Raw genomic sequence first — 57,671 nt, 5'->3', positions numbered from 1 at the left:
CTACGATGGCTTCTGCCAGTCCGGGAAGTTCTTCGATATGCGCCTGGAGCAGCTGGGCGCGAAGCGCGTTTACGATCGTATCGACTGCGACATCGATTTTGAAGAGCCGTCCAGCGCCTGGATTGACAGCTCGATGCCGCAGTTTGCGGCCAGCGCCGGCAGCAGCGGCACAGCGCTGGAAAACGCCCCTGAAGCGCCGGTGATCCCGGGCAGCAACAAGAATAATCCGTACGCCTCTGCGCTGGTGACCAACAAGCGCCTTTCCGGCGACGCGTCAGGCAAAGAGATCCGTCACTTTGAGTTTGATCTCACCGACAGCGGCCTGAAGTATGAAGCCGGTGATGCGCTGGGCGTGATCCCGGTCAACGATCCGCTGCTGGTGGAACTGCTGCTGGCCCAGCTGAAAGCCGATTATCAGACTCCGGTGCCGGGCTTTGACCGTAGCCTGGGTGACCTGCTGACCTATCAGTTCGAAATCTCAGAGCCGTCACGCAAGCTGATCGAATGGGTGGGCCAGAACACCACCAACCAGGAGCTGCGCCACGTGCTGCAGCATGACGATAAGGACGCGCTGGGCGTATGGCTGTGGGGCAAAGATACCCTCGACCTGCTGCAGCTGGATCTGAGCCGCACGCTGAGCAGCGCAGAGTTTGTCACCCTGCTGCGTCCGTTGCAGTACCGCGCGTACTCCATCTCCTCCAGCTCGAAGGCGCACCCGAATCAGGTGCACCTGACCGTGGCGTCGGTGCGCTACCACAGCGCCGGACGCGCGCGTAACGGCGTCTGCTCCACTTATCTGGCCGAGCGCGTGGGCCGTGGCGGCAAGCCGGCAATCTTTATCTCGCCGAATAAAGCGTTCCGCGTGCCGGCCAACAGTGCCGCGCCGATGATCATGATCGGCCCGGGCACCGGTATTGCACCGTTCCGCGCCTTCCTGCAGGAGCGTGAAGCGACAGGCGCCACCGGCAAAAACTGGCTGTTCTTCGGCGACCAGCATCAGGAACACGACTATATCTACCAGGATGAACTGCTGGCCTGGCATGAAAGCGGCCTGCTGACCCACCTGGACCTGGCGTTCTCCCGCGATCAGGCCGAGAAAATCTACGTGCAGACCCGCATGCTGGAAAAAGGTGCTGAGCTGTTTGCCTGGCTGGAAGAAGGTGCCAGCTTCTACGTCTGTGGCGATGCTTCACGCATGGCTAAGGACGTCGACAGGGCGCTGTATGAGATCGTGGTTCAGCACGGCGGCATGTCGGCGGAACGTGCGGGCGATTACATCGACCAGCTGAAGAAAGAAAAGCGTTACCTGCGCGACGTCTATTAACCGACAGAGCGGCCCGTGCTGAGGGCCGCTGCGGGTACCACCAGAAGGGGAAGCACCCTGTTCTGGCGGCAATAAAAAACGGGCCATGCGGCCCGTTTTTTTGTTACTGCTTTGCTGTTCGGCGTTATTTGACCACGCGCAGCGCCGGGCGCCCACCGCGCGGCGGCGGCTCGTCATCCGGGCCGGCATCATCGCCGGGTACGCTGTCGTCAGGGCGATCGCCATCGATCACCGACATCACCGTTTCACTGCTGTCGTCCGCCACGTTAGCGGCATCATGCTCGCTGACGTCATCGTAGGCCGGTTCCGGTTCAAACATGGTACCGGCACCGTTTTCACGGGCGTAGATGGCCAGAACGGCGGCCAGTGGAACGGAAACGTGTCGCGGCACGCCGCCGAAGCGGGCATTGAAGGTCACGTCCTCGTTGCCCAGTTCGAGGTTGCCCACGGCACCGGGCGCAATGTTCAGTACGATCTGCCCATCGCGCGCGTACTCCAGCGGTACTCTGACGCCAGGCAGATTAATATCAACCACCAGGTGCGGCGTCAGCTGGTTTTCAAGTAACCACTCATAGAAAGCGCGCAACAGGTAAGGTCGACGGGCGGTAAGTTGCGACATTTCCATCTGGCTTAGCCCCGCGTTTGCAGGCGCATTTCACGCTCTGTTTCGGTCAGCGAGGCCAGGAAGGAGTCACGCTCAAAGACGCGGGTCATATAGCCCTTCAGCTCTTTCGAACCGGCACCGATTAACTCAATGCCCAGCAGCGGCAGACGCCACAGCAGCGGAGCCAGATAGCAGTCAACCAGGCTGAACTCGTCGCTCATAAAGAACGGCGTGCGGGCGAACAGTGGCGCAATCGCCAGCAGCTCTTCACGCAGCTGTTTGCGCGCGGTCTCGGCTTCCTGCGCCGTGCCCTGCTCAATTTTGTACATCAGGCTGTACCAGTCCTGCTCGACGCGGTGCATCATCAGGCGGCTTTCACCGCGTGCTACCGGGTAAACCGGCATCAGCGGAGGATGCGGGAAACGCTCATCGAGGTATTCCATGATGATGCGGGACTCGTACAACGTCAGTTCACGATCGACAAGCGTTGGCACGGTACGATACGGGTTGAGGTCGATCAGATCCTGCGGCAGGTTATCCGTTTCAACCTGCTCGATCTCGACACTCACGCCTTTCTCAGCCAGTACGATACGCACCTGATGGCTAAAAATGTCAGTCGGACCAGAAAACAGCGTCATTACCGAACGTTTGTTGGCAGCGACAGCCATGTAAACCTCCAAGTTTATCGAGAAAATTACTGCGAATAGCCATCCACGCGGCGACTCATTATTGCCATTAGCCCGAAGATAGACCGCCCCTAAAACGAGTCAGGATACACGCGTCATTACCCGGCCAATAGGCACAAAGTGACACACAGTTTACCAGATTTTAGCCAGCTTGTGGGGCAGGGAACGCCGATTTGACGGGGAAAATGCCAAAGCGGAAGACGTTTCGCTTTTTTTGCAGTCACAAAATGTAAAAAACCCGGCGCCAGGCGCCGGGTTTTCGCATAACCAATTCTGCCGGAGCAGAACAGATTAACGTTTGGAGAACTGAGGACGACGACGTGCTTTACGCAGACCGACTTTCTTACGTTCAACCTGACGTGCATCACGAGTAACGAAGCCTGCTTTACGCAGTTCGCCACGCAGTGACTCGTCAAACTCCATCAGAGCGCGGGTGATACCGTGACGGATCGCACCAGCCTGACCAGAGATACCACCACCTTTAACGGTGATGTACAGATCGAATTTACCGACCATGTCCAGCAGTTCCAGCGGCTGACGAACTACCATGCGGGCAGTTTCGCGACCGAAGTACTGTTCTAATGAACGCTGGTTGATAACGATGTTACCACTGCCCGGCTTGATAAATACGCGAGCGGTAGAGCTTTTGCGGCGACCAGTGCCGTAGTTTTGATTCTCAGCCATTGCCTGTAATCCCGATTAAATGTCAAGAACTTGCGGTTGCTGTGCCGCATGGTTGTGCTCGTTGCCCGCGTAAACTTTCAGTTTACGGTACATAGCACGACCCAGCGGGCCCTTTGGCAGCATGCCTTTAACCGCGATTTCAATCACACGCTCAGGACGGCGAGCAATCATCTCTTCGAAGGTCGCTTGCTTGATACCACCGACGAAGCCGGTGTGATGGTAATAAATCTTGTCAGTACGCTTGTTACCGGTTACGGCAACTTTTTCTGCGTTCAGGACGATGATGTAATCACCAGTATCGACGTGCGGAGTGTATTCCGCTTTGTGCTTACCGCGCAGACGACGAGCCAGTTCAGTCGCTAAACGACCTAAGGTTTTGCCTGTTGCGTCAACAACATACCAGTCACGTTGGACGGTTTCTGGCTTAGCTGTAAAAGTTTTCATCTAAAAGCTTACCCAAATTAAGTTACACGTTGGTGAAATCCCAAACGCTTGAATAAACGGTTGGAGCTCACACGACCATCTTGTCCAGCAAGCCCACCCCTTCGGATAGAGTTACCAGAGCACAAAGAGTTTTGGGAAAAAAACCTTTGCAGTAACGTGGGGTCGCAAGAGTATAGAGAAGTCATCCGCAAAAATCGAACGTTTTTTGCGATAAAATTCCTGTTCTGCTGCGGTCCGGATTCACGTTTCAGGGCAGATGCGGCAGGCGCAAATACTCTTCGCTCTGCATCTCCTGCAGACGGGAGACGCAGCGCTGGTATTCAAACTTCAGCCGCGTGCCCTGATAAATTTCGTACAGCGATGCTTCCGCCGAAACCACCAATTTTACGTGACGCTCGTAAAATTCATCCACCAGCGCCAGAAAGCGCCGTGCCTGGTCTTCGGTCTTGTAAATCATCACCGGCACATCATACAGCAATACGCTGTGAAAACGGCGGGAAAGCTCAATATAGTCGTGCTGGCTGCGCCCTTCCCCACACAGGGCGAGGAAATTCATCGCCAGCACCCCTTCCGCCACGCCCAGCGTCGGCAGCTGACGGTGGTTGATGGTCAGCGGCTCGTGCTCAACCCGCGGCTTACCGGCCAGCGCGACGAACATCCTCTCCATCTCTTTGCTGGTCTCTGCGCCCAGTGGCGTCATCCACAGATGGGCCGAGGTCAGGGTGCGCAGGCGGTAATCGATGCCCGCATCGACGTTCATCACTTCACAGTGCTGTTTAATCATCGCAATCGCCGGCATAAAGCGTGCGCGCTGCAGGCCGTTGCGGTAGAGATCGTCCGGCGGGATATTGGAAGTGGCCACCAGGGTGATGCCGCGGCTGAACAGCGCCTCCATCAGCGTGCCCAGCAGCATTGCGTCGGTGATGTCTGACACAAAAAATTCATCGAAGCACAGCAGGTCGGTTTCGGCTTTGAAACGATCGGCAACAATTTGCAGCGGATCGCTGTGCCCCTGCAGCTGGGTCAGCTCTTCATGCACCCGCAGCATAAAGCGGTGAAAGTGCAGCCGCTGCTTGCGCTCACCAGGAATTGACTGAAAAAAGCTGTCCATCAGCCAGGTCTTGCCACGCCCGACGCCGCCCCACATATACAGGCCCCGCACCGGCTGTTGCACCGCGGGCTTGCCTTTACCCAGCAACTTATTCAGCCTGCCAAAAAGGCCACCGCCCTGGCTCACCGCCGACGGGGTTTGCTGGCTCAACGCCTGCCAGATCCCGTTCAGACGGGTCATGGCGGCACGCTGTACCTCATCAGGCTGGTACTCACCGTTTGCCAGCGCCTGCTCATAGCGCGCCAGCGGGGACATCGTTTGCATAGTTTGGTCACATTCCCTGAAAAAAGGCCTGAACACGGCCGCCGATCGTCGAAAAAAAAGTCGCTCTACACTAAGCGAAGCAGCGGCAGGATTCCACTTCGATAACATTAGCGGTTATAGTGGTTAGTATTGATGGTGAAGGCCCTGTGAAACAACGAAGAGAAAATGGGAGTAATTTATGACGTGGGAATACGCGCTTATTGGCTTAGTGGTTGGAATTATCATCGGCGCGGTGGCAATGCGTTTTGGTAACCGCAAACTGCGTGAGCAACGCAGCCTGCAGTATGAGCTGGAAAAGAGCAAAGCCGAGCTGTCAGACTATCGTGAAGAGCTGACCAGCCACTTCGCGCACAGCGCCGAACTGCTGGACAATATGGCGCGCGATTACCGCCAGCTGTATCAGCATATGGCCAAAGGATCGAACGATCTGCTGCCAAACCTGCCGGGTGAGAAGAACCCGTTTGCCTGGCAGCTGACCGAAGCAGAAGCCGATAACGATCAGGCGCCGGTGCAGATGCCGCGCGACTATCCTGACAGCGCCACCGGCCTGCTGCGTGGTGAGCGTACCAGCACGAAATAAGCCACACTGAGAGGGGCGCACCGCGCCTCTCTGCCTGCCACCTGCCTGTACCGGCAGAACTTTCAGCACCTGCTAGCGAGAGCGTCGTCACGATGAAAAAAACATCATTTATGTTCAGCGCATTAGCCCTGAGTCTGGGTATCAGCCTGGCTTCCATCCCCGTTGTGCAGGCATCGCTTCCCTCTCAGGTTCAGGGCGAGGCGCTGCCCAGCCTGGCACCGATGCTGGAGCAGGTTCTGCCTGCCGTAGTCAGCGTGCATGTTGAAGGCAGTGAAAATAAAGAGCAGCAGATCCCGGAGCAGTTGAAGCGTTTCTTCGGCCAGGGTGCGCCCGGCGCGGAACCCGGCGAGGAGCAAAAGCAGCCGTTTGAAGGGCTGGCCTCCGGGGTGATCATTAACGCCGAAAAAGGCTACGTGCTGACCAATAACCACGTGGTGGACGGGGCGGAAAAAATCCGCGTGCAGCTGAGTGACGGCCGCGAGTTCGATGCCAAACTGATTGGCCGCGATGAACAGACCGACGTGGCGCTGATCCAGCTGGAGGGTGCCAGCAAGCTGACCCAGGTGAAAATCGCCGATTCAGACCAGCTGAAAGTGGGCGATTTTGCCGTCGCCATCGGTAACCCCTTCGGCCTCGGCCAGACGGCCACCTCCGGCATCGTTTCCGCGCTGGGGCGCAGCGGCCTGAACCTCGAAGGGCTGGAGAACTTTATCCAGACCGATGCGGCGATCAACCAGGGGAACTCCGGCGGCGCGCTGGTCAACCTGAACGGCGAGCTGATCGGATTGAATACCGCGATCCTCGCCTCTTCCGGCGGCAATATCGGCATCGGCTTTGCTATCCCGTCCAATATGGCGATCAACCTCGCGCAGCAGCTGATTGAGTTTGGCGAGGTGAAGCGTGGTCAGTTGGGTATTAAAGGCACCGAGATGACCGCCGATATGGCGAAGGCGTTTAACGTTGACGTGCAGCGCGGGGCCTTCGTCAACGAAGTGCTGCCGCAGTCGGCTGCGGCGAAAGCCGGTATCAAGGCCGGTGACATCATTACCCGGGTAAACGATAAAGCGATTAACAGCTTTGCCGAACTGCGGGTGAAAATTGGTACCACGCCGCCGGGCCAGGAGGTGCAGGTCACCCTGCTGCGCGAAGGTAAGCCGCTTACCGTCGGCGTTAAGCTCGATAACAGCAGCACCGCCACCAGCGCGCCGCTAACCCCGGCGCTGCAGGGTGCCACGCTGAGCGACGGCGCAGCCAAAGATGGCAGCAAAGGCGTTCACGTTGATAACGTTGAAAAATCTACCCCGGCGGCCCAGTTCGGCCTGCAGAAGGATGATGTGATCGTTGGCGTCAACCGCTCGCCGGTGCAGAACATCGCCGAGCTGCGTAAGGTGCTGGAGAGCAAACCGGCGCTGCTGGCGCTGAACGTCATCCGCGGCAATGAGAGTATTTATCTGCTGTTGCGTTAACGTCCCCGGCGGGCACCGCTACTGTGCCCGCCTCAGTCATGCTATTCTGCCCTTCGTTCATTCATTCACCGCTTAAAACCATGTTTCCTAAACTTTTGCGTTCCGTGATCTTTGGCCTGATTGTCGCCGCTGCCCTGCTGGTCGCCGTGCCCGCCCTGCGCGTGGGCGGCAACCTGCTGACGCCGCAGGTTGACAGCGCCGACGAGCAGCCCGTCAGCTATAACGCCGCGGTACGCCGCGCCGCGCCGGCGGTGGTCTACGTTTACAGCCGTAACGTCAGCAGCGGCAACGATGTGCTGGGGTCCGGGGTGATTATGGATCCGCGCGGCTATATTCTGACCAACCGTCACGTGATCAACGACGCCAGCCAGATCGTGGTACGCCTGCAGGATGGCCGCAGCCTGGTGGCGATGCTGGTCGGTTCTGACCAGCTGACCGACCTGGCGGTGCTGAAGATCAGCGCCCCCAACCTGCCTGTGATCCCGATTAATCCGCAGCGGGTGGCGCATATTGGTGACCTGGTGATGGCGATTGGCAACCCCTATAACATTGGCCAGACCGTGACCCAGGGCATCATCGGTGCCACCGGCCGCGTGGGGTTAAGCCCGTCACGTCATCAGGATTTCCTGCAGACCGACGCGTCAATCAACCGCGGCAACTCGGGCGGTGCGTTGATTAACTCGCTGGGCGAGCTGATGGGCATCAACACCCTCACCTTTGATAAAAGCAGCAACGGCGAAACGCCGGAAGGGCTCGGTTTTGCCATCCCAACCCGGCTGGCCAGCAAAATTATGGAAAAGCTGATCCGTGACGGTCGGGTGATCCGCGGCTGGATCGGCATTAATGGTGAAGAGCGTCGCCTGCCGGATCAGGTATCCGGGCTGGAACATACTCAGGGCATTCAGATTAAAGAGGTCTATCCCGGTAGCCCGGCTGCGCTGGCGGGGATGCAGGTTAATGATGTGATTACCCACGTCAACGGCCAGCCGGCGATGTCGGCGCTGGAGACGATGGATCAGGTAGCGGAGATCAGGCCGGGCACGGTGATTAAAATCACGGTGATTCGTAACGAGCGTGAAATGACGCTACCGGTCACCGTTCAGGAGTATCCACAGCAGGACAGCGGCACCCCGGCCAGTTGATCTGAGGGTTGCCCCACCGGACGGTGGGGCTGGCCGAGCAGAATTACTTAACGAACGCTTCGCCCTGGGCAATATCCTGCTTCAGGGTTTCCAGCATCCCTTCCAGCGACTGCTGTTCAAAGGCGCTGAGCGCACCGATCGGCAGGCGTTTCTCAACGCCGTTTTTACCTAACAGCAGCGGCTGTGAGAAGAAACGCGCATGTTCACCATCGCCTTCAACGTAGGCACACTCCACCACGTTGGCTTCACCCTGCAGCGCGCGCACCAGAGACAGGCCAAATTTCGCCGCCGCCTGCCCCATCGACAGGGTAGCCGAACCGCCGCCCGCTTTCGCTTCCACTACCTCGGTACCGGCGTTCTGAATACGTTTGGTCAGGCTGGCCGCTTCCTGCTCGGAGAAGCTGACGCCCGGGATCTGCGACAGAAGTGGCAGAATGGTCACGCCCGAGTGACCGCCCACCACCGGCACGTTCAGCTGGTGCGGATCCTTACCTTTCAGCGCTGCCACAAAGGTACTGGAGCGGATGATATCCAGCGTGGTGACGCCAAACAGGCGATTCTTATCGTAAACGCCGGCTTTTTTCAGCACCTCGGCGGCAATCGCCACGGTGGTGTTCACCGGGTTGGTGATAATACCAATCAGGGCTTTCGGGCTGGTGGAGGCCACCTGCTCGACCAGGTTACGCACGATACCGGCATTAACGTTAAACAGATCAGAGCGGTCCATGCCCGGCTTACGCGCCACGCCGGCAGAAATCAGCACCACATCGGCACCTTCCAGCGCTGGCGTGGCATCTTCACCACTGAAGCCAACGATGCTCACCGCGGTGGGAATGTGGCTGAGGTCAACCGCCACGCCGGGGGTCACCGGCGCAATATCGTACAGGGAGAGTTCTGATCCAGCCGGAAGCTGGGTTTTAAGCAGGAGGGCCAGCGCCTGGCCGATACCGCCTGCTGCACCAAGAACAGCAACTTTCATCCTAAACTCCTTATTATAAGTGCATCTGTTGAGTGCCGTAGAATCCGTCTGCCTGTGACCTTATTTTATCTGGCAGGAAAATGACGAGAGCTATGCGTGCTTTACAGTGAAAAAGCGCTAGCCGCTCGTGAATCACGGAATTTTGCGCGGTGAGAACGGCAGACGGAAAAAATCGGCGCTACCTTACACCTATAGCACTTATCGGAACAACTTCAATTTAAACACTAACAAAATGTTTACTTTTTAGTCACATCAATTCAAGGCAGGCAAATACTTTTTCGTTCCAAACTTTGTTAGACTGCGCTCCCCGGCCGGTCTGCAGACAGATTTTGTCACTTCCTGTTTGCATAAAAATTCATTTAATTGCATAATAATTTAATATCCCGCTGCGGGTATCCCTTAATAACTCACTTTTATCGGTAACCTATGCGTAATCCGTCAAAACAAGAAGAACTGATCAAGGCGTTCAAGGCCTTACTGAAAGAAGAAAAATTCAGCTCGCAGGGCGAGATCGTCAGCGCACTGCAGCACGATGGCTTTGAGAACATCAATCAGTCGAAAGTGTCGCGGATGCTGACCAAGTTCGGCGCGGTACGCACCCGCAACGCCAAAATGGAGATGGTCTACTGCCTGCCGGCGGAGCTGGGCGTGCCGACCACCACCAGCCCGCTGAAAAACCTGGTGCTGGACATCGACTATAACGATGCGCTGGTGGTGATCCATACCAGCCCCGGCGCGGCGCAGCTGATCGCCCGCCTGCTGGATTCGCTGGGCAAAGCGGAGGGTATCCTCGGCACTATCGCCGGTGATGACACCATCTTTATCACGCCTGCGCGCAGCTTTACGGTGAAACAGCTGCACGACGCAGTGCTGGTGCTGTTTGAGCAGGAGCTGTAAGCCTTAGCGCGTTATCGCTCGTCACACCCAGTATCAGGCCACGGTACGTTACTTCGGGCCGTTAACCCCGGTCTTATCAGTCAGAGCCGCGCCACCGCGGCTCTGACTGATTTTCGTCTTTCCCCTTCCCCTTAAAACAGCACAATACGCTGGTTTTTTCCTGCCTGATGCGTTCTGACGGTTCACAATCACGCCAGTAGTAATGTGATCTACCACAAATAACAGCACAAATAGTTAATTTGACATATTGGCTTGATTTTTATCATATTTTTTTGATGGTGGTTAAATTTAAGGCATTGCTTATAACAACCGGTTATAAAAAAACCTATCCGAAACCAATAACCCCAACAAAAAATTATTAGCATGCTATTAATATTTCGCGTTATTAGATCTATACTTGTTTCCGTGATGCAAATCACACTAACAAGCAAAGATAATAAAATTGACGAGGAAAAATATCATGAACGTTAAAACTACCGTTGCCACCTTTGGCCTGCTTTCTGCCCTGTCATTCGGTGCTTTTGCCGCAGAATCGGTTAACACCGATCAGGCAAAAAATCTGCAGTCTGTTGGCGTGATTAGCGTCAGCGGCGTGGGCGGCTCACCGATGGATATCCGTCAGGCACTGAACACCAAAGCCGATGCGCAAGGCGCCAGCGCCTACCGCGTGGTAGAGGCCTACAACAACGGCAACTGGCACGCCACCGCCGAACTGTATAAATAAGCCCGGCCAAACGATCATCAACAAAATCAGTACGATAACCCCAAGAATAATAAACGCTTTTTAGCCCTTTCGGTTATCGCATCACCCTTTTATGGAGTCACTATTATGAAAACTACCTTTACCATCGCTGCATTGGGTCTTGCTTCTGTTCTCTCCTTCGGTGCCAGCGCGGCCAGCCTGGTCACCAGCGAACAGGTTGCCAGCCAGAACCTGCAGCCGGTTGGCACCGTAAGCGTTAGCGGTATTGACGGCGCACCGACCGATATCCGTCAGCAGCTGTCGGAAAAAGCGGACCAGCAGGGTGCCAGCGCCTACCGGGTGATTGAGGCCTATAACAACGGCAACTATCACGCCACCGCTGAACTGTACAAATAAATAATGACGCGGGCACCTGCCGTGCCCGACCGTGACATCGACGACCTGGTTAAGATGTGAAATCCCGCAGGTTGTTGAACATTGAGCTTATTGAGGAAATGAACAATGAAAATCAAAACAACCATCGCCGTGCTCGGCCTGCTCTCTACCGTTGCTTTCGGCGCGTCTGCCGCGCAGCTGGTTACCAGCGAGCAGGTACAGAATCTGCAATCTGCGGGCACCATTACCGTTAGCGGCGTCAACGGCGTACCGACCGATATCCGTCAGCAGCTGTCTGAGAAGGCGGATAAACAGGGCGCTTCTGCTTTCCGTGTGATTGAAGCACGCCTGCAGGACAACTACCACGTCACCGCCGAGCTGTATAAGTAATTCCTCGTCACCGGGCCGTCGAACGATGGCCCACTAAGACGAACCCTTTGGCCCCGCTTGTCGGGGCCCTTTTTGGCCCGCCGTCCCCCATCATCAAAGCGCAGCGTTTGTTCCCGCTGCGCTTTTGTCTGCAAGCCCCACGGCGTCTTCCCCTGACATTATCCTTCCTCCCTCAGCTACGCGCCCGATCTCTGACAACGCCTGTTACGACCACATGCCTGCCGTCGCGCCGCTTCCCCTGTGTGCTAAGTCAGGCGTAACCCCCGTGAGCCTCGCGACAGATTGCCTGTTCCTGCTCTGATCCCAGCCACTTCCGTCAGGTAAGCCGGCAGCTTTCAGCCGCGATGATGGGGGATTTCAGCCAGGTAGCAGAGAGAAGACGCCATGCCAGGAAGGAAAGCCGGCAGCGTGAGCTGCCGGTGGGATTTAAATCTTGATCAGGGTGTTCTGGTATTTCTTCAGCATCGCCGCCAGCCGGGCGACCGGTTCGGTGACGCTGAGCGGAGCCTGATATTCGACCAGCTTCTGCTGATAGATATCGAACTCTGACAGCAGCCGGGTAAAGTAGTGGCGACGTTTGGTGTCGCTGCTGGCGGAGATCACCCGGTCCGCCGTGTGACGCATTTGCTTATGAAACGCCGACAGATCGGCATTGATCGGGATCTCCGCATCGCGCAGCCGCTGATGACCGATGATCAGCGTCAGTGCGAGGCGGAACTTATCGATATCACCGGGATAGAGATTCAGCAGCATAAACAGTTGCTGATAGAGCGCGGGAAGATGGTTCTCTTTGCGTCGCGCGGTGTTAGTCGTCATCGCCGCCACCGCCGCGTACATAAAGCGGTTCAGCAGGGTACGGGCCACCCGGGCCTTCGAGCTGTCGCGGATCAGCAGCAGCACCAGCAGCGCCACTATCGCACCAATCGCCTGGCCCAGCGCGCCGTCCATAAACACGCTGACCTCAAATTTCATCGGATTATCCAGCGTCAGGATGTTGATGGTGCCGACCAGTGCACCCAGCGTGCCGATCTGCCGGCGCTGGATCAGCAGCCCGGCGATAAACGCCATCACCCCCAGCGCGATCAGCAGCAGCAGCAGGCTCTGCTGGGTGGCCGGCATGATCACCATGTAGTAGAGCGATCCCAGCGGGATCGCCACGATCATGCCGTAGACAAAATCTTTCGCCATCATCACCGGGTTCGGCATACGCATCGCCAGCGCGGTGATCACCGCCAGCATCACCATTGCCCCGCTGCCCGAGGTCCAGCCGGTCCACAGCCAGAACAGCGATCCCACCCCGGTGGCAACAAAGGTACGTACGCCGTTAAGCAGCGCGTGACGACTTTCCGCCGAACGCATCTTCACCACCGGTTCGGCGTCCAGCACCTCTTCCTCAATGCGGCTGATGCGGCTGTTGGTCTGGATCCCCTTCAGCAGCAGCAGATAACGGCTGGCGGCGCCGACCCAGCTGGTCAGCGTGGCCGGGGTATTTCTGCTGCCGCTGACGGTAATCACCCGGCGCAGGATCTTCATCCGCTTATGCACGTCAGCCACGCTGGTGACCGGCTTTTCAAAGAACAGCTGAAACTGCGGCGGCACGTATTCCGGCCGCGAGTTCTGGATCAGGAAGGTTTCGCAGGCCTGGGTAATCAGCGTCAGCGACAGGCTGTTCATCACCGTCATCCGCCGCTCCACCTTGTGCCAGCGCCCGGACTCCATCATCAGATGCGTACGCATGCCCTTCAGCGCGGTGGTGCGCCGCACCAGCCCGGCCCAGGCTTTGTCCACCTCGTCTTTATCGCCGTGCGCGACGCACAGCTGCATCAGCTGGTAGTGATCCACCAGCAGCGACTCCGCTTCGCGGTCAATATCCAGCTTGATCGAGCGCGGCGAAAACAGCAGGTCGGCGAGAATGGCGCAGACGATGCCGATGATGATCTCGCTACAGCGCTCAACGGCAAACTGCGGTGCCAGCAACAGTGAGCCGTTGGCATCTACGCTGACCACAATAATCAGCGCCGTATAGCCGGCCAGCCCCAGCGCATAGGAGTTCTCCACCTTGATCAGCGAAGAGATCCACACGCACACCCCGGCCCACAGGCAGCACAGCATCAGCATTAACGCCGGGGCACGAATGGTGGCAATCATAATGGTCAGCGCGGCGATACAGCCGATAAAGGTGCCGATAATGCGCAGCATGCCGCGGTGGCGCAGCGCGCCGGAGAAGGGATCGCCACCGGCGGCAAAGCCGGTGCCGCCCGCCACGATAGCGGCGGTCATCACCGCCCAGCGCGGGGTTTCAAGATTAAATTCAAAGCCGACAAACAGCGCCATCACGATGGCGAAGGTAAGCTTGATCGGAAAACGCAGACGATACCACTGCATGGTGCCCCCGGCCTCAGCCAAACTCGCGCAGGCGATGCATCAGCTGCATAAACGGCGACAGCGGCTCGGCTTTACGGTCGGCGGGCCCGGTTACCACCACGGTGGCCGTGGTGCCGGAAGGGAACAGATTCCCCGGCTGCCGATCGAGGTGGATCCGCACCGGCACGCGCTGCGCCAGGCGCACCCACTCGAGGTTCGAGTCAATGGTGGCCATGCCTTTGCTGTCAATGGTGCTGCTGCTGTTGGTCACCCCGGCGGCAACGCTGTCCACCGTGCCGCGCAGCAGCTGGTTGCTGCCCAGCGGGGTGATCTCAACGCGATAGCCGGGACGGATACCGTCAAGCTTGGTCTCTTCCAGGTACGCCAGCACGTAGAACGAGCCCTGTTTTACCAGCGCCACCGACGTCGACCCGCGGGTAATGAACTCGCCGGTATAGACGTTGAGGTTGGTTACCCAGCCCGCCGACGGCGCTTTGATCACCGTGCGCTCCAGATCGAGCTTCGCCAGATCGCGGGTGGCCACCGCTTTGGCCAGCTGGTGCTCGGTGGTCTGGAAATCGCTGTTCGCCTGGTCAATCGCCTCACGCGACATCGCCGAGGTGCCGAGCTGGTTACGGCGCGACGCTTCGCGGCGTTTTTCACTCAGCAGCGCCTGGTAGTAGGCAACATCGGCTTCAGCCTCTTCCAGCGCCTTCTGATAACGCGGCTGGTCGATGGTGAACAGCACCTGGTCTTTCTGCACCAGCTGGTTGTCGCGCACGCGCACATCGGTGATCAGGCCACTGACATCCGGGGCAATCGCCACCACGTCAGCGGAGAATTTGGCATCACGCGTCCACGGGGATTCGGTGTAGAACACCCAGACGCGGAAAATCAGCACGACGGCCACCACCACCAGCAGCAGCGTAATGGCGAAACGGGATATTTTTCTTGTTAGCGCTTTCACAATGACCTCAGACGAACAAACGGGAGACAAGATAAAACAGGCAGCAGTAGAGCGCCGTATTAAACAGGGCGGGATGCCACACCAGATCGTACAGACCGGTAGGCGTGATCAGCCGACGCACCAACCAGAACAGCATCAGTGACACAATAATTTCAAAGAAGATGGGCGGAAAAGACAGCCCAAACACCACAATAACCGGAAGCACACTCATCTCTTATCCTTGTCGATACCATACCGGGCCTGAGGCACCATCAACCCGCTCCCTTTCTGGCATCGGCGAAGCCATGCAGACAAATTGTGTTCATACGGTGAATGAACGTACAGACGCGAGACCGGCGTTTACTGAATAATAGCCTATCCAGCGTGCCAGTATTAAAGGGAGTAGAACGTCGGAACGATGGCCCGGCGGTGCTATAGTAACGCGCTTGACTATATCTTTTCTACCCAATGTGATCTAAATCACTTTTAAGCCAGGATTAATAATGGAAAGACTGAAGGGCATGTCGGTGTTTACCCGCGTGGTAGAGCTGGGATCGTTTACCGCCGCGTCGCAGCAGCTGCAGATGAGCGTATCGGCGGTCAGTCAGATTGTGGCCAGGCTGGAAGACGAGCTGCAGGTCAAGCTGCTCAACCGCAGCACCCGCAGCCTGGGGCTGACGGAAGCCGGCAAGATCTATTTTCAGGGCTGCCGGCGGATGCTGTCGGAAGCCCAGCAGGTGCACGAACAGCTCTACGCCTTTAACAATACGCCGATCGGCACGCTGCGTATCGGCAGCTCCTCCACCATGGCGCAAAACGTGCTGGCCACGATGACCGCCGAGATGCTGAAAGAGCACCCGGGCCTGACGGTTAATCTGGTGACCGGCATTCCGGCCCCCGATCTGATCGCCGACGGGCTGGACCTGGTGTTGCGCGTGGGTGCGCTGCAGGACTCCAGCCTGTTTTCCAAGCGCGTCGGATCGATGCCAATGGTGGTCTGCGCGGCAAAGAGCTATCTCGCGCAGCACGGCACGCCGGAAAATCCGGCCGGTATCGGCCACTTCTCGTGGCTGGAATACAGCGTGCGGCCGGATAACGACTTTGAGCTGACCTCCCCGCAGGGCACCACCACGCGCCTGTCGCCGCGCGGACGCTTTGCCACCAACGATTCACAGACGCTGATCCGCTGGCTGAAGGCCGGTACCGGCATCGCCTACGTGCCGCTGATGTGGATCATCGATGAGATTAATAGCGGTGAGGTGGAGATCCTGTTTGCCCACTATCAGTCGGTACCGCGACCGGTGTATGCGGTCTACACCCAGAAAGACAAGCTGCCGCTGAAGGTGCAGGTGTGTATCAACTACCTGACCGACTACTTCGATAAGGTGGCGGAGATATATCAGGAGTTTCGTCAGCCCTGACGGCGGGGGAAAACAGAACAGGATTGCCCTCAGGGGTGAGGGCAATCTTTATTATCAGCAACCGGGGAGGTTACTCGGTGCCGCCGACGGTAATTTTATCGAGCTTCAGCGTCGGCTGGCCCACGCCCACCGGCAGGCTCTGCCCCTCTTTACCACAGACGCCAACGCCCTTATCCAGCGCCAGGTCGTTACCGACCATCGAAATCTGCTGCATCGCCTCAATGCCGGAGCCGATCAGGGTCGCCCCCTTAACCGGTTTGGTCACCTTACCATTTTCGATCAGATAGGCTTCCGAGGTCGAGAAGACAAACTTGCCGGAGGTGATATCCACCTGTCCACCGCCGAAGTTCGGCGCGTACAGGCCGTACTCCACGCTTTCGATAATCTCCTGCGGCGTCGACTTACCGGCCAGCATATAGGTATTGGTCATACGCGGCATAGGCAGGTGAGCGTAGGATTCGCGACGGCCGTTGCCGGTCGGCGCCACGCCCATCAGGCGGGCATTAAGCTTGTCCTGCATATAGCCTTTCAGAATGCCCTTCTCGATCAGCACGTTGTACTGGCCCGGCACGCCTTCATCATCCACCGCCAGCGAGCCGCGCAGGCCTTCAATGGTACCGTCGTCAACCACCGTACACAGCTCCGACGCCACCTGCTGACCAAGCTGACCGCTGAACACCGAGGTGCCGCGACGGTTGAAGTCGCCTTCCAGGCCGTGGCCAACCGCTTCATGCAGCAGTACGCCCGGCCAGCCGGCACCGAGCACCACCGGAATCGCCCCGGCCGGGGCCGCTACCGCGCTCAGATTAACCAGCGCCATACGCACCGCTTCGCGCGCCCAGGCTTCGGCACGCACTTCACCATTTTCGTCGGCGAGGAAGAATTCGTAGCCGGAACGGCCACCGCCGCCGCTGCTGCCGCGCTCGCGTTTGCCGTTATCGTCGACCTGTACGCTGACCGACAGGCGCACCAGCGGGCGAACATCCGTTGCCAGCGTGCCGTCGGTCGCCGCCACCAGCACCAGTTCATAGACGCCGGTCAGGCTGGCGGAGACCTCCTGCACGCGCGGGTCGGCCGCGCGGGCAGCGCTGTCCACCCGGTGCAAGAGGGCAATTTTATCTTCGCGCGACAGGCTTTGCAGCGGGTCCAGCGCCGGGTAAAGCGGACGGTGCAGCACCGCACCGAGGGTGTGTGAACGGCCGTTGCCCTGCTCACGCACGATGCTGCGCGCGGCGGTGGCGCTCTGCTGCAATGCATTCAGCGTCAGCTGATCGGCGTAGGCAAAGCCGGTCTTCTCACCGCTGACCGCGCGCACGCCCACGCCCTGATCGATGTTGTACGAGCCATCTTTAATAATGCGGTCTTCCAGCACCCAGGATTCGTGATAGCTGGCCTGGAAATAGAGGTCGGCGTAGTCCAGCCTGCGCTCGGAAAGCTGACCAAGGATGGAAAAGAGGTCGCTGTGACTAATGTTATTGGCAGTCAGTAACTGCTCACTTACCAGATTCAGGCTCATGAATTCTCACTTAGCAGGGAGCCGCCGTCGGCTGCCTTAATGTTCAATATCGTCTATGCGTTTACGTTAGCCTGAGTCAAATCTGCTGCTACGTCAAACTCACTTATCATCGTTTTTACGAGGTTTACGCAACACCTCGTTGATTTCCGGTTTATCGATCGGCCCGCCGATGTGATAGCGCAGCACAGATATCTTACTCCACAATGGCCCGAGCACCTTGCTGGCGGCAAACACCGCCGCGCCGATCACCGGGTTGACCGCAAATGCGGTAGCCACGCCAACGGTGGCGGAGATCTCCGGGGCCACCACCGCCTGCATATCGATGCGCCGTTTCACCAGGTCCAGCTTCCCCTGCATGGCGATATCGGCTTCCAGCCCGTCCACCAGCAGGTTATCGGTGTGCATCACGCCGTTTTCAACCCACGCGGTGCCGTTAATCGAGTCAAAGTAAAAGCCCTCGCTGAAGGTATCGCTGAAGTCCAGCCGCAACTTGCGCAGCAGCGCGTCGAAGCTGACCAGCCGCAGCAGCTGCCCGGCACGACCGGTAGAGACATCGGCAATCTGCCCGGCTCCCAGGTGTGATTTGAGCACGCCGCTCAGCGTCTCCAGCGAGGGCTGCCACGGCGCAGAGCGCCAGTGCAGGTCGTAATCGAGCTTAAACGGCGCGTCGCGCAGCGGGCTGCTGACGCCAAACCAGTTGGTAGCATCGCTGATATTCTTGCCGCTCAGCACGCCTTTCAGTGACGTGCGCGCCTCGCCGGGGCGGTTGACCCATTCGCCGGCCACCGTCAGGCGCGCGTTGCCGCTGTCGATCAGGCCCTGTTTCAGGGTCAGGGTATCACCGCTGGGCGTCAGTTCCGCCTGCATGCGGCCGAATTTCTGCCCGCGCAGCCAGCATTCGTCGCAGTTAAGCCGCAGCGCCGGCCAGCGGCTGAAATCAATGCGTTCCGCATCGGCAGGCAGCGGGGAATCGCCGCCGCCGTCGGCCCACTGCGGGTTGTAGTAAAGGTACTTCAGACTGGCCTGCCACGGGCCGGACGCCTGGCTGACCAGGCTGCCGTCAATCTCGCGCCCTCTGGCGGCCACGCGGGTCTGACCGGCGACGCCCTGCGACACCGTCAGGTCCAGATCCTGCCACTGCTGGCCGCCCAGCGTCAGGGCCGGGGTATGCAGGCGGATATCGCCAGGCAGCGACGGCGTGCCCGTTTTGCCAGCGCCCGCTTTGCCGCTGCCGGCCAGGTTGCTGCTCAGCAGGCCCAGCCAGGCTTCGCCGTCCAGCGGCGGCAGGTTCAGCACCATGCCGCTGTTTTCCGGCAGGGGCGGCGTGCGCTTAACGTCGCCCTGCCAGATTCCGCGATCCAGATGCAGCTGCTTACCCAGCAGCCAGCGGCTGTTGAAACGCTGCTCCGCGCCCAGCGCGCCGCTCAGCTCAAAGCCTCTCAGGTTACCGCTGGCCGCCAGTTTGACCGGCAGCGCGCTGCCCGCCGTTTTATCCAGCGGCGCAGGTAAGTGACTGCTTACATTTTTCAGGTCGCCGTCGATAGCCACCGAGTAGTTCGCGCCGCCGCCGTGCGGCAGATTAATCTGCACCTTACCCTGCCACGGCAGGCTACCGGCCAGCCGCTGGCGCAGCGCATCCGGCAGCGGTTCCAGCGTGGCCGGTTGCCAGCTGGCGTCCATATTCACGCCGATCTGGTAATCTTTCTCACCTTCGCGGGTGGTAAAACGCACCCCCAGCGGCTGGCCGAACCAGCGCGCGGTGAGCGCCTCGCTGTTCAGGTTGCCGTTGTCATAGCTGAAGCGCCCGCTGAGCTGCTCGAAGCGGGTGCCAATCGGGGCGATAAACAGCGAGTTTTTGTTCAGGTCGACGTCGCCGCTGGCGCGCACCTCCCCGCCGTCCAGCGGGATATCGAGATGTAAGCGCCCACTGACGTTGCCGCCAATCTGCAGCTCGTCCAGCGCTGCGCCCAGCGAGGGTTTGAGCGGTGACTGATTAAAGTAGTCGCGGATCTGCGGCCCGCTGCCGCTGATATCGCCATCAATCAGCAGCTTTTCGCGGGTGTAATCCGGGATCACCGCCGAGATATTACGCCCCAGTGCCGCGCCAAGGTGGGTCTCTGCCGCCTTCATCCACAGCCCGTTGTTCGCGAAGTCGAGGTCAATGGCCAGATTTTCCAGCGGCGGCCAGCCCGGTTCGAACTCGTAGGTCGCTTTACGCAGCGGCACCGCCACCTCGAACATGCCGTCGTTGCGACGGAACGGGAACTGGTGCGGATCGCCGGCAAAAATCAGCGTGGCATCCTGTACCTGCCCCCCCTTCAGCGCACCGCTGAGGTAGTCGGTGAGCGAGGTGCCCATCAGCGGTTCCGGGAAGTAGCGCCACGCCTGGGCGGCGTCGCTCAGATTGATCCCGGCCAGAATATCCAGCCGCGGCGGCTGGTCTTCAGGCTGCTGATAGCGGAAATCCCCGCGCGCCCACAGCGCCTGTGCCTGCACATCGAGCCCAACGCCCGCCAGCGTCAGCCCCTGCGAGCCATACTGCCAGCGGATGCCCCCACCCGCGTACTGAATGTTTAGCGGCGCGCGGAACATCTCCGCGTAGGGCAGCGTCGCCTGGTTAATGCTGAAATCAAGCCGTCCGTCGCCAACGCTGCCGCTGAGGCTGCCGTTTAGGTGCTCCATGCCCGGCAGCAGCTTCCACGGCTGCCAGCTGAGGTTCTGCCAGTTGCCCTGAAAGCGCGTACGTTCCGGCTGCTGCAGTGGAATATCCACCGCCAGCGCCTGCAGTTGCCCGCGCGGCTGCAGCGCCTGCCAGTTCTCCTGCAGCTGCGGTGAGAGTTTGGCAAACAGCGGCACCAGCGGGGCCAGGTGCTGCAGGTCGAGATGGGTGGCGCGCACCCGTAGTTCCTGATTGTGCTCCGGCCCCGGCAACTGAGGGTTGTCCGGCTGCCACAGCAGCGACAGCTCACCGGCAGGCCAGGGGTCGCCGTCGGTGATTAGCCGCGTCTGCGGAACGGCCAGGCTCCAGCCGCCGTTAAAGCGGCTGATGTGGGCGGTCAGATCGTCAACCCGCAGTTCGTGCATCTGCGGGTCGCCCCGCCAGCGCGCGCCGCCGCGTTTCAGCCAGACGTCGCCCTCGTGCACCTCGCCGTTTTTGACCGTCATCCACGCCGCAAGGCTGAAGCGGGCGCTCTCCAGGCTGGTGTTATCGCGCATCCACTGCCCCAGCCAGGGTTTGACGTCAACGTCATCGGCCTGCATCCACACCCGGCCGTTGTCGAGATAGCCGTTGCTGTCGCTGAGGTCGAGCCGCACCTGCACCACGCCGTGCTGGCCGGTAAAGCTGGACAAGCTGACCAGCCCTTCGGCGCGGTGGCGATTTTTCTCATTCAGCCAGGTGAGCTGGGGCACGGTCAGGCGGGCGCGCTGGCCGGAAGGCGTAACGAAGTCGATCAGGCTGTCGCGCAGATCGAAATGGTCAAACTGGCGTAAAAACAGGTCGTTGAGCCGATCGCTCTGCAGGTCGGGGGATGCAGCGTTACCGCCGCTCAGCGGGGTGTTGGTGACCAGGTTGAACTGCCAGAAGGTGAGATCGCGAAACTGCCAGCGCAGGTGCAGCAGCGACTGCCAGACGTCCAGCGCCAGGGTAACGCGCTGGATGCTGAGCTGGCCGCCGTCGTTCAACGCGGCCTGAACGTCTTTAATTTCAACGCGCGGGCCAAAATTTTCCCATGCGCCCTCCAGCGAGCTGGCCTCGACCCGCGTGCCGGTAACGGCCGAAACGCGCTCAAGGATCGGCACACGCCAGGCATTCATATGCGGCATCAGCAGGCGTAAGCCGCTTACCACCAGCGCCGTCACCACCACCAGTGTTGCGCCTGTCAGCAGCAAAATCCTCGGCAATTGCCTCACACACGTCTCCCTGGGTTACATCATCACTACGTCAAACTGTTCCTGAGTATAGAGCGGTTCTATCTGAACCTTCACCTGTTTGCCGACGAAAATCTCGACTTCCGCCAGCGCGTGCGATTCATCGCTTTTCAGCGCCTCGCCCACCGCGGGTGACGCATAGACCAGGAAACGGTCCGAATCATAGGCATGATGTACGCGTACTACCTCACGCATAATCTCGTAACAGACCGTCTCCACCGTTTTCAGCGTGCCGCGTCCTTTACAGACCGGGCAGTCCTTGCACAGCACGTGCTCAATGCTTTCACGGGTGCGCTTGCGGGTCATCTCGACCAGGCCCAGCTGCGAGAAGCCGTTGATCCCGCTCTTCACCCGGTCCTTGCTCAGCCCCTGCTCCAGCGAATGCAGCACCCGACGACGGTGGTCTTCATTACTCATATCAATAAAGTCGATAATGATGATCCCGCCCAGATTACGCAGCCGCAGCTGACGGGCGATCGCCTGGGTGGCTTCGATATTGGTGTTAAAGATGGTTTCATCAAGATTACGGTGGCCGACGAAGGCCCCGGTATTGATATCGATGGTGGTCATCGCCTCGGTCTGATCGATGATCAGGTAGCCACCGGACTTCAGCTCCACCTTACGATCGAGCGACCGCTGGATCTCGTTCTCGACGTCATAGAGATCGAAGATCGGCTGTTTACCGACGTAGAGTTCCAGTTTAGCCGTCATCTCCGGGATATATTCACCGGTGAATTCGATCAGCTGCTCATAGGTCTGGCGTGAATCAATGCGCACCCTGTCCAGAGCCGCGCCGGCAAAATCACGCAGAATACGCTGCGACAGCGCCACTTCACCGTACAGGCGGCAGCGGGTCTGATTGCGCTTCTTACGCTGGACAACCTTGGTCCACAGGCGCTTCAGGAAGGCGGCATCGGAGGCCAGCTCATCTTCACCGACGCCTTCGGCGGCGGTGCGGATGATGTAGCCACCCAGTTCGTCACAGTGGGCGGCCACCACCGCCTTCAGGCGGTCGCGCTCTTTCTCACTCTCAATGCGCTGTGACACGCCGACGTGGGAGGCCCCTGGCATAAACACCAGGTAACGTGAGGGCAGCGTAATGTCGGTGGTCAGGCGCGCGCCCTTGGTGCCGAGCGGATCTTTCACCACCTGCACCATCAGATCCTGGCCCTGACGCACCAGCTCGGAGATGTCGCGGACGATAAAGTTCTTCTTCTCATCACCCGCCACGCATTCGGTGTGCGGCATGATGTCGGAGGCGTGCAGGAAGGCGGCTTTTTCCAGGCCGATATCGACAAACGCCGCCTGCATGCCGGGCAGCACCCGGCTGACGCGGCCTTTGTAGATATTGCCGACGATGCCACGGCGCGCTTCGCGCTCGATGTGGATCTCCTGCAGGATGCCGCCATCAATATAGGCTACCCGCGTTTCCGACGGCGTAATGTTTACCAGTAGCTCAGCTGTCATGTTGTCCTCTCACTTCACGCAGCGCCTGAAACTGGCTGAACAGCTCGGCTGTTTCCACCAGCGGCAGGCCGACGACCGCATGATAACTTCCGTTGATTTTTCTGACAAAATTGCCACCCAGCCCCTGAATACCATAGCTGCCGGCCTTATCCATCGGCTCGCCGCTGGCGATATAGTCACGGATATCGTCGGCGCTAAGCAGGCGGAACGTCACCTCGGTGACCACCAGGCACTCCAGCAGCCGCTGGCTGTCGGCCAGCGCCACGGCGGTCATGACCTGATGCGTCTGGCCCGACAGTTTGGCCAGCATCACCGCCGCCGCCGCGCTGTCCGCTGGTTTTTCCAGCACCTCGCCATTGAGTACCACGATGGTATCCGCCCCAAGCACCGGCAGATCAAGCGGAGCAATGGCGACGCCCGCCCGTGCTTTATCGCGCGCCAGCCGGCGCACGTAGGCTTCGGCCGCTTCACCGGCGCGGCGCTGCTCTTCCACTTCACTTGTCAGCCGTGTAAACGACAGCCCCAGCTGGGTCAGCAGTTCACGGCGGCGGGGAGAGCCAGAAGCCAGATAGAGGGATAGCATAATTTTCCTTTATTGTACGGCAAACTGGCGGCGAATTTTTCTCATCAGCAGGAACAGCCAGGGCCACAGCACACCGTCAATCACGCTGCTCCAGAAGATTTCCGGACGGAAGGAGACGTTAATCACCAGGAACTCGGCCCAGAAGACGATCACGTCCATCGCCAGTGACAGCACCATCACCATCAGAGCCTGCTGCCACAGCGCCAGGTTGCGGAACAGCTGGAATTTGAACGCCACCAGGTAGGCGATAATGCTGAACGCCAGCGCGCGCACGCCCAGCGTGGAGCCGGTAACCAGATCCATGATCGAGCCCATCAGGAAGCCGCTGCCGACGTTCACCCGGTGCGGCAGCGCCAGCACCCAGTAGATCAGGATCAGCAGCAGCCATGAAGGCCGGTACATAAACAGCTGCTCGGGCCACGGCATAATCTGCAGCACCAGCGCCACCAGGAAAGAGAGCCAGATCACCCAGCGCCCCTGGGTGCGATAGCGGCTCAACGGCTCTCTCCGCGTGATGTCGGCGGTGTGGCGCCAGTAGCGGTAGCCGGTGCGCTGCCGCGGTTGCCAGCGGCATTGCCCGTCGCGTTGCGCGGCACAGCCGCATTACCGGACACGGCCGAAGTAGCGGGTGCGGTTGCGTTACTACCGGCGGCAGCGGGCACGGCAGTTTCAGGCTGGGACGGAGCGGGCGGCCCCATCATCTCGCTGGCCGCCGGCAGCACCTGCGGCATCATCTGCATCAGACGCTCGTTGGCGACGCGGTGCACCTCCTCCGGTGCCATCGGCATGCTGCCATTACGGTCAGCGCCCCACAGCAGCAGCAGATAGCGCAGGCGCTGCAGGCCGGCGGTTGGCCGGGCCTGAATCACCGTGTAGGCGCGCTGGGTATCAACCTTCACCGAAGAAACCACGCCCACCGGATAGCCTTCCGGGAAACGCCCGCCGAGGCCGGAGGTGACCAGCACATCGCCGACGCGAATGTCGGTGTTGCCCGGCAGATGTTCCAGCTGCAGGTCTTCGGTGCAGCCGTTGCCGGCGGCGATCACCCGAATATCGTTGCGCAGCACCTGAATCGGCAGCGCGTGGGAAGCATCGCAAATCAGCAGAACCCGGCTGGTGATTTTGCCGACGGCGACGACCTGGCCGACCACGCCCTTATCACTGATCACCGGCTGGCCTTCATAGACGCCGTTGACGCTGCCTTTGTCGATCACCACCTGGTCGGTATAGGGATCGGTACCGGTGGAGATCACCTGGGTGACCATCTTCTGCTCATCCTGACGCAGCGGTGAACCCAGCAGCTCACGCAGGCGGGCGTTTTCCTGCTTAAATTGCCCGAGCATCAGCAGTTCACTGTTCTTTAAGATCAGTTCACGGTGGAGCGCTTTGTTTTCCAGCTCGATCTGCTGGCGGGAGGCCAATGTGTCAGACACATTGTCCAGAATTTGTCGTGGCCCGTTGGCCAGGAAATAGAATGGACTGACGGCAGTGTCCATGTAGGTGCGGATCTGGGTGAAGGCACCCATACGGCTGTCGGCAACGATGACACCAATGGCCACCACAACCGCTAAAAATAAGCGTAACTGCAGGGACGGCCCCCTGCTGAACATCGGCTTCATAAACTCGGCGTTTTCCTCGACAACATGAAAAAGGAGTGCGGGCAGCGCCCCGGCACTCCTTCAGGCAGATTATTCTTCGCTGAACAAATCGCCGCCGTGCATGTCGATCATTTCCAACGCTTTACCGCCACCGCGTGCAACGCAGGTCAGCGGGTCTTCTGCCACGACCACCGGGATCCCGGTCTCTTCCATAAGCAGGCGATCCAGGTTGCGCAGCAGCGCTCCCCCGCCGGTCAGTACCATGCCGCGTTCGGAGATATCAGACGCCAGTTCTGGCGGACACTGTTCCAGCGCAACCATCACCGCACTGACGATACCGGTTAATGGTTCCTGTAACGCTTCCAGAATCTCATTGGAGTTCAGAGTGAAACCACGCGGAACACCTTCAGCCAGGTTACGGCCACGCACTTCAATTTCGCGCACTTCATCACCCGGATAAGCCGAGCCGATTTCGTGTTTGATGCGTTCTGCGGTCGCCTCACCAATCAGCGAGCCGTAGTTGCGACGCACATAATTGATAATCGCTTCGTCGAAGCGGTCACCGCCGATACGGACAGAAGAAGAGTAAACCACGCCGTTCAGCGAGATCACCGCAACTTCGGTGGTACCGCCGCCGATATCCACCACCATCGAGCCGGTCGCTTCGGAAACCGGCAGGCCGGCACCGATCGCGGCAGCCATTGGCTCTTCGATCAGGAACACTTCGCGGGCACCTGCCCCCTGGGCCGATTCACGAATCGCACGACGCTCAACCTGGGTCGCGCCGACCGGCACGCATACCAGTACACGCGGGCTTGGGCGCATAAAGCTGTTGCTGTGAACCTGTTTGATGAAGTGCTGCAGCATTTTTTCGGTAACAAAGAAGTCGGCGATAACGCCGTCTTTCATTGGGCGAATAGCGGCAATATTGCCGGGCGTGCGACCCAGCATCTGTTTGGCGTCATGGCCGACCGCAGCCACGCTCTTTGGGGAACCGGCACGATCCTGACGGATAGCAACGACAGAAGGCTCATTAAGAACAATGCCCTGCCCTTTGACGTAAATCAGGGTATTGGCGGTACCCAGGTCGATGGACAAGTCGTTGGAAAACATGCCACGGAATTTTTTAAACATACTGAAGGATAATCCTGCAAGCTGGGGGCGGAAAATAAAATCCGCTTACTTTACCAACCACGCGAAGCAGCGACAAGGCGCATAAACGTTCTGCTTCGGTGAAAAAACATGCTATCTCATGCCAGCGTCACAACCTTTACAGAGCACTGTAATACGAAAGCCGTAATTTCAGCATTCAACCCGGGTTTTCCGACTTTTTGGCAGACATAACATACATAATATTTAACATTTCAGTTTCGCCCCGGCTAACGTGAAAGCCGCGTCGAACCACAACCGCGCGGCTATTCTACGTGAAAAGCCGCGTAACGGCAGACTAAACTCGATATCTTTGCGAATATTTTTTCACGTTACTGTTAACCGGTTGGGAGGTGGCGAAAAAGTCCCCCTGCCCCCCGGTGACACCCAGTTCCACCAGCGTCTGCCACTCCTGTTTGAAGCGCACGCCGGTGGCGAAAACCTGCGTTGAGGTGTGCTTACAGCTTTCCAGCAGACTCTGCACAAACAGCTGATTTTCCGTGCGCCGTTCAATGTTGCGCACCAGCCCTGGATGCAGCTTGATCAGCCCGACCTGAAACTGCCTGATATAAGCGGTGCTGACCACCGTTAATCCCGCCTGGGTGACCGCCACCCGACAGCCGAAACCGTAGAGCAAACGGAACACCGGTGCCAGACGGTTGATGTGTTGACAAACATCTGCTTCTGCAAGTTCAAATAAAATGCGTTTTCGTTGTGATTTAGTGCATTGCAGCAGGCTGTCACGCAGCCAGAGCAGGAAAGATCGCTGCAGCAGCGAGTCAAGCGTCAGCGGAATGGCCAGCGTCTCTTCCGGCCACTGCGCCGTCAGCGCCACCACCCGGGCGACCAGCTGGCGGTCGTAGCGCTCAGCCAGACCCAGCTGCTGAACCAGCGGCAGGTATTCCGCCGCCAGCAGCTCTTTATCGCCATCAAAAATGCGCGGCAGCAACTCGCGGTGGTGCACCAGCCCGTCGTGCATTACCGCAGGTTTCTGGTACAACCGGGGCCCACCGCGGTTCACCGTATTCTCCAGCAGCGTGCGCCACCTGACGCTGCCGCGGGTGAAATCATTTTGTGCCCCGTCGCCGAGCGACCAGCCGTTACCGCCCTGCAGCATCGCGTTGCGGGTCGCCAGTTCGGCGCTCTCCATCACCTGCTGGGTGGTCTGCCCACCCCGCCAGCCGCTAATACCGATATGAATCATATCGCTGCTGTCGACCATCCGCGTCGGCGGCAGCGAATCGACCGCCTTGATCAGCTGCGAGGCAATGCCGTCGGCATCCCTGACGCTGCGGTGTGGCAGCAGCACGGCAAAATCGGTGCGGAAATAGCGCGCCAGCAGCGCGCCCGGATAGCGCAACACAAAAGTAGAGAGCATGTTCACCAGTGCAAACAGATACTCCTGTACCGGCCCGCTGCCCCAGCGTTCGCGCAGGCTGTCAAAATCCGGCAGGCGGATCATCATTACCATGCCGTGGGTGCCGACCGCTTCCGAATCTTCCAGCAGCGTTGCCAGCTGGTTATCAAAAAACAGCCGGTTATTCAGCCCGGTGCGCGCGTCCTGCGCGGCAAAGGCGCGGATTAAGGTATCAATACGGGTATGCTGTTCCCCGGCCTCTTTCAGGTCGGCCAGCAGCAGGTCGATGGCGCTGCTGGCCTTGGGTGGCCACTCGTGAACCGACCCCTGGCGGATACCGGCGCGCTCACCGCGGATAATCGCCGCCGCGCGCGCTTCCAGCCGTTCCATCCCCTGCAACTGCTGCCGCAGCCAGCGATGGGCCTGCAGCAGCAGCAGCGACATGATCGTCACCACCACGATCACCGCCAGCAGCGTCGACGCGCCTATCATCGAGGTAAACCAGGTTTTGGTGGTATCGATGCGGGTTATTTCCAGCGTCACGTCGGGGTGCTGCGAGAGGGTAAGGCGGGTCTGGCGATAGCGGTTTGGCAGGTCATCAATCAGCGGCTGCTGATGGCGGGTGATAAGAAAAATCCGCTCCCCCCGTTGATACAGCGCGATGTGCTCCAGCTGTAGCGGGTTCATCAGCGGCTGCAGCGCGGGTTCAATCTGCGCCGCGGGCTGCGTCTCCAGCGCCCGGTCGATATCCTCTGCCATTCGCTGCAGGCGATCTTCCGCGCGCTGGCTGCTGAGGGTAAAAAAACTCAGCGCCGAGCCGGCCAGCATCAGCAGCACCGCCAGCAGACACAGCAGGGAAAAAATCGCAGAGAGTTTACTGGTTAATCGCATCCTTGTGCCCATATCACTGTGACGATCGCACGTTATTAGCGCGCCGCCGCAGCCCGGTTGCTGATGGCCTGAGCGAACCGGTATGGCCGCTGGCAGAGTTGAGGGAAAATATCACATCTCTGGTTACGTTTGCTTACCTTGTGCTTACTTTCACTCAGATAAAGATGAGTTTTTCCCGAGTATAGTCATTACTGTTACTGATGAAATAGCGAAGCTCCCTTTTAAGGGAATTCTTACACGCTCATTCAGACAGATCCACGCCGCGTTAGCTGGTCAATACCCTGAGCCTGTCAGCCGGGACTATTTTCGTGCGGAAATTCGCTGAATGGCTCCGGACAGGCCATGATTTTACTTAATCCCCTCAGAACCCGAGTAACGACCGATGAAAGCTCACAGAAAGCTCACAGAAAATGATGTCACCCCGGAGAGCGTCTTTAACACCCGCCGCCGGGAACTGCTGAAGGCGCTGGGCATCAGCACCGCGGCGCTGGCATTGCCCACGGCGGCCCACGCCGACGTACTCTCCTGGTTTAAAGGCAACGATCGCCCGAAGGCCCCGCCAGGCAAGCCGCTTGACTACAGTACACCCGCGCAGTACCAGGCCGACCTGATTCTGACGCCGGAAGATAAGGTCACCGGCTATAACAACTTCTATGAGTTCGGCCTGGATAAAGCTGACCCGGCGGCCAATGCCGGCACGCTTAAAACCGCCGACTGGAAGGTGCAGATCGACGGTGAAGTTGCCAAACCGCTGACCCTGGATATGGACGACATCTTTAAACGTTTTCCGCTCGAACAGCGTATCTACCGCATGCGCTGCGTGGAGGCCTGGTCGATGGTGGTGCCGTGGATTGGTTTTGAACTTGGCAAGCTGCTGCAGGCAGCAGAGCCAACCAGCCATGCGCGCTACGTGGCGTTTCAGACCCTCTACGCTCCGGATCAGATGCCCGGACAGCAGGATCGTTTTATCGGCGGTGGCCTGAACTATCCCTATGTTGAAGGGCTGCGGCTGGACGAGGCGATGCATCCGCTGACCCTGCTGACCACCGGCGTTTACGGCAAAGCGCTGCCGCCGCAAAACGGTGCGCCGATCCGCCTTACGGTGCCATGGAAGTATGGCTTTAAGGGCATTAAGTCGATCGTCAAAATCAGCCTGGTGCGCGACCTGCCGCCCACCACCTGGAACCAGCTGGCCGGCGACGAGTACGGCTTCTACGCCAACGTGAACCCGCACGTGGACCATCCGCGCTGGTCGCAGGCCAGTGAGCGCATTATCGGACCGGGCGGGATCCTGGACGTGAAGCGCCAGCCGACGCTGCTGTTTAACGGCTACGGCGACCAGGTGGCGTCGCTGTACCGCGGCCTTGACCTGCGGGAGAACTACTGACATGCCGCGCCTGACGGTCAGGCAGATTACGTGGCTGAAAGGGCTGCTGCACCTGGCCGGGCTGTTGCCCTTTCTCTGGCTGCTGTTTGCTATCGATCAGGGCGCGTTCAGCGCCGATCCGGCGAAAGATATCCAGCACTTCACCGGGCGAATGGCGCTGAAGTTCCTGCTGGCCTCGCTGCTGGTTACGCCGGTGGCGCGCTACGCGAAACAGCCGCTGCTGATCCGCGTGCGCCGGCTGCTGGGTCTCTGGTGTTTTGCCTGGGCAAGCCTGCATCTGGTCAGCTACTCGCTGCTGGAGCTGGGGCTGAGCAACCTCAGCCTGCTGGGATCGGAGTTAATCTCGCGGCCCTACCTGACGCTGGGCATCCTCTGCTGGGCTATTTTGCTGCTGCTGGCCGCCACCTCGTTCAAACGCGCGCAGAACCGGCTGGGTAAGCGCTGGCAGACGTTGCACAACGGCGTCTATCTGGTCGCCATCCTCGCGCCTGCCCACTATCTGTGGTCGGTGAAAACCCTGTCGCCGCAGCCGTGGATTTATGCGCTGGCGGCGGCGATCCTGCTGGCATTACGCTACAAAAAGCTGCGTTCGTGGCTGACACGTTGAAATGGCCCATCGGCCGTTAAAATGCGTGCGCTGCGGCACATTCCCGTTAACCGACTGCGCCTTTTTGTCCTGGCGCAGTTGATCATCTTCGCTGATACGACCAGTATTTAGCTGCTAATTGCAGTGATATGGTTATAATGCCCGCCTTTGAGGCTCAGACCGCGCTGATTTTTACCAGAAAAGGTGACAAATCGCTTCTGCCCATGTATTTTGTGCGATGCCTCACTTATCGCAGGAGATAGCAGCAAGATGACGGATAAGTTTCACGTACTCGTTTTGAACGGTCCCAACCTGAATCTGCTGGGCACCCGCGAACCTGAGAAGTATGGCAGCACCACGCTGGCCGAGATCGTCAGCGGGCTGACCGCCGAGGCTGAACGGCTGCACGTGCGGCTCAGCCATCTGCAGTCGAACGCGGAGTACGCGCTGATTGACCGCATTCATGAGGCGAGAGGCAACGTCGATTATATCGTCATTAACCCGGCGGCATTCACCCATACCAGCGTCGCACTGCGTGATGCGCTGCTGGCGGTGAGCATCCCGTTTATCGAGGTGCATCTGTCCAACGTGCATGCCCGTGAGCCCTTTCGCCATCATTCATATCTTTCTGATATTTCTGCCGGAGTGATCTGTGGGCTTGGCGCCGACGGTTACTCCTGGGCTTTACAGACGGCCGTAAAACGCCTGTTATCATCATCTAATTAAACAGAGTACGGAACCACACTCATGGATATTCGTAAGATTAAAAAACTGATCGAACTGGTTGAAGAATCAGGCATCGCAGAACTGGAAATTTCTGAAGGTGAAGAGTCGGTACGCATCAGCCGTTCCCCGGCCAGCATGGGTTACCCAATGATGCAGCAGGCGTATGCTGCACCTATGATGCAGCAACAGCCTGCGCTGGCAACCGCCGTTGCACCAGCGACCGTGCCCGCGATGGAAGCTCCGGCTCCTGCTGCGATCAGTGGCCATATCGTGCGTTCTCCGATGGTCGGTACCTTCTACCGTACCCCTTCTCCGGATGCGAAAGCCTTTGTTGAAGTAGGCCAGAAAGTCACCGCCGGGGAAACCCTGTGCATCGTTGAAGCGATGAAAATGATGAACCAGATCGAAGCCGATAAATCCGGTACCGTGAAAGCGATCCTGGTAGAAAGCGGTCAGCCAGTCGAATTTGACGAGCCGCTGGTCATCATCGAATAACGAGGCCAAGCATGCTGGATAAAATTGTAATTGCTAACCGTGGTGAGATCGCGCTGCGTATTCTGCGCGCCTGTAAAGAACTGGGCATCAAAACCGTTGCCGTGCACTCTACCGCGGACCGTGACCTGAAGCACGTGCTGCTGGCGGATGAAACCGTCTGCATCGGCCCGGCGCAGTCGGTTAAAAGTTACCTGAATATCCCGGCGCTGATCTCAGCGGCCGAGATCACCGGTGCGGTCGCCATCCACCCGGGCTACGGCTTCCTCTCTGAGAATGCCGATTTCGCCGAGCAGGTTGAGCGTTCAGGCTTTATCTTTGTTGGCCCGAAAGCGGAAACCATCCGCCTGATGGGTGACAAAGTGTCGGCCATCACCGCGATGAAAAAAACCGGCGTGCCGACCGTACCCGGCTCCGACGGCCCGCTGACCGAAGACATGGATAAAAACCGTGCCCACGGCCAGCGCATCGGCTACCCGGTGATCATCAAAGCCTCCGGCGGCGGCGGCGGTCGCGGCATGCGCGTCGTGCGCAGCGAAAAAGAGCTGGAACAGTCCATTCTCATGACGAAAGCGGAAGCCAAAGCGGCTTTCAACAACGACATGGTGTACATGGAGAAGTACCTGGAAAACCCGCGCCACATTGAAATTCAGGTGATGGCAGACGGCCAGGGCAACGCGGTTTACCTCGCCGAACGTGACTGTTCGATGCAGCGCCGCCACCAGAAAGTGGTGGAAGAGGCTCCGGCACCGGGCATCACCGAAGAGCTGCGCCGCTTTATCGGCGAACGCTGCGCGAAAGCCTGTATTGATATCGGCTATCGCGGCGCGGGTACCTTCGAGTTCCTGTTTGAAAACGGCGAGTTCTACTTCATTGAGATGAACACCCGTATCCAGGTAGAGCATCCGGTAACCGAGATGATCACCGGCGTGGATCTGATCAAAGAGCAGCTGCGCATCGCTGCCGGTCAGCCGCTGTCGATCAAACAGGAAGACGTGGTGGTGCGCGGCCATGCGGTAGAATGCCGTATCAACGCCGAAGACCCGAACACCTTCCTGCCTAGCCCGGGCAAGATTACCCGCTTCCACGCGCCAGGCGGTTTTGGCGTGCGCTGGGAATCGCATATCTATGCCGGCTACACGGTGCCACCGTACTACGATTCGATGATTGGCAAGCTGATCACCTTTGGTGAGACCCGCGAAGTGGCGATCTCGCGCATGAAAAATGCGCTGGCCGAGCTGATTATCGACGGCATCAAAACCAACATCGAACTGCAGATGAAAATCATGTCAGACGAGAACTTCCAGAAGGGTGGTACCAACATCCACTATCTGGAGAAGAAACTCGGCCTGCAGGAGAAGTAACTGCCGGGCGGGTCTGACTGCGGTCAGCCCTGCCGTCGCGGGCCAGCCAGCTGGCCCGCACATCTTCAGGGGCCGACTGCGTTCGGCCCTTTTTCTATGCTGAATTTGTTGAGAGAGCCGCTATGCCGTGGATTCAAATGAAGATCAACACCACCGGCGCTCAGGCTGAAGAGCTGGGCGACGCGCTGATTGAGAACGGTGCCGTCTCGGTGACCTTCCAGGACACCCACGATAACCCGGTGTTCGAACCGCTGCCAGGTGAAACCCTGCTGTGGGGCGATACCGACGTGATTGGCCTGTTTGACGCCGAAACCGAGATGCCGGACGTGGTCGCCGGGCTGGAACAGCATCCGCTGCTCGGCGCCGGTTTCCGCCATAAGATCGAGCAGATCGAGGATAAAGACTGGGAGCGCGAGTGGATGGACAACTTCCACCCGATGCGTTTCGGCGAGCGGCTGTGGATCTGCCCGAGCTGGCGCGACGTGCCGGACCCGAACGCGGTCAACGTGATGCTCGATCCGGGGCTGGCATTTGGTACCGGCACGCACCCGACCACCGCGCTGTGCCTCGCCTGGCTGGACGGCCTGGATCTGCAGGGTAAGACGGTTATCGACTTCGGCTGCGGCTCCGGCATTCTGGCGATCGCCGCGCTGAAACTTGGTGCCGCCCATGCTGTCGGGATCGACATCGATCCGCAGGCGATCCAGGCCAGCCGCGATAACGCTGAACGCAACGGCGTCTCTGAACGCCTGTCACTGTACCTGCCGCAGCAGCAGCCGGACAACCTCAGCGCTGACGTGGTGGTCGCTAACATCCTCGCCGGCCCGCTGCGCGAGCTGGCTCCGCTGATTAGCGTCCTGCCGGTCAACGGCGGCCACCTTGGTCTTTCGGGCGTGCTGGCCAGCCAGGCGGAGAGCGTGTGCGAGGCGTATGCCGACACCTTTGCGCTGGACCCGGTAGCCGAAAAAGAGGAGTGGTGCCGCATTACCGGCGTACGTCGCTAAGGCGAACTGGTGCAGCCTGGATACGCTGTACCAGGCCTCTTCTTACGTCACATGTATCGAATATGCGGCAAACTGACGTGATTTATGTTGTTATCCCGCTCACAAAAAAAGAAAAATCTTTGTACACAATTTAATCTAAATTTTTATAATTAACTGTATTTTAAAGATAAAATTTAAATTACCACATCCTGTAAGGCCCTGGATGGGGGGGTGAAGCAGGATTGTTCAAAGTTTGGCCTTTCATCTTCCTGAAAAAATGCGTAATATACGCCGCCTTGCGGACACACTATGGTCACTTTTTTTTCATGCGCATAGGAAATCACCAGCTTCGTAATCGTTTGATTGCAGCCCCAATGGCCGGCATTACCGACAGGCCATTCAGGACCCTTTGCTATGCAATGGGAGCCGGGATGACCGTTTCCGAGATGCTGTCGTCGAACCCGGAAGTCTGGGCCAGCGATAAATCCCGTTTGCGTATGGTACACAGTGACGAACCCGGTATCCGCACCGTGCAAATTGCCGGTTGTGACCCGGACGAGATGGCCGCCGCCGCGCGCATCAATGCAGCATCAGGCGCGCAGGTGATCGACATCAATATGGGGTGCCCGGCCAAAAAAGTGAATCGTAAGATGGCAGGTTCCGCGCTGCTGCAACACCCTGAGCTGGTGAGGTCTATCCTCTCGGCGGTGGTCAATGCAGTTGACGTGCCTGTCACCCTGAAAATTCGCACCGGCTGGGACAGCGACAACCGCAATTGCGTAGAGATTGCCCAATTGGCTGAACGCTGCGGTATTCAGGCCCTGACCATTCACGGACGCACACGCGCGTGTTTGTTCAACGGCAACGCTGAGTACGACAGCATTCGGACAGTTAAGCAGAACGTATCCATTCCGGTTATCGCGAATGGGGACATTACTGACCCGCATAAAGCCAGAGCGGTACTTGACTATACGGGGGCCGATGCCCTGATGATAGGACGTGCTGCTCAGGGAAGACCGTGGATCTTCCGGGAAATCCAGCATTATCTGGACACAGGGGAGCTGCTGGCACCGAAGCCGCTGGCTGAGGTAAAGCACTTGCTCATCGGGCACTTACGGGAACTGCACGACTTTTATGGTCACGGCAAGGGATACCGTATTGCCCGGAAACACGTCTCCTGGTATCTGCAGGAGCACGCCCCTAACGACCAGTTTCGGCGCACATTCAACGCCATTGAGGATGCCAGCGAACAGCTGGAGGCGTTGGAGGCATACTTCGAAAATCTTGCGTAATTAGAAATAAAGAGCTGACAGAACTATGTTCGAACAACGCGTAAATTCTGACGTACTGACTGTTTCAACCGTTAACTCACAGGATCAGGTGACCCAAAAGCCACTGCGTGATTCGGTTAAACAGGCACTGAAGAACTATTTTGCTCAACTGAACGGTCAGGACGTTAATGACCTGTATGAGCTGGTACTGGCTGAAGTAGAACAGCCTCTGTTGGACATGGTGATGCAATACACCCGTGGCAACCAGACCCGTGCAGCCCTGATGATGGGTATCAACCGCGGTACACTGCGTAAGAAACTGAAAAAATACGGCATGAACTAATAGCCTATGGCTATCATGTTGTTTCGAAAGCGCTTGTCCCTCTGGGCCAGGCGCTTTTTATTGGATGCTCCACACCACCGGCTTCACCGGGGCGTGAACGCTGGCAGGTCATCAGAGATCTAAAAAGAGCGCCTCAGCGGCCTTCCTTGCGTACCCCTGCATTGATGCAACGCCCGGCATGCTGCAACCTTCCCGACAGCGATCGGTAGCATCTCCGATGTTCACCAGCGCAAGCCCGCCTTGATGCAAATCCCGGAACGCGCCTCACCCCGCGTCGCGCCCCTCAGCTTCATCTCCCGTATTCTCTTGTTTAAGTAAAAAATAGCGCTTCTGCAGCTGTTCCAGCGCCAGCTCCACTTGCCGCCGCTGAAAGTCGGAAGGGCTGAGTGAAAAGAGGCGCAGCTGCTCTTCGGCGGGGACCGAACGGTTGAACGCCTGGGTGGCGTTATACACCACCGATTTCAGCTCGCTGACCGTCATATATTTACCGCGCTGGCCGTCAAGGGCATTCAGCTTCGCCGTCAGCTGCTGTAACTGCGCCATCCCCTGCTGCCAGCCGTCCAGTGCCTCTTCAGGCAGCGCCGCGGCCTTCAGCTGCTGCTGCCACTCTGTGGCTATTGTGTTGACTGCTGCATCACCGGGGTTAAGCGCCCGTGCCTGGCGGATAAGCCGCTGAGCAAATTCCAGTGCCCCGTCCGGGGGCAACGCCGTTAAGCGCGCCAGCTGTTGCTCCGTACGGCGGACAACGTCCTCCGCAGACAGGCTTTCAGGTTTCAGCCCCTGAGCCTCCCCGGGGGTGAGCGGCAGCGGCAGCGGCGACAGGGACGCCTGCAGTTGCGATTGCCGCGGATCGGACCGCTGCAGGTGGTGCCAAATCCACTGCCCCGCCCCGCCCAGTACCAGCATGGTGAGCACACCGGCGGCAAAGGGCAGCCAGCGGCCGGGCTTTGGCGATATTTCCGGATTGCACGCGATATCAGGCTCCGGCTGTGCCTGCGCAACATACACCCACTTGATCGCGGCGGGCCGGATTTCAGCCGCCGCCGGTTCAGCACCCGATAAACGCGGCGCGCCGGCCGGCAGAAAAACGGTGGACGGCGGTGCAGCACCGCTACCCGAGGTGGCCTCGCTATTCTCCAGCCGCACCGCGCTGGCGTGCATCAGCGCGGCCAGCGCATCGAACTGGCTCAGGTGCCGCAGCTCCAGGCGCTGCAATACCTCGTTCAGACGGTTGAGCTGTTGTTCTGCGCAGTACAGCTGGCTGAGGTCGCCGTAGCTGACCGGCAGCGTGCGCATCATCTGCTGCAAACGACGGCTGAGCGTGCTCAGGATCTCCACCCGTGCATGCGCCTGCTGCGGCCACAGGCTGCCCCACTGATGACTGATTAATGCCTCAAGAATAGCCAGCCCTTCGTTCAGCCCGGCAAGGCCCCCCAGCTGCGCGCGAGCCTGAGTGTACCAGGCCGCCGTTTGCAGCTCGACGCCGTTATGTTCGAACAGCGAGAGGCAGCGTTTTTCAACCAGCGGCCAGTTAACGTCCGGTCGCGCGGGGTGAGACAGCTTGCCCAGCTCGTCGCGCAGGGCCGTGTAATCCACCAGCGTGCGCGGATCGCCGCCGGTTTTCAGGTAACGTTCAGATAAGTTATTCATATCAGCTTTCAGATTGTGATGACAGAAGGGTTGCGCCTGCTACAGCGAGGCGCGCGCGTCCAGATACTGCTGCTGTTTCATATGGCGGATCAGCACCCGGCCCTCGGGCTGAAATTCGGTGCCGTAGCGCACCAGGCCGATACCTTTCAGTTCCGCGTCGAGGGTGTAGCGCAGTTCGCCGGGAATGACCTGCGGTAGCATGTCGACCCTGATACGGCTCAGGCGCGGCTCGTAGCGCAGCAGCACGTCAGACAGCGTGGTCATCAGCTGGTGCGCGGTGCCGGGCATCCCCTGCAGGATGATGGTCATATCCGGCAGGCCATAATCGGGCAGGTGCTCCAGCGTGCCGGCGCGGCAGCTAAGAATGCGTTGCATATTGTCGAGCACCGACAGAATCACCTGGTTTTGTTCGCTGACCTGGTTGATGTCGAGGCCGCCGGCGAAGTTGCCGAACAGCGTTTCATAGATCGAGGGATGCGGCATCTCACTTCTCCTTAAGCGGTATCAGCGTCAGCTGGTTATTGCCCGCCTCAATCACCCGGGCTTTGTCCGGGTCGAGGTCTTCGCGGGAGAGCACCACCCGCCAGGTGTTATTCGCCTGGTCCGGGGTCATAAACATCCCTGCCACGGCCACATACTGTGCATCCTCTTCCATCGGCATATCGATAGTCACCGCGCCGCCCGGCTGCAGGCGAATATCTTTCTCTGCCAGCAAATCAGCCTTAATGGCCTGGCTGTCGGTGGCGAACAGCGACGGATAATCCGTGCTGTCGAACTTTTTACGGTCTTTCAGCTGATAGATGCGCACCACCGCAGAGAGGGCCACGCCCCCGGCATTGCTGTTCACGGCCTCACGGGCGCGGATATCAAGATGCAGTGTTTTGACCTGCTTATAAAAAATCGACTTTGTGACGGCTACGGTGCCGTCGGTGACTTTCTGCGTCAGGCCACAGCCGGCCAGCAGCATCACGATGCCCGATGCCAGCACGAGCATCGGGGTTTTACCAGTAGTAATCGCCATCTTCATCGGTCTCCCTGCGGTGATTATTCTCCCGGACGCGCGCATAGCGGCCCAGATTGATGGTTATTGTTTGAGTGTGTGTGGGGGTCTTTGCCGTGTTAAGCGGCCGTAATATCGCCGTACGCCCGAGTTGTGCGTCCCCCATCCGGGGCTGACTGCTCAGAGTCGCATCCGGTAATAAGCTGCGCTCCACCCGCAGCTGGAGCCGTACATCAAGGCGGGAGCCCAGATACACATGCAGCAGCGCCGTCAGGTCCGTATGCAGGTCGCCGCCGGGTAGCCAGCCCTGCACCTCGGCCTGGTTTGTTGTTGTCAGCTGCATCAGCACCTGGCCGTTCACATCGGTGGCATACGCGCCCATCACCGGGCGCCTCTTCAGCGTGGCAGGCGTGCGCACGCTCATACACAGCGGCTTTTTCAGGGGTACCCGCCGTTTATCGTGATGCCAGACTTTCGCCTGCGTATCGGGCGCCAGCAGGCGCACCAGCGACGCCATGCCTTCTGCAGTACGACCAGGCAGCAGCATCACCGGCAGCAGCGCCAGAAAACGCGAAGCCGGGGTGGCGATAGTCTCCGCACAGCCGTCGATCCCCAGCCCAGCCAGCCCCAGCAGATACTGCGAGGTTTTGTCCGTTCCGCCCTCGGCAAACGTGGCCGGATAAGCGTATTTCCGCCAGATGCGGTAGTACTGAGCAATCAGCCGGTGGTTGAAGATATCGAGAAAATCCGCCGTGGCCTCATACCCTTCCCGGCGCTGGGTAATGTCGTTGATATAGTGCGTGGGCAGCGGCGATTCAACGCCGTAAAGCCCCATAAAGGTGACGCGGATCGTCGGCGGCAGATGCGGATGTTCCGGCGCTTCCAGCCCTTTGATTTCCGACGCCGGAAACCCCATTCCCGGATGCGGACGAAAGCGCACCGGTTCATGGCGCAGCTGCCAGCTGCTGCCGGTTACCGGTTTATCGGGCTGACTTTGCTCCAGCAGCTGACAAAAACGATAAAAGTTGGTGACCGGCAACCGGTCGCCCAGTTGTGCCATCAGCCGGGCAGGCGCGGACTGTGATTCTCTTTCCACCGGATGCATTTTCCTTCTGGCTGAACGATAAGGGTGAGCTGGTTAAACTGGTTCATATCGGCGTAGAGCGCAAAGAAGCGGTTAAGCAGTTCGCCGAACAGGTGGATATCCCCTTCCCCGGTAAAACCGCTGCTGTCGAGGGTGACTTCAATCTCCAGCCCGCGCAGCAGGAACCCCTGTTCAAAGCGCTGAATACGGTGATGGTCGACCTGCCGGATAGCCTCAAGCCGACGGTTGTTGAGTTCGTCCTCCTGCCAGTTGTAGAGTGCCAGCGTGCCGCGCAGCACCTCGGCGCTGCTCATCATATTGAGAAAACCGGAGCCGAGATGGCTCAGCACGCGCCAGTGAAACCGGTCTTCGGCCGGGGGATACACCGGCAGCGTTGGCTTGCAAAGGTTATTCACCGTCACTGTGGCCTGCACCACCTGCTCGCAGCGATCCAGCAGTGTGCTCTGCAGCGCCCGGCGCGGCAGCTGTCCGTTGGTGCCGGTGATCTGCAGGGAGACGGTTTCACGAACAACGCTGCGATCTTCCTCCCAGTGCATTCCGCCCAGAATGAGCCAGGTGTCGTGCAGCCCGGTGACGCCACGCTTCACCCGCGTGTGGTAATAGCGGGGCGGCGCATGGCGGCGCATCATGCCACCTTTGTGGCGAAAACTGCTGAACGGCACATACTCGGCATGGCTGGTACGGCTGGAGCCGGTGACCGAATCCACCGAATAAATCTCGGTATACCCGTCCTGCAAACGCTTTGGCCGCAGCAGATATTCGCTCTCCAGCCCTGAAATCGTCAGCGGATCGGCCTCCAGCGTGAACAGGTTGATCACCGGAACACAGTGCAGGCGAATGGCGTCATCCGTAACGGGCAAATCCGACGGCCACTGCTGATTAAAGACCACCTCGATATCGAAATACGCCACGCCCGCAGGTGGCGTAATGCCCTCCAGGCCGTGCAGCCGCACGAACATAAATTTCTCGCGAAAGGTGAAATACTCCAGCAGCAGCTGATAGCCGCTGAACCCGGTATCCCCTTTCGGCCACAGGCCGTCGTCCTCATCAAACCCGCCCGGCGTGAAGCGCCCCTCCAGCCGGACGCGCTCCGTCTGACCGGGCAGACGCAGATACAGCGCCGCCTGACGCCGGGTCAGCATCTGGTGCAGCTGGCTGCTGACCGGCGCGTCGGCCGCCAGATAAAAATTCAGCTGGCTGAGATCGGCATGCGACCAGTCCGCCTGGCCGCTGCAGGCCAGCCGCAGCCGCAGCAGCGAGCGCCCGTCCGGCTCGGTGGTCATGGTAACGCCGGAGACACTCAGCGGGTTGAGCCTCATTTCGCGCGTGGTGCGGTAGCGGCAGACGGTGTTCTTTGGCCCTACCGGGCGGGAGTAGACTTCAGTCCCCGCAGGCACCATTTCGGCGATTTTCATGGCCTGCAGCTCCGGCGTGAACGCCACAATCGACAGCGACGGAATGGTGCGCAGATAGTGTGGCCAGAGCATGCTGACCAGCCCTTCCGTCAGCTCCGGCAGATCATCATCAATTTTTTCACGCAGCCGCCCCATCGAGAAGGCAAAGCCTTCAAACAGGCGCTCAACGTAAGGGTCCGGCGTGCCCGCCTTATCAAGATCCAGCATCGCGGCGCGATCGGGGTGAGTCCGGGCGAACTCTTTCGCCGCTTCGCGGAGATAACGCATTTCCGCTTCGTAATAACGTAGGGTCAGGTCTTTCATAGAAATAATCACTCAGAATTTAGAAAGAATGTTCTTAACAAGTCAGTCTTTCCTGATCACAGAGCACCGCAGCCCGTGCAGGATCAAGCCGGATCAGCCCGGCCAGCAGCTGTTCCATCTCCGGGGCGAGGCGTTTTTTATCGGCTTCGCTGCGTCCGGCTTTCAGGCGCAGGAGCCTGAGATGACGGGCGCGGACTTCAAACAGCAGCGCGGGTTCCCACTGCGTCAGGGTGATGCCGTCGGCCTGCGTACCCAGTTCGCTTAACAGGCAGGTCGCCAGCGCGTTCCTGCCGTATTGCTCGGCCACGCGCGCCATCAGCAGGCGCAGCAGCCATTTCTGCCGTTCGGTGGTGATGCCCGGACGGTTTTGCAGCCAGTTCAGCGCCGCCTCTGCGCCGTCGTTGTCGGCTACGGCCACGGCTTCGGGCTCCAGCGCCAGGATGTCATCCTGTCCGGATCCGGTCTGAGCGGCCTGGATCTCTTCGCCCCAGCCGCCGGCGGTGTCCGTTACGCTCTGCTGGATCCAGCGGATCGTCACTTCATCGGCGAACGGTGTGCCGTCACTGAATGCCAGGCTTTCCAGCCCGGAAAGGCGTGACAGCAGGCCTTTCAGGTCGGCCTCAATAATGTCTGCCAGTTTCTCTCTGCCCAGCTTCAGCAGGGCCTGGTGGACATACCACTGTAAATCCAGCCACAGATGGTTGGCCCCGCGCCCGAACAGGCTGTCGGCCTGCTCCAGCATTTCGCTCCAGCTTTGCTGCAGATAAAGCCGCTTAAGGAGGGCACGCTGATCGGGTTTCGGCGCGTCGATGCGGGTTTTTCCCTCCCCCGTCAGGGGGGGCAGCTGCTGCAGCGTGTCGTGGCGCACGCATTTCATCAGGTGGTGCGCCGACAGCCAGCCGTCCGGCTGTTCGCGCAGATACGCCGCCAGCGTGCGCGCCTGGGCCAGTAAATCCTGGCCGGAGGTCACGCGGCTGATTTCAGGGGCATCGTTTTGTACCACCGGTGAGCTGTCGCTGACGTTCTGCGGCACCAGCGCATCCACGCCGCCGGCTTTTTGCAGCCGCGATTCGAGGGCGCCGTACAGACCACCGAGCTCCGGGCGGGTTTCATCCGGCTCCGGGGCGGTGAGCTGAGCGATCTGCAACAGTGCGCCTGCGGTGCGCAGCGCCTCTTCCCGCACTACTTCCGGGTACAGGGAGAGGCTGTCGGTGATGCGCGAACTCGCCAGCCACTCCAGCGCGGCTTTACGGCTGCGGTCGCGCTGCGGGTGCAGCTGCGCACCAAAGCGCTCCAGCAAACCGGCCAGCAGCTCCAGCCCGTCGGCCAGCCCGCGTTCGCCTTCCCGGTGCAGCTTCGCCCAGCAGTAACAGGTCGCCACGCGGATGTCTTTGGCGCTGCCGGTCAGCAGCTTTTCTGCCAGCCGGCAGATCAGTTCGGTATCTGCCCCGGACAGCTTGTTGACCTCTTCACGGATCTGCTGGAAGTCATCGTCGTAGCCCGGATCTGAGCCCGCCGGAGAATCGCCCGGAATCGGCAGTAACCAGTTTTCCCACAGCGCGATACGCTGGCAGGCCTGCTGCCGTAACGTTTCGGGATCGGCCTGGCAGGCGCTAAGCAATACGGTCAGGGATGACATCAGTAATCCTCCTGCACACTGGCAGTTTTGGCATCATGGGTGCCGGTCAGCGAGCCCTCCGCCTGCGTGGCGTCCACGCTGAAAATGGCTTCCGGCAGACGGAAGTTGCGCAGCCTGAGCAGGACCAGCGGCCCCTCGCCCGCTTCGGTGCGCAGGGTGTAGTTAAGCGGGCGCCCGTCCTGCGCCTTCCAGCTCAGGNCGGAAGTTGCGCAGCCTGAGCAGGACCAGCGGCCCCTCGCCCGCTTCGGTGCGCAGGGTGTAGTTAAGCGGGCGCCCGTCCTGCGCCTTCCAGCTCAGGCTGTAGCTGCTGCTGACGCCGGGGTACGCGCTGACGGTGGCGGCGTCCAGCAGGCGGATCCAGCCCCAGGTGCCGGGGATATCGGCGAACTGCCGCGTCCCCGCCTGGGTGCTTACCCAGCTCAGGGTGGCGCCCGGCGCTTCGGTGTCCGCAGGCCAGTTCACCCGCCGCCACTGCGGCATCTGGTTCATATACACCAGCTTCTGGCTGCTTACCCAGCTCAGGGTGGCGCCCGGCGCTTCGGTGTCCGCAGGCCAGTTCACCCGCCGCCACTGCGGCATCTGGTTCATATACACCAGCTTCTGGCCGTCGATGATCATGCTGGTCTGCATCACGCCCTCGGCGGTGCCCGGGCGCAGTTCAAAGTTCATCCCGGCGCTGCCCTGGGTGAAGGCGACGTCGGCGATGTGGCTGAGGGTATTTATCGCGGCGATAAATTTCGGGTTGAAGGTCAGCCCCTGCGCGTTGATGCCGTCCGGCACCCAGTGGCTGCCCTCGCGGTGCAGCACGCCGTTAAGACGGGTTTGCAGGAACTGCGCNGGGTTGAAGGTCAGCCCCTGCGCGTTGATGCCGTCCGGCACCCAGTGGCTGCCCTCGCGGTGCAGCACGCCGTTAAGACGGGTTTGCAGGAACTGCGCGATGCGCCCGGCGTCGGCGTCCAGGTATTTCGCCAGCAGCGGCAGCGACGCGTCGCTGCTGGCGCTGCTGAACGGATAGCGCCCGCCGAAGGCGCCGTTCCACTCAGCAACCACCGCCTGCCGCCACTGGGCGTTCAGGCTCTCTGCCGCCGGGGTCAGCACCTGCTGCCACGCCTGCTCCATCGGGTTCACAAACACCGTGCGGCCAAAGCCGCTCCACTCCTGCCCCAGCCCGGCGGCCACCAGGCTGCCGTAGTCGCGGGTTTCGGTCAGATCCACCGCTTTGCCCTGGAACACCGTCTGCGCCAGCGTCCGGGTCATCGCCTGCGGGTCGGCGGCGTTGGTCACCTGCTGCAGGCGTAAACGCACCTGGGTGACGCGGGTCAGATAAGACTGCAGGCTCTGGGCCTGCGCGCCGGCGCGGGTTTTGTCCATCAGCGCCAGCAGCGGACCAAAGGTTGCATCCAGCGGCCCCTGCACGCCGGCGCTCTGGTCAATTGCATCCCGGTCGTTGCTGCCCAGCAGATTTTTCGCCGATTTCACCAGCGAGTCGGCGATCGCTCCCCCGGTCTGCCCGGTCCTGCCCTGGACGTTCAGCTGGTTCATCAGCGCCACCAGCGGCGACTGGCGGACGTCCGCCATTAGGGTCAGCTGGTCGATGGAGTCCGACAGCGTGCCGGCGTGGTTCCAGCGCAGGCCGTTGAGAAACGCCAGCCACGCCCCGGCAAAATCAGCGAAATAACGCTCCGTCAGCCGTTTTTTCAGCGCGTCAGGCGAGCCCGCCTGCTGCGGCTTTTGCCTGCCGTCGGTCAGCACCCAGTCCAGCTCGTCCCGGCGCGCTTTCACCACCTTTTCAATGGCGGGCTGAACGGCCTGCTCCCATGCCTGGCGGGTGAACATCCCGGGCACCACCNGCTGTCGATGAGCCTGCTGCGGCTTTTGCCTGCCGTCGGTCAGCACCCAGTCCAGCTCGTCCCGGCGCGCTTTCACCACCTTTTCAATGGCGGGCTGAACGGCCTGCTCCCATGCCTGGCGGGTGAACATCCCSGGCACCACCTCTTCGCTGCTGAACAGCCGCGCGGCGTCGGTGTCCGCCACCATATCGCTCAGGCGCAGGTCGGCGTACTGGTGCGCCACCTGAGAGAGCATTTTCTGGTACAGCGTCGATTCGCTGTTACGCATGCCGGTCAGGCGAACCAGCCGGGTGCGGGCCTGGCTCACCGTGTTTTCATCGGCCGCCAGGCGCCACTGCGGGTGCGCCGCCAGCTGCGCGCCATAAAACGAGAGCAGCGACGGGGCCACGCCCTGCCAGAGGCCTCACCGTGTTTTCATCGGCCGCCAGGCGCCACTGCGGGTGCGCCGCCAGCTGCGCGCCATAAAACGAGAGCAGCGACGGGGCCACGCCCTGCCAGAGGGCGTCCTTCACGCCATCACGCGTCGGCCAGTCGTTCAGCAGCGCAGAGCTGAACCAGGCGGCGTCCATATGTTCCGGACGCGCCAGCATCAGGTAGAGTTTGAGCCGTTCCCGGGTGGTTTTTGCCGCCTGCTCGCGCAGCGGGCTGCCCGGCGGCAGGGCATTAAAGGCGGTGATTTGGCTCTGCAGATGGTTCGCTGCCGCATCACGCAGCAGCGGTAASGCGCCGTCCTGATAACGTGGCCAGAGCGTCGCCAGCAGGGCGTTATTCTGGCTCAGCCCGGCCCGCTCATACCACGGCACGCCATGCTCAGAGCGGTACTGCAGGCGGGCCAGCGTTTTCTGCAGCGCCAGCAGGGCGTGCAGACGATCGGCCAGCGGCTGCTTCTGCCGGGCGGCGAGCGCGGCCTGCTCCTGAGCATCCTGGATCACAGTGCGGTTGCTGATAAAGGAGAGCACCATCCAGCCTGCCCACAGCACCATCAGCGCCGCGGTGGTGGGGAGCAGGACGTTGCGCCAGGGTACGCCCAGTTTGTCTGGCCGCAGCCCGGCGGGCAGGGTCCCCAGCGAGTCAAGCAGTGCGTTCCAGCGCTTATCCATCCCCCAATGGTGTTTGACGGTGCGCTTTGCTTCTGTCGAGGCAGGACTAAACATCACTCCCGCCAGTGCTGCAGGACGGTAAGGATTCAGCAGCATACCCAGCGGCCCGGCAATGGACTCCGGTGCACGCGAGAGCTGGTCGGCCAGCTGCAGTAGAAACTGGTGACCGGTGCTGCCACACACTTGTTGTGTCCCCTGCGACACTAACTCCGGCACCAGCGTGGAAAGCAGGTTGCTCAACTCGTCCTTGTTGCAGCCTGCTGGCAACAGGCAGCCAACGGACTGCGTTATGCGCTCCGCCTGTAATCCTTCCACGGTGTGTAGCGACCAGATATACAGCGGTAACCGCCAGCCAATCAGAGCATAGCGGGAAGCCAGCGCCTGTCCTGCACTGTCGATCCTGTCAGCGCTGAGCCCTGAATGAGGATTGTCCTCACTCAAAAATGACGTTTTCTCTAATGCAGATGTCACCCAGACTACGCCATCAATCGGGCGGCGACGCAGCTTACGCAAATCCTTCAGCAAAGCGCTGTCTGCTGTGGTCGCTAAATCGCCGCTCCACAATAGCAGGGTGCCGCGGTCTTCCTGCCAGAACTGTGTAGTCAGCCCGGGGGTAAGCATTTCCACATCTGCCGCGCTGCCGGTTAAAAGTAAAACACGGAGCTTGCGGGGCCAGAAAAAACCGTATTGCTCACGCAGAGCCGTTTTTATCTCTGAACTTATGCTGCGGACGGACGTTTGAGACGGGATAGCGGACTCTGCTTTCCCGGGCTTTACGGGTCGGTAAAAAACCTGTTCAGCCGCTTGTTTCAGACGCCACCAGTACTTCATAACCAGCAGGCCAGGAAGCAGAGCGGAGACGATACCAGCCCATACTGTCCAGGCGAATGATCGCTCTATTCCACGCTGAACCAGCTGTTCCTGAAAAATATACAACAACAGTGCGGCCATACCTGCAAGGGCGATAATAATAAGAAAATAACCAAAAAAGCCGTAACGCTCAGGCTGAGTCCCTTTCGTTTTGTCACTCATGAAAACAACTCCCTGGTGATAAGGCATAGCCAGCCTGAAGATTGTGGTTTCTGATAAATAATTAACTGGTCTTTGGATGTGCTTCTTGCCGCTTCAACCATCATGCTTAATGACACGCCAAAGGCCAGTTCACCGGGTGGCCCAAACGTTAAGTCGATATAATGCACGGGTTTCTTTTCAGGCAACAACCACTGGTGTGATTCCGCGTAGATTGATAAGGCAACAGCGTTATTTGCTGACTCGCCAGACAACCAGACGTGCTCTAACTCATTGACATTAAGCCTGTTATATTCAAATAACATCGCGAGATCATCATGCAGGCTCCCTTGGGATAAAGGCATCATTCGTCCAATGCCTGCCAGTAAAGAATAGTTATTTTCTCTTAGAAACCCTGGGGAACAAATTAGTAGAGCAGAAATCATCTCACTGGATTTCTGCGGCCTGTTATCCGGCCAGTGCTGCAAACATAAAATCAAAGTCAGACCGCTGATTTCATGTTCTGGATTCAATTCTTGTATTTGATCAACAGATGATATAAATACTGGCTCAAGCAGCCAATGTTTGAACACCGCGGCCCGGATTGTTTCTCTGTAGAGTGCGGATGAGTGCACAACATAGATTGCATATAAGTGATGACCATAACCTGAAGCTTGTTTTCCGAGCGCTTCATCAATCATATTGAGTCGTGATGCAAGATTCTGTTTATCTCCCCACAGAGGCCGCGCTTTTTGAGGAAATGCAGGAATATCAGATAATGGACCTAAAATTGAACTGACGCCTTCATCTTCCGGGGTCAACAGGATATTTCCCACCACAGCAACCTGTTCACGACTCCATTGCTGCCATTGTGATTTTGTTTCCTGAGTTTCTTCATGCCAGGCACAGGCAGAGGCTCCGGACTGGTCATGACGGTTAAGGACAATGCCAAAAATACACAGCCATAACAGAAATGCAGGTAACACCCCATAAAGCAGAACAGGCGCATAAGCGCTGAACCGACCAATAAACAGCGCCAGCAATGAACCACTTATCAGCATTGCTGCCAATATGATAAACCACAGACCATAGCGTGGTGCGGGTATGGCTGATTTTTCAGGTATGTCAGGAAGAGGCCAGCCCATAATCATGACTCTACGCTGTTTTCAGGGTGAGAGCTGATAACCCGACAACCACAGGCACACAGACAATTATTAACCACGACACAAACACCTTCTTCCATTTCTGTTGGAGCTCCTTCAATAATTTTATTTACCCCATGCCTGGGCACAGGGCAGGAAACCGAGTCCCCTACCAGCGCAACCTGAACTCCATCAATAAACATCGTAGAGGAGGCAGTCACCACTTTTCCTCCGTGTGTCGTTGCATCACCTAAACAAACGATTCCTTGCATTTCACTATCCTTTATTAATAACAGCCAGGCATGAACCACTGTCAATTATTTTATCTGTGTAAGTAGTAAAATGACCCTACAACAAGAGATGTTAAAACAGAGACAATGGCAACCAACAAAACTACAAATATAATTTTCCGTTCTTTAAATGATTTGAACGCCTGAGATAAAAAAATGGAAATCCAAATTATCCATATCACATTTATCATCAAAAAAAATCACATAGACACTTTCCCGGTCATTATTGAAAACATAATCATAGCCTCCTGACAATGGCGTCAGAAAGCTCCGGGTCGAACTCGTAAAGTCTGGCTTATTGCATCCCAGAAGCTGACAACCTCATTTTGATTATAAGGAGACGGTGTCCATTCATTGTTAAGTAACTCCAGACTAAAAACAGGTGTTTTATAATCTCCTGTTTTCTCATTGGTTAATAGTATAAAATCATAACGCTTGTTACCATTTGATGAGTAATCTCCGGCCGCTAACAACTCTTCTGTCTCTAACTGATTTATTTTCCTCACGCCTTTGCGCAACACACTCCCGTTGCTTGATAAGAGATTCGCTAAAATGTCATTACTCCGCTCGAGCAAACTGTCCTTTTCACGGGTGAAGTTGTCTGTAGATATTCCATACCGAAGCTGGCTATTGTCGCCACTTTTAAAAAGAACGTCTATTTCTTCTTTATCTCTTCCATTATCAACAATGAAAGCATTTTGAATACAAGCACCAGGTTTAGTGGGTATTTCGTTTTCAGCTCTACCTTGAATTCTTGTCAGAAGATCATTTAAATCTGAGAGTGTCTCAGGCACAGTATTTTTGAAAGAATTCGGAGAATTTTTTCTTTTAGAATCATAGCGCTTCGCTGAGCCATTTTTTGTGTTTACTTCAATTTTGATAGCGATGCCATTGCTGTATATATGCGCTTCCAGTATTCTAAATGCATCGTATGTTCCAGGCGTTTCATTCCTTTCAAAAATCAAACCATTCAGACCATTAGGTGCTGGATAAATATTTTTTAGGTAAGGCATTTCTTCGGCGCTTACTGTTTTTGTAGTCCGTAACCTCTGTTCCCGAAGATGTATTCTCTGTTCAAAAGCTGGAAGATACATCCGAGTACTAGTAATCTTCATATCATTGATTTTTTCACGACTATTTTCTGCAATAGCATAAGATGCAGGCAGATCGACTAAATACCTTCCAATACAACGCGTCTGTAGATCTTTGAGTAATTCATCCACGTTTGTCTTCTCCGCTGTAGTTAGTTTTGTCTGAAAAGGAACTTCGGCTTTATGGCTGATTTGCCATATAATACCCGCCGACAGTAGTATTGCAGCAGTAATGCAATAGCCTTGCGTTTTTTTATTTATCATTTTTATATGCCAGTTTAATTTCTGTAACATCCTGGGCAATTTTGATAATTGAGCGAAGCGTAAAGAGACGTGAATTTTCTGTATCCGTATTATTAAACGTTCCTTCATGATCGACGCCTGTACCCAGCATAGCCTTCAACCCACTGCTTGTGAACTTTGCTCCCTTCACAGGTACCGTCCCGTCACCTGGGCCATTCGGGATAGCTTCAGTTTTTTAACTCATCTTCTCTCAGGTGAATCATTTATTCAAATGCGGGAAGATACATTCTTTGTGTGCCTAATCTGTATTTATTTATCATCACAGCTGAATTTTGTTTATTTACAAAACAGAAGGCACATCAGAAATATATCTTCCTAAACACTGAACTTAGTCTCGACAAATATAGAATTCAATTTATATTTTTCCTTGTCAGTCAACCCCTCAGAGTTGCCATATATAGAAAAACCGAATACCAGCATGCATATAATGCAAATAACCCTGCAGTGTCATTTTTAGATGATCCTTCATTATCAACCGGCAAACCAAGTAAAGCTTTCAGATTGTTTGATACAATACGACCAGCCTGCACAGGTACCGTTCCATCACCGGGTTCCTGGGGCGGACGATGATTTTTTTACTTCGGAACAAGTTTTTTAAAGTGGGAAGACAATGTTAATAACGATTATCAGCGTCCTTAAGGTGTTTCACACACTGACACTATTGAAGGCCATGTTGGTAATTTGCTCTTTGACACCCAATTTGCGAGCTTCATAGGGGTAATTGAGCAGAAACATGAGGTGGCAGCCACGACAGTGTAACCTGTCATCAGGGCGAGAGAATGACCATTTTTCAATCAAAAATAGGTTGTTAAACATCCTTTTATTGAGCTTATTTATGAAGAAATCAGGCAATGAATTGCTTTCCATTGCTCGACACATCATCAATATGAGCATAAAACGCTCACCCATGCTCTCGACCTGTACCTGTCATGACCTTTATATTTTTATCATGATGCTAAAATTGACCATGGTTACAACGGGGGGTAGCGAATATTATCTTAGGCCATCATAATTTATTATTGATGATCATTTCAAATAAAAAAACAATCAAAATAAAATTCACGAAATAAAATCAACAATACACATTACCATGCTTTGTGATATTTAAGCGTATTAGTCACCATCTTCCACACGGCAATTAGTTCAGGCTCACTTAATATCACTTGCGGGTCTTTATCTCGTGTAGAGTAAATCATGCTTAATACTAACGATGATGAACTTCCGGTTTTGATTTCGTGCGCTTTCAATGTAAATCTATATTCAGTAACAGGTATTCCTTCAGGAGTTTGCTTTTCTCTTATTAGCCATTCAGATACATCAAGCCCATTAACAACTCTCTTTCCCTGGTATATAGTAGAGCCATAGACTCCCTCAACCGCTCGATCATCCTGTTCTAGCAACAGCGTATCACTATCGGAATTTTTATTCGTGCTTAGATTGATAGTAATATCCTGAGTGCTTTTGTAATGCATTGACGTTTCATATTCGCCTAACAGAGATGCATCAACCTGCGCATATTTTATCGCAAGGCTATTTCCCTCAGGTCGCTGGTTATCTTTTCGGGGATGCAAACCTGACAAGATTGACAATAGCTGTGCTTTCTTTTCAGGAACATTATATATATAACTGTATTTAAATACTTTTCTATCTTTATCATATCTATGAGATCTCCCGTCTTTTACTTTTACTTTTACTTTTACTTTTACTTTAGTTTAAAATGTTACACCTTCGTCCCATTTATAGACTTCCAGTATTCTTGCTGCATCCGGATATTCTTTATCCTCCATTCTCTCAAACCCCTCACCCTGCATACCAGATGGTAACCGAAAAAATTTTTTTAAAAACGGCACATCTTCTAAATCTAATGGCTGTGTAAGTGTCAGTTCATCTTTCCGCCTTGCAAGAAATTGCTCAAAAGATGAGTAATACTGTTGATTAACCTATATTTTATTCATATCTGCTCCTTGAGTAGTCATGAACATGTCTGGTGTTGGGGTAAAATCTCTCGGTAAAGCAATAGAATAAAGTCCAAAATATCTTATTTCTGCGTTTTGCAGTGATGTAGTGTTCATGTGCTGTTCTATATTAACAATTGTATCAGGATGTTTTATATTATTATAGATATAAGCGATCACAATTAATGAAAAAAAATATCAGGAATGACACCGATAAATATAATCGCCTTTGGCACCTAATAAAAATATACCATCTCTTCATCTTCATTGACCTGCTGATAAAATTTAATAATCGACTGTAATGCAAACGCCAGACTGGTGTCATGTCGGAAGTCCGTTTCATGAGCAACATTCAATCTTAATTATTCTTTAACTGCACCTCGGCCAGTCAAAATTTATAATGCCCATAGTCAGGGAATTATGTGATTTACAACCCCTTCAAGGTTGAATATTTTTACCCCCTCACTTTGAATATTAACCCAGGAAGTTCAGTAACGATTTTTTATTAAAAACAACGTTAAAATCTTGTAAAAAAAAACTCCCCCACTATTAAAATTCATTGATTATTTTAAGCCAGATCAAAATGCCCCAGGACGTATACGTATAGTCCGGGTTATTCTATTCCATAAGTCAATTACTTGTGCTTCGGACAATAAGGATTCATCAGGACTATAGTTATTGAGGGACACCGAAATTATAGGATTATAAAAGTCAGCATTTTTTTCATTCGCAACAAGCATAAACTGATATAGTTTGCCTGGACCATTGCTTTTGTCACCAACGGTCAATAGTTCATCCACTTTGATTCCATTAATTATGCTGGACTCATGCTTTATTACAACCCCATTTATCTTAGATAAAATACTCCTAACCCCACTAGTCCGGTCTAAAAGGCTATCTTTTTCACGCAAAAAATTGTTTGTCATGATGGAAAAGTCAATGTTGAATCCAGTGTCGTATACTAAACTCATTCTCTCTTTTGTGTTTACATTATCACTAATAAATCCATCAGGCATGCATGATCCTGCCGTTTTTAATAAATCAGTATCAAGTCTACCTCTAAGAGTTTTTAGCATTTTTTTTATTTCATTTATTTGAGTCGAAGCCAATGTAAAAAATTCATCAGAAACACCGGCCTTAAGATATTCAGCTTTGTCTTGACTATATTTTTCATCAGATAAATCATCAAATTTTTTCGTTATTGTAAATGCAACTCCACCATGATACAGATAAGCTTCAAGAGTCCGACCATATCCAGGTATACTAACACCTTCATTTCTATCAAATATGACCCCATTAAGCTCATCCGAGAGCACTATACTTTTTTTCAAGAAAGGTCTGTCTCTTGGATCGATAGCTTCAGTTTTTTTTAACTCATCTTCTCTCAGGCGAATCATTTGTTCAAATGCAGGAAGATACATTCTTTGTGTCCCTAGTCTGTATTCATTTATCATCACAGCTGAATGCTGTGTATTTACAAAAAAAGAAGGCACATCGAAAATATACCTTCCTATACACTGAACTTTAGTCTCGTCAAATATAGATTTCATTTTATGTTTTTCCTTATCATTTAAACCATCAGGATTGCTATATATGTGCAAAAAAACAAATGCCAGCATAAATGTAATTGAAACAATAAAAAACTTTCTAGTTTTCATCATTCACCTGCTGTACCAATTTAGCTACTGCGTATATTGTGAATAACCCTGCAATGCCATTTTTGAATGCTCCTTCATGATCAACCGGCAAACCAAGTAAAACTTTCAGACTGTTTGATACAATACGACCAGCCTGCACAGGCACAGTTCCATCACCGGCTTCCTGAGGCAATGATAACTTAAAAAGTTTAATTTTTATGTCTATGATTTCTGGGCCTGCAGAAAATGTCACTTTTCTAAAATCTTTCACCGCCTCATTATATGGATCATTTATATAACCGTTTTTGAATGCCAAACCATCCTGCACATTTAATTTTTCAATACTATATGATGATTTCTCCTCCCAAAAAACTGTTCCATATGATGGATTTAAGTCACTATTTCCATAGAATGCGTACATGTTTTTATGGTACATTCCAGATAAGTCTTCAATAAATGGCTGAACATCTTTTTTTATTATCTTGACGTAATTCGCCCAACATTCACCTTCAGCACCCGGATTTCCTGGAGAAAGAAACCTCGGTTCACATAACCCCCACCAGTTATCCTTATTCAGATAAATTTCATCATAGGGATTGGATGATGGTCTGGAAAATATAGTTGTACCATCTTTGATCTTCAACCAATTTAATCCATAACCTACTCCAGGTAACAGTTGCAAAGGCCCTGGTGACTGAGCTAACACAGGGGTAAGTTCAGCTCCACTACTCCCAATAATTTTTCCAACGATCCCTGTCTCACCTGCCTTCATTCGTTTATATGCAGTAGGAGAGCCGGTATCCGGCATCACCCCATGAATGACACCCAAGATGCAATCCTGATTTTTAAGTATTTCTGAACAATGTCTCGCAACCAACCCTCCCATAGAATGGGTAATTACAATGACTTTCTTCAAAGCACAGCGATCACCATAATTATTTATCGTTTTTATAATGAATTTATGCAAGTGACCTGCTGAGATCGCATTTGATTGCAGCCAGTTATACCCCATGACATGTATTGGATATAGATAGTTATAGCTTTTAGCTATCTCGTCCGATGTTAAGGTCTCATTCCCGAATTCAGCCATAAAATCGTAGCCATCAAGTTTTTGCCGTATTGTTTTTTTATCGCTGTTGCTGATTCTATTCTGGAAAGCTGCAAGCTCATCATCTAATACTTCTTGTAACCATGCTAAAAACTTCCCGTAGCTAGAATAAACCACTTCTCCCCAGCCTCGTGCTAAACGAGAGCCAAATTTTTTTTCTTCCGGTGAGGATTTATATACTTCACCACGAGGATCTACTTTTGTAGTTAAGGGATCCAACAATAATTTTCTTTCAGCTTCCCCTTTGGCAAACCACGAGACGATGCCTGCTTCGACTCGCCATACCGGATTACCATCCAAATCCATCAAATTAGACCCCATTACGCCCGGAAGAAACACAATAGGAATGACTTCATCAGCGAACTGTGGACAAACAGCTATCAGATTATCTTCTTTTTTAGCGTTCGGCAGATTGTAATAAGCCTGACCACAATCGTCATACTCAGGCAATATCATTACTTCATTATCAAATGAGTTGCTCATCAATCAATCCTTATCTGTAAATTTTAATTTAACGAAATCTGAGCCTACTTGCATTTGCATTGCACCCTTTCCATCCTGCGATGTTGATAATGAGTTTCTTCCTCCACTAGAATCCTTAATCGAAATTTTTTTATTCGGAACGGCAGATCCAGAATAAGCCTTTACAACCTTAGGCGTAACAGCAAAATCAGCCTTTTCCCATTCCTGTGCAGCCTGAGTGATACTCCTCCCGCCAAATTTCTGCCACACCGCGCCACGTTCGATGATTTTATCCGGTGCCGCACACTCAACGGTGCCATCGGCAATTCGGATGTAACCTCCACCGCTGGTCAGGATAATTTCTTTTTTTGCACTGATAATGATTTTCCCTTCACTGCTGCTGATGCGAATATCCTTCAGTGCATCCAGTTGCATTTCATCGCCCTGAGCCTGTAGTTCTACTTTCCCTCTACTGGCAAATAATTTGATACCTGATTTCTGCGCATACAGGCTGATGCGTTCCCCGACAGCTATGGTCAGTTTCTTCAGAATGCTGAAATCCGTATTACCGCCGCTTGTTGCCGTGATATTTTCACCGGCAGACAGTTGCACCGTTTTCGGCGTAACCTGCGCTATGCCTTCGGGAGCGGAGAGTAACAGCGCAGATTTTTTAAGATCTTTCAGCGCTTCGCTCAGTAAGGCTTTCTGCGTCTGCAAATCAGCCAGTTCTGCCTTCGCCGCTTCTGCCGCGCTGCTCAATGACTCAGCCAGGCTTTGCGCCTGCTGGAGCTGATTCAGGGCAGCAGACATATCCAGCATCATTCCATTCGCCGATGACTGTACATCCGCGGTGATAAACACGCCGGCACCACCGCGTACTGACACCCATTTATCTGTCCTGAGCTCTGCCCCTTCCCCCCGCAGCGCCCTGGAAGCGTCCACGTTGTGCCCCAGATTAAGCTGGGTCTTACCCCCGTACTCCGTGCTGAGCTTGATATGCTCTTCCCCGCGCCTGTCCTCCATGCGCAGTTTGTTCAGCCCGGCGGTGCGGATCACGTTGCGGGTGCCGTTCTTTTCCGTCACGTGGTCCACGTGGCGTGAGTCGTGCAGCGCATGGGCGATGTACGGGCGATCGGGGTCACCTTCGTGGAAGGCAATCGCCACTTCCGTGCCCTGAATCAGCGGGAAGTGGATGCCNCCGCCTTATTCCCCCATATCACGTTGCGGGTGCCGTTCTTTTCCGTCACGTGGTCCACGTGGCGKGAGTCGTGCAGCGCATGGGCGATRTACGGGCGATCGGGGTCRCCTTCGTGGAAGGCAATCGCCACTTCCGTGCCCTGAATCAGCGGGAAGTGGATGCCGTAAACGTCGCCGCCGTAGGGCTTAGCCAGGCGCACCGGCATGCTCTCCTGGCCCCGCGCTTTGTCGTCCTGGTCGGCATCAAATTTCACCCGGTACAGGCCCGCCGCATCCTGCCAGGCGTAGATGTCAYTGGCTTTTGCGCTGGTGACGCGGGCCATCAGGGTGCCGCTGATTTTCGGGCGCGGCTTCAGCGGCGGACGCCAGCACAGCGTTTCACTAAAGGGTACGAGGGTGCGAATGTTATTTAATACTTTCAGCGTTTCGCTCANAGGCGCACCGGCATGCTCTCCTGGCCCCGCGCTTTGTCGTCCTGGTCGGCATCAAATTTCACCCGGTACAGGCCCGCCGCATCCTGCCAGGCGTAGATGTCATTGGCTTTTGCGCTGGTGACGCGGGCCATCAGGGTGCCGCTGATTTTCGGGCGCGGCTTCAGCGGCGGACGCCAGCACAGCGTTTCACTAAAGGGTACGGCGGCAATCGTCACCTTCAGCGCATCCTTACGGCTGGCGGTGAAGCCGGTGCGCACGATGACCATCGGCAGCGACAGCAGTTCCGGCAGCGTTGAGGGAATGGTGCTGTCGACAACCGTCAGCACCTGGGCCGGACGCAGCGTGGCATCGTTACTGCCGCCACCGATCAGCGTCTGCTCTGCCAGAAAACGCTCGTGATCCAGGCGTGCCAGGAAGTTTGCCGTTTCCGCCGTCGGGGCGATTTTATCGCCGGTGTCCCGGTGGCGGGGCTTGTAGTGATAAACCTCGCCMYAGGTGATGCCCTCGCCGTCACCGCGCGTCATATCCGCCCTGGCCGACTGCAGGACCTTCTGCGCTTCGCGGTGGTTGTAGTCTCTGGCGGTGACGCCCGCCTCAGCGACATTGTGACGCACGCTGAGCCCCCAGACGGATTCTGCGCAGCCGTCACTCATGCCTGACGGGCTGTTCAGCGGCAGCGTTTTACCGAACTCATACGCGCTCTGCCTGTCGGCAAAGTGCACCACTTCCGTTTGTGTGTCCGGCTGCAGCGTGAAGAAGTAAAAGATGCCCACTTCGGACAGCAGGCGCTCGATAAACGCCAGGTCGCTTTCCTGATACTGATTTATCTGCTCACGCTTCGGGTATGTCTGTCTGAGCGTAAATTCATATTCCCAGCCCTTCAGACCATGCTCGTCGAGGATCTGCGCCACCACCTCCGGCACGGATTTATTGACGAAGAAACGGTGGGTGCGAAACTG

The 57,671-nt window shown here is 56.6% G+C and carries 48 protein-coding genes and 6 pseudogenes (1 of these 54 running past the window's edge); 17 read left to right on the top strand and 37 right to left on the bottom strand.

What is annotated here, in order from left to right:
- Positions 1-1,324, top strand: partial view of a sulfite reductase subunit alpha gene (locus ASF13_RS00245; protein ID WP_056231107.1) — the 3' portion only. 428 nt of this gene lie to the left of the window's left edge; 1,324 of the gene's 1,752 nt are visible here — the last part of the coding sequence; its start codon lies off the left edge, out of view; it ends in the stop codon at positions 1,322-1,324.
- Between the two features lie 124 nt (positions 1,325-1,448).
- Here ASF13_RS00245 and sspB read toward each other — a convergent pair whose 3' ends face one another.
- The 5 genes from sspB to zapE all read right to left on the bottom strand — a co-directional run bounded on the left by sspB (position 1,449) and on the right by zapE (position 5,117).
- Positions 1,449-1,949 carry a ClpXP protease specificity-enhancing factor gene (gene sspB / locus ASF13_RS00240; protein WP_056231104.1) on the bottom strand — a complete coding sequence of 167 codons (501 nt, stop codon included), beginning with the start codon at positions 1,947-1,949 and terminating at the stop codon, positions 1,449-1,451.
- 5 nt (positions 1,950-1,954) lie between these two features.
- Positions 1,955-2,596 (bottom strand): stringent starvation protein SspA, encoded by a 642-nt coding sequence (gene sspA / locus ASF13_RS00235; protein WP_056231101.1) that lies wholly within the window; start codon positions 2,594-2,596, stop codon positions 1,955-1,957.
- 309 nt (positions 2,597-2,905) lie between these two features.
- Positions 2,906-3,298 (bottom strand): 30S ribosomal protein S9, encoded by a 393-nt coding sequence (gene rpsI, locus ASF13_RS00230; protein ID WP_056231096.1) that lies wholly within the window; start codon positions 3,296-3,298, stop codon positions 2,906-2,908.
- Positions 3,299-3,313: 15 nt separating this feature from the next.
- Positions 3,314-3,742: a 50S ribosomal protein L13 gene (gene rplM, locus ASF13_RS00225; protein WP_056231094.1), complete on the bottom strand. Its 429-nt coding sequence runs from the start codon at positions 3,740-3,742 to the stop codon at positions 3,314-3,316.
- Positions 3,743-3,989: 247 nt separating this feature from the next.
- Positions 3,990-5,117 carry a cell division protein ZapE gene (gene zapE, locus ASF13_RS00220; protein WP_056231090.1) on the bottom strand — a complete coding sequence of 376 codons (1,128 nt, stop codon included), beginning with the start codon at positions 5,115-5,117 and terminating at the stop codon, positions 3,990-3,992.
- A gap of 178 nt (positions 5,118-5,295) precedes the next feature.
- On the opposite strand from zapE, the gene zapG reads away from it, so the two are divergent.
- The 3 genes from zapG to degS all read left to right on the top strand — a co-directional run bounded on the left by zapG (position 5,296) and on the right by degS (position 8,305).
- Complete coding sequence (gene zapG / locus ASF13_RS00215) at positions 5,296-5,697, top strand: Z-ring associated protein ZapG (RefSeq protein ID WP_056231087.1); 402 nt, start codon at positions 5,296-5,298, stop codon at positions 5,695-5,697.
- Between the two features lie 92 nt (positions 5,698-5,789).
- Entirely contained in the window at positions 5,790-7,163 is a 1,374-nt protein-coding gene (gene degQ / locus ASF13_RS00210; protein ID WP_056231084.1) for a serine endoprotease DegQ, read from the top strand.
- 80 nt (positions 7,164-7,243) lie between these two features.
- Positions 7,244-8,305, top strand: coding sequence for an outer membrane-stress sensor serine endopeptidase DegS (gene degS, locus ASF13_RS00205; protein ID WP_056231082.1), 1,062 nt, complete (start codon positions 7,244-7,246; stop codon positions 8,303-8,305).
- Between the two features lie 43 nt (positions 8,306-8,348).
- Here degS and mdh read toward each other — a convergent pair whose 3' ends face one another.
- The gene (mdh, locus tag ASF13_RS00200; protein WP_056231078.1) at positions 8,349-9,284 is read right to left on the bottom strand and encodes a malate dehydrogenase; all 936 of its coding nucleotides are present in this window, start codon (positions 9,282-9,284) and stop codon (positions 8,349-8,351) included.
- A gap of 426 nt (positions 9,285-9,710) precedes the next feature.
- On the opposite strand from mdh, the gene argR reads away from it, so the two are divergent.
- The 4 genes from argR (at position 9,711) to yhcN (ASF13_RS00180) (ending at position 11,649) form a co-directional block, all read left to right on the top strand.
- A complete protein-coding gene (gene argR, locus ASF13_RS00195) occupies positions 9,711-10,181 on the top strand; it encodes a transcriptional regulator ArgR (protein ID WP_056231075.1) in 471 nt (156 codons plus the stop codon).
- Between the two features lie 460 nt (positions 10,182-10,641).
- The gene (gene yhcN, locus ASF13_RS00190; protein ID WP_056231072.1) at positions 10,642-10,905 is read left to right on the top strand and encodes a peroxide/acid stress response protein YhcN; all 264 of its coding nucleotides are present in this window, start codon (positions 10,642-10,644) and stop codon (positions 10,903-10,905) included.
- Between the two features lie 105 nt (positions 10,906-11,010).
- A complete protein-coding gene (gene yhcN, locus ASF13_RS00185; RefSeq protein WP_056231070.1) occupies positions 11,011-11,280 on the top strand; it encodes a peroxide/acid stress response protein YhcN in 270 nt (89 codons plus the stop codon).
- 105 nt (positions 11,281-11,385) lie between these two features.
- A complete protein-coding gene (gene yhcN / locus ASF13_RS00180; RefSeq protein ID WP_056231067.1) occupies positions 11,386-11,649 on the top strand; it encodes a peroxide/acid stress response protein YhcN in 264 nt (87 codons plus the stop codon).
- A 426-nt stretch (positions 11,650-12,075) separates the two neighbouring features.
- On the opposite strand, the gene aaeB is transcribed toward yhcN (ASF13_RS00180), so the two are convergent.
- From aaeB to aaeX, 3 genes are read right to left on the bottom strand one after another with little or no spacing between them, the layout of a single operon-like run.
- Positions 12,076-14,034: a p-hydroxybenzoic acid efflux pump subunit AaeB gene (aaeB, locus tag ASF13_RS00175; RefSeq protein ID WP_056231065.1), complete on the bottom strand. Its 1,959-nt coding sequence runs from the start codon at positions 14,032-14,034 to the stop codon at positions 12,076-12,078.
- A gap of 13 nt (positions 14,035-14,047) precedes the next feature.
- Positions 14,048-14,980: a p-hydroxybenzoic acid efflux pump subunit AaeA gene (gene aaeA / locus ASF13_RS00170; protein WP_056231062.1), complete on the bottom strand. Its 933-nt coding sequence runs from the start codon at positions 14,978-14,980 to the stop codon at positions 14,048-14,050.
- A 7-nt stretch (positions 14,981-14,987) separates the two neighbouring features.
- Positions 14,988-15,191 (bottom strand): p-hydroxybenzoic acid efflux pump operon protein AaeX, encoded by a 204-nt coding sequence (aaeX, locus tag ASF13_RS00165; protein ID WP_056231059.1) that lies wholly within the window; start codon positions 15,189-15,191, stop codon positions 14,988-14,990.
- Positions 15,192-15,462: 271 nt separating this feature from the next.
- Here aaeX and aaeR point away from each other — a divergent pair, with 271 nt between their 5' ends.
- Positions 15,463-16,380, top strand: a complete 918-nt coding sequence (gene aaeR / locus ASF13_RS00160; protein WP_056231056.1) for an HTH-type transcriptional activator AaeR — start codon at positions 15,463-15,465, stop codon at positions 16,378-16,380.
- Between the two features lie 70 nt (positions 16,381-16,450).
- On the opposite strand, the gene tldD is transcribed toward aaeR, so the two are convergent.
- From tldD to csrD, 8 genes are all read right to left on the bottom strand, one after another.
- Positions 16,451-17,896 (bottom strand): metalloprotease TldD, encoded by a 1,446-nt coding sequence (gene tldD, locus ASF13_RS00155; RefSeq protein WP_056231053.1) that lies wholly within the window; start codon positions 17,894-17,896, stop codon positions 16,451-16,453.
- Between the two features lie 99 nt (positions 17,897-17,995).
- On the bottom strand, positions 17,996-21,808 hold the full coding sequence (gene yhdP, locus ASF13_RS00150; RefSeq protein ID WP_056231049.1) for an AsmA2 domain-containing protein YhdP: 3,813 nt from the start codon (positions 21,806-21,808) through the stop codon (positions 17,996-17,998).
- 15 nt (positions 21,809-21,823) lie between these two features.
- Positions 21,824-23,293 (bottom strand): ribonuclease G, encoded by a 1,470-nt coding sequence (rng, locus tag ASF13_RS00145; protein WP_056231046.1) that lies wholly within the window; start codon positions 23,291-23,293, stop codon positions 21,824-21,826.
- The gene (locus ASF13_RS00140; RefSeq protein WP_056231043.1) at positions 23,283-23,876 is read right to left on the bottom strand and encodes a nucleoside triphosphate pyrophosphatase; all 594 of its coding nucleotides are present in this window, start codon (positions 23,874-23,876) and stop codon (positions 23,283-23,285) included. The genes rng and ASF13_RS00140 overlap by 11 nt, the downstream gene beginning before the upstream one ends.
- 9 nt (positions 23,877-23,885) lie before the next feature.
- Positions 23,886-24,374: a rod shape-determining protein MreD gene (gene mreD, locus ASF13_RS00135; protein ID WP_056231040.1), complete on the bottom strand. Its 489-nt coding sequence runs from the start codon at positions 24,372-24,374 to the stop codon at positions 23,886-23,888.
- Complete coding sequence (mreC, locus tag ASF13_RS00130; RefSeq protein WP_072166244.1) at positions 24,371-25,495, bottom strand: rod shape-determining protein MreC; 1,125 nt, start codon at positions 25,493-25,495, stop codon at positions 24,371-24,373. The genes mreD and mreC overlap by 4 nt, the downstream gene beginning before the upstream one ends.
- A gap of 69 nt (positions 25,496-25,564) precedes the next feature.
- Entirely contained in the window at positions 25,565-26,608 is a 1,044-nt protein-coding gene (mreB, locus tag ASF13_RS00125) for a rod shape-determining protein MreB (protein WP_003855260.1), read from the bottom strand.
- A 313-nt stretch (positions 26,609-26,921) separates the two neighbouring features.
- Positions 26,922-28,871 carry an RNase E specificity factor CsrD gene (gene csrD, locus ASF13_RS00120; protein ID WP_056231038.1) on the bottom strand — a complete coding sequence of 650 codons (1,950 nt, stop codon included), beginning with the start codon at positions 28,869-28,871 and terminating at the stop codon, positions 26,922-26,924.
- Between the two features lie 382 nt (positions 28,872-29,253).
- On the opposite strand from csrD, the gene msrP reads away from it, so the two are divergent.
- The 8 genes from msrP (at position 29,254) to fis (ending at position 36,023) form a co-directional block, all read left to right on the top strand.
- On the top strand, positions 29,254-30,258 hold the full coding sequence (msrP, locus tag ASF13_RS00115; protein WP_056231035.1) for a protein-methionine-sulfoxide reductase catalytic subunit MsrP: 1,005 nt from the start codon (positions 29,254-29,256) through the stop codon (positions 30,256-30,258).
- Between the two features lies 1 nt (position 30,259).
- A complete protein-coding gene (gene msrQ, locus ASF13_RS00110) occupies positions 30,260-30,865 on the top strand; it encodes a protein-methionine-sulfoxide reductase heme-binding subunit MsrQ (RefSeq protein ID WP_056231032.1) in 606 nt (201 codons plus the stop codon).
- Between the two features lie 249 nt (positions 30,866-31,114).
- Complete coding sequence (aroQ, locus tag ASF13_RS24720; RefSeq protein WP_056231029.1) at positions 31,115-31,570, top strand: type II 3-dehydroquinate dehydratase; 456 nt, start codon at positions 31,115-31,117, stop codon at positions 31,568-31,570.
- Between the two features lie 21 nt (positions 31,571-31,591).
- Positions 31,592-32,065, top strand: coding sequence for an acetyl-CoA carboxylase biotin carboxyl carrier protein (accB, locus tag ASF13_RS24715; protein WP_056231026.1), 474 nt, complete (start codon positions 31,592-31,594; stop codon positions 32,063-32,065).
- 11 nt (positions 32,066-32,076) lie between these two features.
- A complete protein-coding gene (accC, locus tag ASF13_RS00095) occupies positions 32,077-33,426 on the top strand; it encodes an acetyl-CoA carboxylase biotin carboxylase subunit (RefSeq protein ID WP_056231024.1) in 1,350 nt (449 codons plus the stop codon).
- 122 nt (positions 33,427-33,548) lie between these two features.
- Positions 33,549-34,430, top strand: a complete 882-nt coding sequence (gene prmA / locus ASF13_RS00090) for a 50S ribosomal protein L11 methyltransferase (RefSeq protein ID WP_056231022.1) — start codon at positions 33,549-33,551, stop codon at positions 34,428-34,430.
- Between the two features lie 305 nt (positions 34,431-34,735).
- Entirely contained in the window at positions 34,736-35,701 is a 966-nt protein-coding gene (dusB, locus tag ASF13_RS00085; protein WP_056232282.1) for a tRNA dihydrouridine synthase DusB, read from the top strand.
- A gap of 25 nt (positions 35,702-35,726) precedes the next feature.
- Entirely contained in the window at positions 35,727-36,023 is a 297-nt protein-coding gene (gene fis, locus ASF13_RS00080; RefSeq protein ID WP_000462905.1) for a DNA-binding transcriptional regulator Fis, read from the top strand.
- A 264-nt stretch (positions 36,024-36,287) separates the two neighbouring features.
- On the opposite strand, the gene ASF13_RS00075 is transcribed toward fis, so the two are convergent.
- The 20 genes and pseudogenes from ASF13_RS00075 to ASF13_RS25250 all read right to left on the bottom strand — a co-directional run.
- Complete coding sequence (locus ASF13_RS00075; protein ID WP_056231019.1) at positions 36,288-37,673, bottom strand: VasL domain-containing protein; 1,386 nt, start codon at positions 37,671-37,673, stop codon at positions 36,288-36,290.
- A gap of 39 nt (positions 37,674-37,712) precedes the next feature.
- Positions 37,713-38,156: a type VI secretion system baseplate subunit TssE gene (gene tssE, locus ASF13_RS00070; protein WP_056231017.1), complete on the bottom strand. Its 444-nt coding sequence runs from the start codon at positions 38,154-38,156 to the stop codon at positions 37,713-37,715.
- Between the two features lies 1 nt (position 38,157).
- The gene (gene tssJ / locus ASF13_RS00065; RefSeq protein ID WP_200929759.1) at positions 38,158-38,694 is read right to left on the bottom strand and encodes a type VI secretion system lipoprotein TssJ; all 537 of its coding nucleotides are present in this window, start codon (positions 38,692-38,694) and stop codon (positions 38,158-38,160) included.
- Positions 38,675-39,778: a type VI secretion system baseplate subunit TssG gene (gene tssG / locus ASF13_RS00060; protein WP_056231011.1), complete on the bottom strand. Its 1,104-nt coding sequence runs from the start codon at positions 39,776-39,778 to the stop codon at positions 38,675-38,677. The genes tssJ and tssG overlap by 20 nt, the downstream gene beginning before the upstream one ends.
- Positions 39,733-41,496 (bottom strand): type VI secretion system baseplate subunit TssF, encoded by a 1,764-nt coding sequence (tssF, locus tag ASF13_RS00055; RefSeq protein WP_056231009.1) that lies wholly within the window; start codon positions 41,494-41,496, stop codon positions 39,733-39,735. The genes tssG and tssF overlap by 46 nt, the downstream gene beginning before the upstream one ends.
- Positions 41,497-41,530: 34 nt before the next feature.
- Positions 41,531-43,135 (bottom strand): type VI secretion system protein TssA, encoded by a 1,605-nt coding sequence (tssA, locus tag ASF13_RS00050; protein WP_056231006.1) that lies wholly within the window; start codon positions 43,133-43,135, stop codon positions 41,531-41,533.
- Positions 43,136-43,334: 199 nt separating this feature from the next.
- Positions 43,335-43,972, bottom strand: a pseudogene (locus ASF13_RS24835) (type VI secretion IcmF C-terminal domain-containing protein); the annotation flags it as partial.
- 1 nt (position 43,973) lies between these two features.
- Positions 43,974-44,984, bottom strand: a pseudogene (locus ASF13_RS24830) (ImcF-related family protein); the annotation flags it as partial.
- A gap of 1 nt (position 44,985) precedes the next feature.
- Positions 44,986-46,916: pseudogene (locus tag ASF13_RS23930) on the bottom strand (ImcF-related family protein); the annotation flags it as partial.
- A gap of 197 nt (positions 46,917-47,113) precedes the next feature.
- Complete coding sequence (locus ASF13_RS00035) at positions 47,114-48,238, bottom strand: hypothetical protein (RefSeq protein ID WP_056232280.1); 1,125 nt, start codon at positions 48,236-48,238, stop codon at positions 47,114-47,116.
- A gap of 2 nt (positions 48,239-48,240) precedes the next feature.
- Entirely contained in the window at positions 48,241-48,507 is a 267-nt protein-coding gene (locus ASF13_RS23040) for a PAAR domain-containing protein (RefSeq protein ID WP_072166243.1), read from the bottom strand.
- Between the two features lie 278 nt (positions 48,508-48,785).
- Positions 48,786-49,988 (bottom strand): T6SS immunity protein Tli4 family protein, encoded by a 1,203-nt coding sequence (locus ASF13_RS23035; RefSeq protein ID WP_235514919.1) that lies wholly within the window; start codon positions 49,986-49,988, stop codon positions 48,786-48,788.
- A 576-nt stretch (positions 49,989-50,564) separates the two neighbouring features.
- Positions 50,565-50,828 (bottom strand): IS1-like element transposase, encoded by a 264-nt coding sequence (locus tag ASF13_RS25260; RefSeq protein ID WP_056230998.1) that lies wholly within the window; start codon positions 50,826-50,828, stop codon positions 50,565-50,567.
- Between the two features lie 176 nt (positions 50,829-51,004).
- Positions 51,005-51,508 (bottom strand): T6SS immunity protein Tli4 family protein, encoded by a 504-nt coding sequence (locus ASF13_RS24125; RefSeq protein WP_156365535.1) that lies wholly within the window; start codon positions 51,506-51,508, stop codon positions 51,005-51,007.
- 123 nt (positions 51,509-51,631) lie between these two features.
- Positions 51,632-51,838: pseudogene (locus ASF13_RS25255) on the bottom strand (hypothetical protein); the annotation flags it as partial.
- A gap of 614 nt (positions 51,839-52,452) precedes the next feature.
- The gene (locus tag ASF13_RS00025) at positions 52,453-53,532 is read right to left on the bottom strand and encodes a T6SS immunity protein Tli4 family protein (protein WP_056230996.1); all 1,080 of its coding nucleotides are present in this window, start codon (positions 53,530-53,532) and stop codon (positions 52,453-52,455) included.
- Positions 53,522-55,102, bottom strand: coding sequence for a hypothetical protein (locus tag ASF13_RS00020; RefSeq protein ID WP_056230993.1), 1,581 nt, complete (start codon positions 55,100-55,102; stop codon positions 53,522-53,524). Before ASF13_RS00020 ends, ASF13_RS00025 begins: the two co-directional genes overlap by 11 nt.
- 3 nt (positions 55,103-55,105) lie before the next feature.
- Positions 55,106-56,278, bottom strand: a pseudogene (locus tag ASF13_RS00015) (DUF2345 domain-containing protein); the annotation flags it as partial.
- 1 nt (position 56,279) lies between these two features.
- Positions 56,280-56,711 (bottom strand): annotated as a pseudogene (locus tag ASF13_RS00010) (phage baseplate assembly protein V); the annotation flags it as partial.
- Position 56,712: 1 nt separating this feature from the next.
- The coding region (locus tag ASF13_RS25250; RefSeq protein WP_156365542.1) for a type VI secretion system tip protein VgrG at positions 56,713-57,671 on the bottom strand (959 nt) is incomplete at both ends.

Origin of the sequence: Erwinia sp. Leaf53 (genome assembly GCF_001422605.1) — a bacterium.
Lineage (GTDB): Bacteria > Pseudomonadota > Gammaproteobacteria > Enterobacterales > Enterobacteriaceae > Erwinia.
Note: the sequence above shows the minus strand (reverse complement) of the source record. Positions and strands in the feature narration are given on the sequence as shown.

Coding starts and splice junctions, on each gene's coding strand:
- sspB (WP_056231104.1), bottom strand. CDS start 1,949: ATGGAAATGTCGCAACTTACCGCCCGTCGACCTTACCTGTTGCGCGCT.
- sspA (WP_056231101.1), bottom strand. CDS start 2,596: ATGGCTGTCGCTGCCAACAAACGTTCGGTAATGACGCTGTTTTCTGGT.
- rpsI (WP_056231096.1), bottom strand. CDS start 3,298: ATGGCTGAGAATCAAAACTACGGCACTGGTCGCCGCAAAAGCTCTACC.
- rplM (WP_056231094.1), bottom strand. CDS start 3,742: ATGAAAACTTTTACAGCTAAGCCAGAAACCGTCCAACGTGACTGGTAT.
- zapE (WP_056231090.1), bottom strand. CDS start 5,117: ATGCAAACGATGTCCCCGCTGGCGCGCTATGAGCAGGCGCTGGCAAAC.
- zapG (WP_056231087.1), top strand. CDS start 5,296: ATGACGTGGGAATACGCGCTTATTGGCTTAGTGGTTGGAATTATCATC.
- degQ (WP_056231084.1), top strand. CDS start 5,790: ATGAAAAAAACATCATTTATGTTCAGCGCATTAGCCCTGAGTCTGGGT.
- degS (WP_056231082.1), top strand. CDS start 7,244: ATGTTTCCTAAACTTTTGCGTTCCGTGATCTTTGGCCTGATTGTCGCC.
- mdh (WP_056231078.1), bottom strand. CDS start 9,284: ATGAAAGTTGCTGTTCTTGGTGCAGCAGGCGGTATCGGCCAGGCGCTG.
- argR (WP_056231075.1), top strand. CDS start 9,711: ATGCGTAATCCGTCAAAACAAGAAGAACTGATCAAGGCGTTCAAGGCC.
- yhcN (WP_056231072.1), top strand. CDS start 10,642: ATGAACGTTAAAACTACCGTTGCCACCTTTGGCCTGCTTTCTGCCCTG.
- yhcN (WP_056231070.1), top strand. CDS start 11,011: ATGAAAACTACCTTTACCATCGCTGCATTGGGTCTTGCTTCTGTTCTC.
- yhcN (WP_056231067.1), top strand. CDS start 11,386: ATGAAAATCAAAACAACCATCGCCGTGCTCGGCCTGCTCTCTACCGTT.
- aaeB (WP_056231065.1), bottom strand. CDS start 14,034: ATGCAGTGGTATCGTCTGCGTTTTCCGATCAAGCTTACCTTCGCCATC.
- aaeX (WP_056231059.1), bottom strand. CDS start 15,191: ATGAGTGTGCTTCCGGTTATTGTGGTGTTTGGGCTGTCTTTTCCGCCC.
- aaeR (WP_056231056.1), top strand. CDS start 15,463: ATGGAAAGACTGAAGGGCATGTCGGTGTTTACCCGCGTGGTAGAGCTG.
- tldD (WP_056231053.1), bottom strand. CDS start 17,896: ATGAGCCTGAATCTGGTAAGTGAGCAGTTACTGACTGCCAATAACATT.
- rng (WP_056231046.1), bottom strand. CDS start 23,293: ATGACAGCTGAGCTACTGGTAAACATTACGCCGTCGGAAACGCGGGTA.
- ASF13_RS00140 (WP_056231043.1), bottom strand. CDS start 23,876: ATGCTATCCCTCTATCTGGCTTCTGGCTCTCCCCGCCGCCGTGAACTG.
- mreC (WP_072166244.1), bottom strand. CDS start 25,495: ATGAAGCCGATGTTCAGCAGGGGGCCGTCCCTGCAGTTACGCTTATTT.
- mreB (WP_003855260.1), bottom strand. CDS start 26,608: ATGTTTAAAAAATTCCGTGGCATGTTTTCCAACGACTTGTCCATCGAC.
- csrD (WP_056231038.1), bottom strand. CDS start 28,871: ATGCGATTAACCAGTAAACTCTCTGCGATTTTTTCCCTGCTGTGTCTG.
- msrP (WP_056231035.1), top strand. CDS start 29,254: ATGAAAGCTCACAGAAAGCTCACAGAAAATGATGTCACCCCGGAGAGC.
- msrQ (WP_056231032.1), top strand. CDS start 30,260: ATGCCGCGCCTGACGGTCAGGCAGATTACGTGGCTGAAAGGGCTGCTG.
- aroQ (WP_056231029.1), top strand. CDS start 31,115: ATGACGGATAAGTTTCACGTACTCGTTTTGAACGGTCCCAACCTGAAT.
- accB (WP_056231026.1), top strand. CDS start 31,592: ATGGATATTCGTAAGATTAAAAAACTGATCGAACTGGTTGAAGAATCA.
- accC (WP_056231024.1), top strand. CDS start 32,077: ATGCTGGATAAAATTGTAATTGCTAACCGTGGTGAGATCGCGCTGCGT.
- prmA (WP_056231022.1), top strand. CDS start 33,549: ATGCCGTGGATTCAAATGAAGATCAACACCACCGGCGCTCAGGCTGAA.
- dusB (WP_056232282.1), top strand. CDS start 34,736: ATGCGCATAGGAAATCACCAGCTTCGTAATCGTTTGATTGCAGCCCCA.
- fis (WP_000462905.1), top strand. CDS start 35,727: ATGTTCGAACAACGCGTAAATTCTGACGTACTGACTGTTTCAACCGTT.
- ASF13_RS00075 (WP_056231019.1), bottom strand. CDS start 37,673: ATGAATAACTTATCTGAACGTTACCTGAAAACCGGCGGCGATCCGCGC.
- tssE (WP_056231017.1), bottom strand. CDS start 38,156: ATGCCGCATCCCTCGATCTATGAAACGCTGTTCGGCAACTTCGCCGGC.
- tssJ (WP_200929759.1), bottom strand. CDS start 38,694: ATGGCGATTACTACTGGTAAAACCCCGATGCTCGTGCTGGCATCGGGC.
- tssG (WP_056231011.1), bottom strand. CDS start 39,778: ATGCATCCGGTGGAAAGAGAATCACAGTCCGCGCCTGCCCGGCTGATG.
- tssF (WP_056231009.1), bottom strand. CDS start 41,496: ATGAAAGACCTGACCCTACGTTATTACGAAGCGGAAATGCGTTATCTC.
- tssA (WP_056231006.1), bottom strand. CDS start 43,135: ATGTCATCCCTGACCGTATTGCTTAGCGCCTGCCAGGCCGATCCCGAA.
- ASF13_RS00035 (WP_056232280.1), bottom strand. CDS start 48,238: ATGGGCTGGCCTCTTCCTGACATACCTGAAAAATCAGCCATACCCGCA.
- ASF13_RS23040 (WP_072166243.1), bottom strand. CDS start 48,507: ATGCAAGGAATCGTTTGTTTAGGTGATGCAACGACACACGGAGGAAAA.
- ASF13_RS23035 (WP_235514919.1), bottom strand. CDS start 49,988: ATGAAGGAACGTTTAATAATACGGATACAGAAAATTCACGTCTCTTTA.
- ASF13_RS25260 (WP_056230998.1), bottom strand. CDS start 50,828: ATGGGTGAGCGTTTTATGCTCATATTGATGATGTGTCGAGCAATGGAA.
- ASF13_RS00025 (WP_056230996.1), bottom strand. CDS start 53,532: ATGAAAACTAGAAAGTTTTTTATTGTTTCAATTACATTTATGCTGGCA.
- ASF13_RS00020 (WP_056230993.1), bottom strand. CDS start 55,102: ATGAGCAACTCATTTGATAATGAAGTAATGATATTGCCTGAGTATGAC.